At 63.1% G+C, this 50,319-nt stretch carries 51 protein-coding genes and 2 tRNA genes; 31 read left to right on the forward strand and 22 right to left on the reverse strand.

Features of this window, described 5'->3' with window-relative positions; translation table 11 throughout:
- From RBB16_RS13705 to RBB16_RS13725, 5 genes are all read right to left on the reverse strand, one after another.
- Positions 1-2,476: heavy metal translocating P-type ATPase (locus RBB16_RS13705; RefSeq protein ID WP_306046710.1), on the reverse strand; the 2,476-nt coding region annotated here is incomplete at its 3' end.
- Between the two features lie 153 nt (positions 2,477-2,629).
- A complete protein-coding gene (locus tag RBB16_RS13710; RefSeq protein WP_306046711.1) occupies positions 2,630-3,370 on the reverse strand; it encodes a proteasome-type protease in 741 nt (246 codons plus the stop codon).
- A gap of 39 nt (positions 3,371-3,409) precedes the next feature.
- Positions 3,410-4,228 carry a transglutaminase family protein gene (locus RBB16_RS13715; RefSeq protein WP_306046712.1) on the reverse strand — a complete coding sequence of 273 codons (819 nt, stop codon included), beginning with the start codon at positions 4,226-4,228 and terminating at the stop codon, positions 3,410-3,412.
- Positions 4,225-5,166 (reverse strand): alpha-E domain-containing protein, encoded by a 942-nt coding sequence (locus RBB16_RS13720; protein WP_306046756.1) that lies wholly within the window; start codon positions 5,164-5,166, stop codon positions 4,225-4,227. The genes RBB16_RS13715 and RBB16_RS13720 overlap by 4 nt, the downstream gene beginning before the upstream one ends.
- A gap of 7 nt (positions 5,167-5,173) precedes the next feature.
- Positions 5,174-6,601: a circularly permuted type 2 ATP-grasp protein gene (locus RBB16_RS13725; protein WP_306046713.1), complete on the reverse strand. Its 1,428-nt coding sequence runs from the start codon at positions 6,599-6,601 to the stop codon at positions 5,174-5,176.
- Positions 6,602-6,835: 234 nt separating this feature from the next.
- On the opposite strand from RBB16_RS13725, the gene RBB16_RS13730 reads away from it, so the two are divergent.
- From RBB16_RS13730 to RBB16_RS13745, 4 genes are all read left to right on the forward strand, one after another.
- Positions 6,836-7,453: a carbonic anhydrase gene (locus RBB16_RS13730; RefSeq protein WP_306046714.1), complete on the forward strand. Its 618-nt coding sequence runs from the start codon at positions 6,836-6,838 to the stop codon at positions 7,451-7,453.
- 12 nt (positions 7,454-7,465) lie between these two features.
- The gene (locus tag RBB16_RS13735; protein ID WP_306046715.1) at positions 7,466-7,963 is read left to right on the forward strand and encodes a DUF2478 domain-containing protein; all 498 of its coding nucleotides are present in this window, start codon (positions 7,466-7,468) and stop codon (positions 7,961-7,963) included.
- 248 nt (positions 7,964-8,211) lie between these two features.
- On the forward strand, positions 8,212-8,529 hold the full coding sequence (locus RBB16_RS13740) for a multidrug efflux SMR transporter (protein WP_306046716.1): 318 nt from the start codon (positions 8,212-8,214) through the stop codon (positions 8,527-8,529).
- Positions 8,530-8,547: 18 nt separating this feature from the next.
- Positions 8,548-9,204: a cysteine hydrolase gene (locus tag RBB16_RS13745; protein WP_306046717.1), complete on the forward strand. Its 657-nt coding sequence runs from the start codon at positions 8,548-8,550 to the stop codon at positions 9,202-9,204.
- Between the two features lie 148 nt (positions 9,205-9,352).
- On the opposite strand, the gene RBB16_RS13750 is transcribed toward RBB16_RS13745, so the two are convergent.
- Entirely contained in the window at positions 9,353-9,589 is a 237-nt protein-coding gene (locus tag RBB16_RS13750; RefSeq protein ID WP_071690194.1) for an Lrp/AsnC family transcriptional regulator, read from the reverse strand.
- A 102-nt stretch (positions 9,590-9,691) separates the two neighbouring features.
- On the opposite strand from RBB16_RS13750, the gene RBB16_RS13755 reads away from it, so the two are divergent.
- From RBB16_RS13755 to RBB16_RS13765, 3 genes are read left to right on the forward strand one after another with little or no spacing between them, the layout of a single operon-like run.
- A complete protein-coding gene (locus tag RBB16_RS13755) occupies positions 9,692-10,621 on the forward strand; it encodes a helix-turn-helix domain-containing protein (protein WP_306046718.1) in 930 nt (309 codons plus the stop codon).
- A gap of 54 nt (positions 10,622-10,675) precedes the next feature.
- Positions 10,676-11,725, forward strand: a complete 1,050-nt coding sequence (locus RBB16_RS13760) for a CaiB/BaiF CoA-transferase family protein (RefSeq protein ID WP_306046719.1) — start codon at positions 10,676-10,678, stop codon at positions 11,723-11,725.
- Positions 11,726-11,741: 16 nt separating this feature from the next.
- Positions 11,742-12,482: an enoyl-CoA hydratase/isomerase family protein gene (locus RBB16_RS13765; RefSeq protein ID WP_306046720.1), complete on the forward strand. Its 741-nt coding sequence runs from the start codon at positions 11,742-11,744 to the stop codon at positions 12,480-12,482.
- A gap of 57 nt (positions 12,483-12,539) precedes the next feature.
- On the opposite strand, the gene RBB16_RS13770 is transcribed toward RBB16_RS13765, so the two are convergent.
- Genes RBB16_RS13770 through RBB16_RS13780 form a run of 3 tightly spaced genes read right to left on the reverse strand, consistent with a single transcriptional unit; the run spans position 12,540 to position 16,867 of the window.
- Positions 12,540-13,745: an efflux RND transporter periplasmic adaptor subunit gene (locus RBB16_RS13770; protein WP_306046721.1), complete on the reverse strand. Its 1,206-nt coding sequence runs from the start codon at positions 13,743-13,745 to the stop codon at positions 12,540-12,542.
- A 27-nt stretch (positions 13,746-13,772) separates the two neighbouring features.
- Entirely contained in the window at positions 13,773-16,139 is a 2,367-nt protein-coding gene (locus RBB16_RS13775) for an ABC transporter permease (RefSeq protein WP_306046722.1), read from the reverse strand.
- Positions 16,133-16,867: an ABC transporter ATP-binding protein gene (locus tag RBB16_RS13780; protein ID WP_306046723.1), complete on the reverse strand. Its 735-nt coding sequence runs from the start codon at positions 16,865-16,867 to the stop codon at positions 16,133-16,135. Before RBB16_RS13780 ends, RBB16_RS13775 begins: the two co-directional genes overlap by 7 nt.
- 141 nt (positions 16,868-17,008) lie before the next feature.
- Between RBB16_RS13780 and RBB16_RS13785 the strand changes: the two genes are divergently transcribed.
- The 11 genes from RBB16_RS13785 (at position 17,009) to RBB16_RS13835 (ending at position 28,594) form a co-directional block, all read left to right on the forward strand.
- Positions 17,009-17,674 (forward strand): Crp/Fnr family transcriptional regulator, encoded by a 666-nt coding sequence (locus RBB16_RS13785; protein WP_306046724.1) that lies wholly within the window; start codon positions 17,009-17,011, stop codon positions 17,672-17,674.
- 261 nt (positions 17,675-17,935) lie between these two features.
- Positions 17,936-18,880 carry a Hint domain-containing protein gene (locus RBB16_RS13790; RefSeq protein ID WP_306046725.1) on the forward strand — a complete coding sequence of 315 codons (945 nt, stop codon included), beginning with the start codon at positions 17,936-17,938 and terminating at the stop codon, positions 18,878-18,880.
- A 219-nt stretch (positions 18,881-19,099) separates the two neighbouring features.
- Entirely contained in the window at positions 19,100-19,975 is an 876-nt protein-coding gene (locus RBB16_RS13795; protein WP_306046726.1) for a LuxR C-terminal-related transcriptional regulator, read from the forward strand.
- A 182-nt stretch (positions 19,976-20,157) separates the two neighbouring features.
- Positions 20,158-21,060: a Hint domain-containing protein gene (locus RBB16_RS13800; RefSeq protein WP_306046727.1), complete on the forward strand. Its 903-nt coding sequence runs from the start codon at positions 20,158-20,160 to the stop codon at positions 21,058-21,060.
- Between the two features lie 65 nt (positions 21,061-21,125).
- Entirely contained in the window at positions 21,126-22,079 is a 954-nt protein-coding gene (locus RBB16_RS13805; protein ID WP_306046728.1) for a Hint domain-containing protein, read from the forward strand.
- A gap of 111 nt (positions 22,080-22,190) precedes the next feature.
- Positions 22,191-23,054, forward strand: a complete 864-nt coding sequence (locus RBB16_RS13810; RefSeq protein WP_306046729.1) for a Hint domain-containing protein — start codon at positions 22,191-22,193, stop codon at positions 23,052-23,054.
- 191 nt (positions 23,055-23,245) lie between these two features.
- Complete coding sequence (locus tag RBB16_RS13815; RefSeq protein WP_306046730.1) at positions 23,246-23,677, forward strand: YeeE/YedE family protein; 432 nt, start codon at positions 23,246-23,248, stop codon at positions 23,675-23,677.
- 4 nt (positions 23,678-23,681) lie between these two features.
- On the forward strand, positions 23,682-24,119 hold the full coding sequence (locus RBB16_RS13820; RefSeq protein WP_306046731.1) for a DUF6691 family protein: 438 nt from the start codon (positions 23,682-23,684) through the stop codon (positions 24,117-24,119).
- Positions 24,120-24,164: 45 nt separating this feature from the next.
- Entirely contained in the window at positions 24,165-25,049 is an 885-nt protein-coding gene (locus RBB16_RS13825; protein ID WP_306046732.1) for an MBL fold metallo-hydrolase, read from the forward strand.
- A gap of 26 nt (positions 25,050-25,075) precedes the next feature.
- Positions 25,076-26,749 (forward strand): TIGR01244 family sulfur transferase, encoded by a 1,674-nt coding sequence (locus tag RBB16_RS13830; protein WP_306046733.1) that lies wholly within the window; start codon positions 25,076-25,078, stop codon positions 26,747-26,749.
- 105 nt (positions 26,750-26,854) lie between these two features.
- Positions 26,855-28,594, forward strand: a complete 1,740-nt coding sequence (locus tag RBB16_RS13835) for a sulfate permease (protein ID WP_306046734.1) — start codon at positions 26,855-26,857, stop codon at positions 28,592-28,594.
- Here RBB16_RS13835 and RBB16_RS13840 read toward each other — a convergent pair whose 3' ends face one another.
- Complete coding sequence (locus RBB16_RS13840) at positions 28,595-29,038, reverse strand: Rrf2 family transcriptional regulator (RefSeq protein WP_306046735.1); 444 nt, start codon at positions 29,036-29,038, stop codon at positions 28,595-28,597. It lies immediately after the preceding gene.
- A 193-nt stretch (positions 29,039-29,231) separates the two neighbouring features.
- Positions 29,232-29,891, reverse strand: coding sequence for an NUDIX domain-containing protein (locus tag RBB16_RS13845; protein WP_306046736.1), 660 nt, complete (start codon positions 29,889-29,891; stop codon positions 29,232-29,234).
- A gap of 530 nt (positions 29,892-30,421) precedes the next feature.
- Here RBB16_RS13845 and RBB16_RS13850 point away from each other — a divergent pair.
- The 6 genes from RBB16_RS13850 to RBB16_RS13875 all read left to right on the forward strand — a co-directional run bounded on the left by RBB16_RS13850 (position 30,422) and on the right by RBB16_RS13875 (position 37,155).
- The gene (locus RBB16_RS13850; protein WP_306046737.1) at positions 30,422-32,737 is read left to right on the forward strand and encodes a toll/interleukin-1 receptor domain-containing protein; all 2,316 of its coding nucleotides are present in this window, start codon (positions 30,422-30,424) and stop codon (positions 32,735-32,737) included.
- Positions 32,738-32,863: 126 nt separating this feature from the next.
- Positions 32,864-33,487: an ATP-dependent Clp protease proteolytic subunit gene (locus RBB16_RS13855; RefSeq protein WP_306046738.1), complete on the forward strand. Its 624-nt coding sequence runs from the start codon at positions 32,864-32,866 to the stop codon at positions 33,485-33,487.
- Between the two features lie 176 nt (positions 33,488-33,663).
- Positions 33,664-34,929 carry an ATP-dependent Clp protease ATP-binding subunit ClpX gene (clpX, locus tag RBB16_RS13860; protein WP_071690216.1) on the forward strand — a complete coding sequence of 422 codons (1,266 nt, stop codon included), beginning with the start codon at positions 33,664-33,666 and terminating at the stop codon, positions 34,927-34,929.
- Between the two features lie 88 nt (positions 34,930-35,017).
- A complete protein-coding gene (locus RBB16_RS13865) occupies positions 35,018-35,764 on the forward strand; it encodes a class I SAM-dependent methyltransferase (RefSeq protein ID WP_306046739.1) in 747 nt (248 codons plus the stop codon).
- Between the two features lie 107 nt (positions 35,765-35,871).
- Positions 35,872-36,960 (forward strand): helix-turn-helix domain-containing protein, encoded by a 1,089-nt coding sequence (locus RBB16_RS13870; protein ID WP_306046740.1) that lies wholly within the window; start codon positions 35,872-35,874, stop codon positions 36,958-36,960.
- Positions 36,961-37,005: 45 nt separating this feature from the next.
- Positions 37,006-37,155 (forward strand): hypothetical protein, encoded by a 150-nt coding sequence (locus tag RBB16_RS13875; protein ID WP_306046741.1) that lies wholly within the window; start codon positions 37,006-37,008, stop codon positions 37,153-37,155.
- A gap of 3 nt (positions 37,156-37,158) precedes the next feature.
- On the opposite strand, the gene RBB16_RS13880 is transcribed toward RBB16_RS13875, so the two are convergent.
- Both RBB16_RS13880 and RBB16_RS13885 read right to left on the reverse strand, forming a co-directional pair.
- Positions 37,159-38,148, reverse strand: a complete 990-nt coding sequence (locus RBB16_RS13880; RefSeq protein WP_306046742.1) for a hypothetical protein — start codon at positions 38,146-38,148, stop codon at positions 37,159-37,161.
- Positions 38,149-38,339: 191 nt separating this feature from the next.
- Positions 38,340-38,424: transfer RNA gene (locus RBB16_RS13885), tRNA-Tyr, on the reverse strand.
- Positions 38,425-38,568: 144 nt separating this feature from the next.
- Here RBB16_RS13885 and rlmB point away from each other — a divergent pair.
- From rlmB to RBB16_RS13910, 5 genes are all read left to right on the forward strand, one after another.
- On the forward strand, positions 38,569-39,354 hold the full coding sequence (rlmB, locus tag RBB16_RS13890) for a 23S rRNA (guanosine(2251)-2'-O)-methyltransferase RlmB (RefSeq protein WP_306046743.1): 786 nt from the start codon (positions 38,569-38,571) through the stop codon (positions 39,352-39,354).
- Complete coding sequence (locus RBB16_RS13895) at positions 39,355-39,651, forward strand: hypothetical protein (RefSeq protein WP_306046744.1); 297 nt, start codon at positions 39,355-39,357, stop codon at positions 39,649-39,651. It begins immediately after the preceding gene.
- Positions 39,652-39,731: 80 nt separating this feature from the next.
- Positions 39,732-40,184 (forward strand): YHS domain-containing (seleno)protein, encoded by a 453-nt coding sequence (locus RBB16_RS13900; protein WP_306046745.1) that lies wholly within the window; start codon positions 39,732-39,734, stop codon positions 40,182-40,184.
- Positions 40,185-40,365: 181 nt separating this feature from the next.
- Entirely contained in the window at positions 40,366-40,839 is a 474-nt protein-coding gene (locus RBB16_RS13905; protein WP_306046746.1) for a CoA-binding protein, read from the forward strand.
- 129 nt (positions 40,840-40,968) lie between these two features.
- Complete coding sequence (locus RBB16_RS13910) at positions 40,969-41,892, forward strand: homocysteine S-methyltransferase family protein (protein WP_306046747.1); 924 nt, start codon at positions 40,969-40,971, stop codon at positions 41,890-41,892.
- Positions 41,893-41,895: 3 nt separating this feature from the next.
- Here RBB16_RS13910 and RBB16_RS13915 read toward each other — a convergent pair whose 3' ends face one another.
- The 4 genes from RBB16_RS13915 to hisA form a co-directional block, all read right to left on the reverse strand.
- Complete coding sequence (locus RBB16_RS13915; protein ID WP_306046748.1) at positions 41,896-42,204, reverse strand: phosphoribosyl-ATP diphosphatase; 309 nt, start codon at positions 42,202-42,204, stop codon at positions 41,896-41,898.
- A complete protein-coding gene (hisF, locus tag RBB16_RS13920; protein ID WP_071690226.1) occupies positions 42,201-42,962 on the reverse strand; it encodes an imidazole glycerol phosphate synthase subunit HisF in 762 nt (253 codons plus the stop codon). The genes RBB16_RS13915 and hisF overlap by 4 nt, the downstream gene beginning before the upstream one ends.
- Before the next feature lie 73 nt (positions 42,963-43,035).
- Entirely contained in the window at positions 43,036-44,418 is a 1,383-nt protein-coding gene (locus tag RBB16_RS13925; RefSeq protein ID WP_306046749.1) for a Hint domain-containing protein, read from the reverse strand.
- Positions 44,419-44,513: 95 nt separating this feature from the next.
- The gene (gene hisA, locus RBB16_RS13930; protein WP_306046750.1) at positions 44,514-45,236 is read right to left on the reverse strand and encodes a 1-(5-phosphoribosyl)-5-[(5-phosphoribosylamino)methylideneamino]imidazole-4-carboxamide isomerase; all 723 of its coding nucleotides are present in this window, start codon (positions 45,234-45,236) and stop codon (positions 44,514-44,516) included.
- 142 nt (positions 45,237-45,378) lie between these two features.
- Here hisA and RBB16_RS13935 point away from each other — a divergent pair, with 142 nt between their 5' ends.
- Entirely contained in the window at positions 45,379-45,768 is a 390-nt protein-coding gene (locus tag RBB16_RS13935; RefSeq protein ID WP_306046751.1) for a DUF2147 domain-containing protein, read from the forward strand.
- On the opposite strand, the gene RBB16_RS13940 is transcribed toward RBB16_RS13935, so the two are convergent.
- The 4 genes from RBB16_RS13940 to RBB16_RS13955 all read right to left on the reverse strand — a co-directional run bounded on the left by RBB16_RS13940 (position 45,732) and on the right by RBB16_RS13955 (position 49,002).
- Positions 45,732-46,709 carry a glutaminase gene (locus tag RBB16_RS13940; RefSeq protein WP_306046752.1) on the reverse strand — a complete coding sequence of 326 codons (978 nt, stop codon included), beginning with the start codon at positions 46,707-46,709 and terminating at the stop codon, positions 45,732-45,734. The genes RBB16_RS13935 and RBB16_RS13940 overlap by 37 nt on opposite strands.
- A gap of 4 nt (positions 46,710-46,713) precedes the next feature.
- The gene (gene hisH, locus RBB16_RS13945; RefSeq protein WP_306046753.1) at positions 46,714-47,352 is read right to left on the reverse strand and encodes an imidazole glycerol phosphate synthase subunit HisH; all 639 of its coding nucleotides are present in this window, start codon (positions 47,350-47,352) and stop codon (positions 46,714-46,716) included.
- A gap of 3 nt (positions 47,353-47,355) precedes the next feature.
- The gene (hisB, locus tag RBB16_RS13950; RefSeq protein ID WP_306046754.1) at positions 47,356-47,943 is read right to left on the reverse strand and encodes an imidazoleglycerol-phosphate dehydratase HisB; all 588 of its coding nucleotides are present in this window, start codon (positions 47,941-47,943) and stop codon (positions 47,356-47,358) included.
- A 108-nt stretch (positions 47,944-48,051) separates the two neighbouring features.
- Positions 48,052-49,002: a hypothetical protein gene (locus tag RBB16_RS13955; protein ID WP_306046755.1), complete on the reverse strand. Its 951-nt coding sequence runs from the start codon at positions 49,000-49,002 to the stop codon at positions 48,052-48,054.
- 182 nt (positions 49,003-49,184) lie between these two features.
- Between RBB16_RS13955 and RBB16_RS13960 the strand changes: the two genes are divergently transcribed.
- Positions 49,185-50,027, forward strand: coding sequence for a tetratricopeptide repeat protein (locus RBB16_RS13960; RefSeq protein ID WP_071690233.1), 843 nt, complete (start codon positions 49,185-49,187; stop codon positions 50,025-50,027).
- Positions 50,028-50,075: 48 nt separating this feature from the next.
- Here RBB16_RS13960 and RBB16_RS13965 read toward each other — a convergent pair.
- Positions 50,076-50,150, reverse strand: a tRNA-Gly gene (locus RBB16_RS13965).
- Positions 50,151-50,319: the final 169 nt, after the last annotated feature.

Below are 50,319 nucleotides of genomic sequence, written 5' to 3' on the forward strand. Positions count from 1 at the left end.
AGCGGGCGGGCGTTACGGGATCAGCAGGGGCGTCATGCGCCGCGCTGACCCATCTCAGCCGCAGGGCGTTGGACAGCACGAAGACCGAGGAAAGCGCCATCGCACCCGCCGCCAGCGCAGGGGACAATAGCATGCCGGTCACCGGATAAAGCACGCCCGCCGCGACGGGGATCAGCAGCACGTTATAGCCAAAGGCCCAGAACAGGTTCTGCCGGATATTGGCAATCGTGCGCTGGCTGATCCGCATGGCATTGGCGACGCCAAGCAGGTCGCCCGAGATCAGCACCACATCCGCCGCCTCGATGGCGATATCGGTGCCGGTGCCGATGGCGATGCCCACATCGGCAGAGGCCAGCGCGGGCGCGTCATTGATCCCGTCGCCCACAAAGGCCACCGGACCACGGCTGCGCAGGCGATCGACGGCCTCGACCTTGCCGTCGGGAAGAACGTCCGCAACCACGTGGTCGATCCCCAGATCGCGGGCGATGGCCTCTGCCGTGGCGGGGTTGTCGCCGGTGATCATCGCGGTTTGCAGGCCCATGTCGCGCAGCATGGTCAGGGCCAGCGGGGTTGAGTGCTTGATCGGGTCGGCCACGGCAATCAGCGCAGCAAGCTGGCCGTCAATGGCAGCAAAGAGCGCGGTTTTGCCATCGCTGGCCAGCCGGCCGGCCTCTGCCATCAGCGGGGCGGTGTCGATGTTTTCACGCTCCATATAGCGGGCGGCGCCGACAAGGACTCTCCGGTCTTCAACCATCGCCATTGCCCCGAACCCGGTAACCGATTGGAAACCTTCTGGTTCCGGCACCTCCAGCCCGCGTGTCTTTGCGGCCCGCAGAATGGCGGCGGCAATGGGATGCTCGGACTTGCTTTCGACACTGGCGACCAGCCGCAACACCTCGTCATCAGACATGCCAACCGGCGTCAGTGCGACCAGTTCCGGGCGGCCTTCAGTCAGGGTGCCCGTCTTGTCAAATGCCACGACCTGCGCCCCTTGCAGGCTTTGCAGCGCATCGCCCTTGCGGAAGAGCACGCCCATTTCAGCGGCGCGACCTGTGCCCACCATGATCGAGGTGGGTGTCGCCAGCCCCATGGCACAGGGGCAGGCGATGATCATGACGGAGACGCCCGCGACCAGCGCAAGGCTGAGCGCCGGATCGGGGCCGAAGATCAGCCAGACAAGAACGGTCAGAAGGCTCGCGGCGATGACGGCGGGGACAAACCAGGCGGTGATGCGGTCAACAAGGCCCTGAATGGGCAGCTTCGCGCCCTGCGCCTCCTCGACCATGGCGATGATCTGCGCCAGCATCGTGTCGCGGCCCACTTTTTCGGCCCGGAAGGTCAGGGCGCCTGCACCGTTCACCGTGCCGCCCACGACCAGCGATGTGCGCACCTTCAGAACCGGGATCGGCTCGCCTGTCAGCATCGCCTCGTCCACATGGCTTTCACCCGAGATCACCCGGCCATCGACGGCGATCTTCTCGCCGGGCCGGACATGCAGGATGTCGCCTGCAACGACCTCTTCGATGGCCAGGTCCACAACCTCGCCGCCACGTTCCACGCGAGCGGTTTTTGCCTGCAAGGACAATAGTTTGCGGATCGCCTCGCCGGTGCGGCCCTTGGCGCGCGCTTCCAGCAGGCGGCCCAGAAGGATCAGCACGACGATGACGCCCGCCGCCTCGAAATAGACATGCGCGGTGCCTTGGGGCAGTAGCGCGGGGGCGAAGGTGGACACAGTGGAATACCCGAACGCCGCAAGGGTGCCGAGTGCGACGAGAGAGTTCATGTCCGGCGCCCCCTTCAGCAGCGCCGGAATGCCCTTGGTATAGAAGCCGCGACCGGGGCCGATGAGGGTGATTGCGATCAGCAGGAATTGCAGAACCCGGCTGGTCTGTTCGCCAATGGACATCGCCACGTAATGGTGCAGGGCAGGGAAGACATGCCCGCCCATCTCGACGATGAAGACCGGCAGAACAAGCGCGGCGGCAAGCAAAGTCTTCCGCGCAAGGCTTTGAATTTCCTGTGCTTTGCGTTCATCCCTACTGTCGGGTTCCGTGCCCCTGATCGTCGCCTTGTAGCCCGCAGCCGTGGCCGCGCCCGCGATTTGCGCGGGGCTGGACTGCCCAAGCAGATAGTGCACTTGCGCCGTTTCCGTGGCGAGGTTGACCGAGGCCGACAAGACCCCCGGCGCAGCCTGCAACGCCTTTTCCACGCGCCCCACGCAAGAGGCGCAGGTCATGCCCTCGACCGACAGGGTGATATCCGCCTGTGCCGCCGGGTAACCCGCTGTTTCCAAAGCTTTTGTCAGGTCATCCACCCCGACGGAGGGATCATGCAGAACCTGCGCGCTTTCGCTGGCAAAGCTGACCTCGGCGCTGCTCACACCGGGTACAGACGCCAGCGCGGTTTCCGCGCGGCGCACGCATCCGGCGCAGCTGAGGCCGGTGATATGCAGATGGGTCTTGGCTTGGTCGGACATGGGGGAACCTTCGGGCCGAATCTTCGGTCAGCACGGTAGATAGGGGTTCCAGTCTCTGGAAGGTCAAGGGCGTGGGAGATAAAAAAATGCCGGTCACCCCCCGTACACCGGGCGTACACCCCCCGTGCACCCCCCGTACAGGCGTTTGACCGATTACGCGGTCGGGAAGGTGAAATCCGGCAATTCCCGGAACGCGTTTTTCAAGGCCACGCCCCAGCCGGTCGAGATCTCTTCGAAATAGGGGTTGTCCGCCTTGATCCGCATTTCCCTGCCTCGCTTCATGCTGTCCGCGTCATAGGCGTGCAGGTCCAGCGGCAGACTGACCGAGAGATTGGCCTTGATGGTTGAATCGAACGAGACGAGCAGCAGCTTGATGGCGTCTTCGAAGCTCATGTCCGGTTCGAACGCGCGGACGAGGATCGGGCGGCCATATTTGGTTTCGCCGATCTGGAAGAAGGGCGTATCCTCACTCGCTTCGATGAAATTGCCTTCCGGGTAGATCATGAACAGGCGCGCATCTCCGTCGCCGACCTGACCGCCGACAATGATCGTGGCCGAGAACATTGCGTCGGCCTGCTGGCCGGAATCGGCATGGCTGGCAATGACCTCTTTCAGCGTGTTGCCGATCAGGGTCGCGACCTGAAACATCGACTTGGCCTTGTAGATGCCCGGGCTGCGGTCATCGGGGGCCTTGCCGCGTTCTTCCAGCAGGCTGATCACCGATTGCGTGGTGGCCAGATTGCCCGCCGTCATGATTGTAATGCAGCGTTCACCCGGTTCTTCGAAGATGAACATCTTGCGGAAGGTGGAGATATTGTCGATGCCGGAATTGGTCCGCGTGTCCGACATGAACACCAGGCCCCGGTTCAGTTTCAGCCCCACGCAATAAGTCACGGCCGTCGTCCTCTTTGATTCCGATGCCTAGAAATCAGGCTATTGCTGGACTTGCAAGCTGACTTGAAGATGCTCATCACCGGGGCCCTGGCGAATGCCCATGATCGGCGCGGCATCGCGGTAGTCGCGGCCGGTGGCAACGCGCACATAGCGGGCATCGGGTGAAATTCCGTTCGACACGTCGAAGCCGACCCATCCGAGCGCCTCGGTCCAGACTTCGCACCAGGCGTGGCTGGCATCCTGATCGACGCGATCGTTCATCATCAGATAGCCCGAAACATAGCGCGCGGGATGACCCAACAGCCGCGCGGCGGCGATCATGATATGGGCGTGGTCCTGACAGACGCCATGGCCCGCGGTCAGGGCGGATTCAGCGGTGGTGTCGCTGTTGGTGCGCCCGGTTTCATAGCTGACCTGCGACAGGATCATCGCCGACAATGCGTGCAACTGCGCCAGCGTATCGGCCCCGTCCTGTTCGGCCCTCAGCTGGCGTGCAAGCGCCCGGATCGCGGGGCCGGGGGAGGTGGTTGGGGTGGGATTCTCGAACAGCCAGAGCGGGGCAAAGCCCTTGTGCGTGCCGATGATGCCGTGATTGTCCTCGACCTCGACCGTGCCTTCGCTGCGAATCTCGATCCGGGTGGCACCGGCATCGACCTTGACCAGTTCCGTGTGGTTGACGAACTGGTCGGAAAAACTGGCCTGCTTGGTACCGCCGGTGATCGTCGATGACCAGTCCAGCACGGTCTGCCCATGCCCCGACCGGGGCACAAGGCGCAGTTGCTGCAACGCGTAATGCACCGGCTGGTCATAGCTGTAGGTGGTCACATGGGTGATGGCGAGGCGGATCGGGCTGCTCATTGATAGAACCGGAAATCTGTCTGGATGAGGCTTGCCAGCGTGGAGGTGTCATTGATGCTGGCGGTCAGGAATTCATGCAGCCCTTCCTCGAAGATGGTGTTCACGGTGGTCCCGTTCAACTGGCCGCAGATGCGGTCCGCAAGGGTGTGGCTTTCGTGGCGGGTGCCGTAGTCATTGGCCAGCCAGTTCAGGTTCTCGCCGATCTTGGAATAGCAGAAGGCAAGCGACCGGGGCATGCGTTTGTCGAGGATCAGGAACTCCGCGATCCCCATGGGCGTGGTTTCGCCGCCATTGAGCCAGCGATAGCTGCGCTCCGCCGAGACCGACCGCAGGATCACCTCCCATTGCACATTGTCGATGCGGCTGCCGACGAAGGCGGCGGAGGGCAGCAGGACGTAATATTTCACGTCGAGGATGCGGGCGGTGTTGTCGGCGCGTTCCAGGAAGGTGCCGAGGCGCGAGAAGGCGAAGATGTCGTTGCGCAGCATGGTCCCGTGCAGCGCCCCGCGCACCACCGAAGTGCGATAGCGGATCGCGGCCAGCAGTTCATGCAGGGTGCGTTCCGATACCGGGCGGGCCAGTGCCGATTTCACCTCCATCCAGCATTCGTTCACCGCCTCCCACACTTCCGATGACAGCGCGGTGCGCACCATGCGGGCATTGGACCGGGCGGCTTCGATGGAACTCAGAACCGAAGAGGGATTGTCGCGGTCGCGCAGCAGGAAGTTGATCACCGAGCCGGAGTCGAAACTGTCGAACTTCGCGGAGTAGGCGGCGTCGATCCCGGCGGTGTTGACGACCGATTGCCATTCATTCGACTCGCCGTCGGACCGGGTCAGCGCGATGCGCCAGCCGGCCTCCAGCAGTCGCGCGGTGTTTTCGGCCCGTTCGATATAGCGGAACATCCAGAAGAGGCCGCCTGCGGTTTTTCCCAGCATCATCGGCCTAGTCCCCCAGAACCCAGGTGTCTTTGGTGCCGCCGCCCTGGCTGGAATTGACCACCAGAGAGCCCTTCTTCAGCGCCACGCGGGTCAGGCCGCCGGGCGTGATTTCGACCTTGTTGGGAGAGACCAGAACGAAGGGGCGCAGGTCGACATGACGCGGCGCAAGCCCTGCCTTGGACAGGATCGGCACGGTGGACAGGGCCAGCGTGGGCTGCGCGATGTAGTTCGACGGTCGGGCGCGCAATTTCTTCTCAAAGGCCGCGATTTCCTTTTTCGAGGCGGCGGGGCCGACCAGCATCCCGTAGCCGCCCGATCCATGCACCTCCTTGACCACCAGGTCCGACAGGTGATCGAGCACATAGGCCAGCGAATCCGCCTCGGAACAGCGCCATGTCGGCACGTTTTGCAGGATCGCCCGCTCGCCGGTGTAGAACTCGACGATATCGGGCATGTAGCTGTAAAGCGCCTTGTCATCGGCAATGCCCGTACCCGGCGCGTTGGCGATGGTGATATTGCCCGCACGGTAGACATCCATGATGCCGGGCACGCCAAGCAGGCTGTCGGGGTTGAAGGTCAGCGGGTCAAGATAGTCGTCATCGACACGGCGATAAAGCACGTCGATCGGGTGATAGCCTTGCGTCGTGCGCATCGCGACACGGCCGTTTTCCACCACCAGATCATGGCTTTCCACCAGTTCCGCCCCCATCTGGTCGGCCAGGAAGGCGTGTTCGAAATAGGCGGAGTTGTGGATGCCGGGGGTCAGGACCGCCACCGTGGGCCGGTCGGTCAGCCCCTCGGGCGCGCAATCGGCCAGCGAGCGGCGCAGAAGCTGCGGATAGGCGCTGACCGGGCGCACTTTCAGCTGGCTGAACAGCTCGGGGAACATCTGCAACATGGTTTCCCGGTTCTCCAGCATGTAGCTGACACCGGACGGGGTGCGGGCATTGTCCTCCAGCACGAAGAATTCGTTTTCTCCGGTGCGCACCAGATCGGTGCCGACGATATGGGTATAGACTCCACCGGGCGGGTTCACCCCGATCATTTCCGGCAGGAAGGCGGTGTTCTTCGAGATGATTTCCTTGGGGATGCGGCCCGCGCGCAGGATTTCCTGCCGGTGATAAATGTCGTGCAGGAAGGCGTTGATCGCGCGCACCCGCTGTTCGATGCCGCGTTCCAGCGTGGCCCATTCGCGCGCCGAAATGATGCGAGGCACGATATCGAAGGGGATCAGCCTCTCGTCCGCCTCGTCCTGCCCGTAGACGTTGAAGGTGATGCCGATGCGGCGAAAAAAGGCCTCGGCCTCTCTCGACTTGCGGCGGAGATCCTTGAGATCCTCATTGGCGAACCACTGGAAATAGGACTCGTAGGGCGGGCGGGGCTGGTCCGACCGTGCCAGCATTTCATCGAAGGTGGAACCTGTGTCTGCCATGTAACCACTATGTGCGAGTTTTGAGACTAATCAATTGGCAAATTCGGTTATCGAGGATGCAAGCTGATCTGTGGGATGGGGAGCATGGCGGCTCGATGACCCGTTCGGGTGCCTGAAATTTGAGCATCAAGGCCCATTATTCAGACGCTTCAGGGTTGGGCGGGCTGTGCTTTGCCTTGACGCAGGCCCGCGCCCGGATTTGGATGGACATCGGCCAGGGCGGAGGATCATCCCATGCTGCACCATTTGCTGGCGCGAAATTCGGATTGGGCCGAGGACCGGCGACGGGCGGACCCTGCCTATTTCCAGCGCATGGCCCAAGGGCAGCAACCCAGCTATTTCTGGATCGGCTGTTCCGACAGCCGGGTGCCGGAAAACGTGGTGGGCGGGCTCGATCCCGGTGAAATCTTCGTGCATCGCAACGTCGCCAACCTTGTGCATTCCACCGATTTCAGCCTGCTCAGTGCGCTGGAGTTCGCCATCGACGTTCTGGGGATTCGCGAGATCATCGTTTGCGGTCATACCGGCTGCGGGGGCATCGCGGCGGCCAGCCGGGGGCTGGTCAACGGGCTGGCCGATCACTGGCTGGAAGCGCTTCGGCGGCTGGCCCGGCGCAACGCGGCGGATCTTTCGGCCTTTCCCGAGGGTCCGGCCCGCAATGACCGGCTGGCGGAGCTGAGCGTGATCGAGGCGGTCGCGCGGCTTGCTGAAACGCCGATCCTGCAGCGCGCATGGGCGCGCGGTGACCGGGTTTCGGTGCACGGGCTGCTCTATCGGCTGTCAGAGGGCGAACTGCGCAACCTTGACGTCACGCTGACAGGGGCGCATCTGGGCCGTGACGCAAAGGAGTGAAAGGGCGAAGCCATGAAGATCGGATATGTCATGTCGCCGGGGCGCGGCGATGTGGACCGGGTGCTTGGCCGCTTCGTCGAAACGCTGATGGCGCGCGGTGTGGACGTGGCGGGCGTGGTGCAGACCAACACCGATTGCGGGCCCGCAAAGGCCTGCGACATGGATGTGGAGGTGCTGCCCTCTGGCCCCGTGCTGCGGATTTCGCAGGACCTTGGACCGGGGTCACGAGGCTGCCGCCTGAACCCCGACGCGCTGGAACAGGCCGTGGGGCTGGTGGAGCAGCGGCTTAACGGGGATACACGGCTGCTGGTCGTCAACAAGTTCGGTAAGCAGGAGGCGGAGGGCCGTGGGTTCCGAGAGGTGATCGGCACGGCGCTGGCGCAGGATATTCCGGTCGTGGTGGGGCTGAACGGGCTGAACCGGGACGCTTTTGAGGCGTTTTGCGGCGGCATGGCCGAGGCGCTGACCCCGGACGTTGAGGCGTTGTTGGAGTGGTTCGGCGAGGGCTGAACCGTGGCGGTGCAGGGCTGACGACCGAGAGTGGGGGAGGCTGCATTCGACGGCTATGTATGTCGGCTTTGCGGACATAACCGACCTTTACACTCTGCGATTGAAGGTCTGCTTTGACTTCTCCGGTTGCTGATTGACAAATTGACAATTCGCGCCCGCACATTTATCCGAAAGCCCATGGCCCGCTGGGACGACCCGGCCGCGAAAGGGCACCAGTCAGGACGACCTGCAAAACGTTGGGGGTCAGAATGGCTTGGATTTTTCTTCTCATTGCAGGTGCGCTGGAAGTCGTTTGGGCGACGGGGCTCAAGAAGCTTGGCCTGGGTTTTTCTTGGACCTTTGGCGCTCTAACGCTCATCGCGATGATCGCGAGCATCGTCGCCCTCTACGCTGCGATGACTCGACTGCCGCTAGGTATTGCCTACCCGATTTGGACCGGTATCGGCTCAGTCGGATCGGTGCTGGTTGGCGTGTTGGCCTTCAATCAGAACCTCAGCATCGCCGGTATTGCTGGTCTGACACTTCTGATTGCAGGGATGTTTCTGCTCGGTTCAGATGCACACTAAGACGAAAGGACACGGAAAATGACGACAAAGACGAAAACAGCAAGAAGACTGATCGAAGGTCGGCCCGCGCTCATTGTGATCGACATTCAGAAAAGCACTTTCATTGACGACAGCGAAGTGAGGTCCATCGATAACATGTCGGGTTACAAGGATCGCATGATCGCCGCGCGTGATCTGGTCGATGCCGCGCATGAGAATGATATCCCCGTCATCTTCATCCAGGAAGTCCACCGACCCGATCTGGTTGATTTCGGTCGAGAATTGGATGGAGATGAGGATGTTCATTGCCTTGAGGGCGATCCGCGCACGGAAGTCGCCAAAGAGGAAATGGGATATCGCAAAGGCGACTATATCATCCCCAAGCGGCGTTATTCGGCTTTCTTCGGAACTGACTTTGAAATTCTGTTACGGGGCCTGAAAGTCGATACGCTGCTCCTGTGCGGTGGACTGACAGATGTTTGTGTCCACTACACGTTCGTCGATGGGCACCAGTCTGACTACTTCTGTCGCGTTGCGGAGGATTGCGTCGGCGGCTCGTCAGTGGCGGCACACAAGGCGGCGCTCAAAGCGATGGAGTATCTGCAGACAGGCGCGGTTCAGGACCGAACCACAATGATGGAGGCAATGTCATCGTACAGCATACGGGTTGATCTTGCGGGCCTGACTTCTGTCTAATTGATGCGGACCTGCCTTTCGCGGCGATGCGGCAAACGCGTAGATATGGGCTCGAAGCCGACATCCGCCCAAAGTGCATCACCTCAATTGGCGTCCACGTGTGACAGGCGCATTCCTCTGCAGAGTCACCTGAGCCCGCAGCCGCCCTTCAGAACGCCTTGAAAGTCAGCGTTGTCAGCGTCCGCTCGATCCCCGGTACGTCGCAGAGGCGTTCGTTGATGTAGCGGCCTATGTCTTCGCCCTCGGGGATGATCAGCTTGACCAGCAGGTCGTATTCGCCGGAGGTCGAGAAGAGCTCGGCATGGATTTCCTTCAGGACGATATTGAAGGCCACGTCATAGGTGGTGCCGGGTTTGCAACGGATCTGGACGAAGACGGTCTGCATTGGGGGAATCCTGCGAATGGGTCTGGCCGCAAGTTGACCCGTCTTTGGCGTCGGGATCAACCCGGACTATCCCGGCGCGGGGCAACGGGGTAGGGTCTGGCCATGACCAACGCGCTTCCCTATCGGTTTCTGCTGCTGCCCGGGTTCGACCTGGCGGCTTTGGGCGCGGCCTCGACCGTGCTGACCGAGGCGGGGGTGGATTTCCAGACCACGGCGCTGTCGGGCGCATCGGTGCCGGGGGATAGCGGTGTTCACGTAGCCCATGGCGGGCCGGTGCCGCCGATGGAACCGGGCGATGCGCTGGTGGTGTTCAGCGGGCTGACCTTGTCGGACATGGACCGCGAGGGCGCTTTGGCCGCACTGCGCCGGGCGCGGCGGCAGGGCGGGCGGATCTGGGCCGTGGGCGGCGGGGTGTGGCTGCTGGCGCAGCTCGATCTGCCGCAGGGGCTGGAGCTGTCGGTCAATCCCGATACGGCTGCGGCGCTGGACGGCATGCGCCGCAAACCGGCACTGACCGACGCGCCCTTTGTCTGGACGCCGGAGATCGCTACTGCGCGGGCGGCGCATGCGGCGGCGCTGATGCGCTATGATCTGGCGCTTGATCGTAGCGTGGATGCCGATGCCGCGCCACTGTCGCCTGCCGACCGGGATGCGGAGGCCGCGCGGTCTCAGCTGCTGCCACTGGAGGAACGCTATGCGACGCGGCACAAGGTCGTGGTCGCGGGGTTGCAGATCATGCGGGCGAACCTGTTCCGGCCGGTGTCTGTCGCGGCGCTGGCGCTGTCGCTTGGCCTGTCGCAACGGCAGCTGGAGCGGCTGTTCGAGAAGGAACTGGGGGACACGCCGGGACCGATCTATCGGGAAATGCGGCTGGAGGCGGCGCGGATCGAGGTTCGGCAGGGGCGTCGCCCGATGCAGGAAATCGCCCATGATTTCGGCTTCACCTCGGGCAGCTTTTCCAAGACCTATCTGCGGCAGTTCGGGGTGACGCCCTCGACCGACCGGCGCGCGGCCATTGGCGGGGCGGTTTGACCGCTTGACCCCACGGGTGCGCCCGCCATGCTGGCCTCGAACACGGAGGACGGGATGAGTGAAACGACACGCGGCGGGCCGCTGGCGGGCCTGAAAGTGGTGGAGATGGTGGGGCTTGGCCCCGGACCCTTTGCGGGGATGCTGCTGGCCGACATGGGGGCCGAGGTGGTGGGCATCGACCGGCCCGGCGGTGTCTCGATCAACCTGCCGCATGATATCTGCCGCCGGGGCAAGCGGTTCATCGAACTGGACGTGAAATCCCGCGCGGGCCGTGCCGCGGTGCTGGACGAGATCCTGACTGCCGATGTGCTGATCGAAGGCAACCGTCCGGGCGTGATGGAACGGCTGGGGCTGGGGCCGGAGGAGTGCTGGCAAGCCAACCCGCGCCTTGTTTATGGCCGCATGACCGGGTGGGGGCAGGAGGGTCCGCTGGCGCAGGCGGCGGGGCATGATCTGAACTACATCGCCCTTGCGGGCGCGCTGCACCCGATGGGGGAGCCGGACGCGCCACCGCCCGTTCCCATGAACCTTGTGGGCGACTATGGCGGCGGAGCGATGTTCCTGGCATTCGGCGTGATGGCGGCGGTCTATGAGGCACAGCGGTCGGGCAAGGGGCAGGTGGTGGATGCGGCGATGGTGGATGGGGCCTCGCTGATGATGAGCATGTTCCACTCCCTGCGCGCCTCTGGCTGGTGGGCGGAGGAGCGGGGGGCGAATTTCCTCGATGGCGGGGCGCATTTCTATGGCTGCTACGCCTGTTCGGATGGGTTGTTCGTCTCGGTGGGGGCGATCGAGAAGCCCTTCATGAAGGTATTGATCGACAAGGCGGGATTGCCTGCGGATTGGCTCGACAAGCATATGGACCGGGCAAGCTGGCCTGCGCTGAAGGCGGAATTGGTGGCGCTCTTTGCCACCCGCACACAGGCGGAATGGTGCGACCTGCTGGAAGGCACGGATGCCTGTTTCGCCCCGGTCCTGCCGTTCTGGGAAGCGCATGACCATCCTCATGCGCTGGCACGAAACGCGTTCATTCGGCGCGAAAATGTGATAGAACCAGCCCCTGCGCCGCGCTTTTCGCGGACGAAACCCGATCTGGCGAAATAGATATGAAGGAGATTTGATGACCAGAATTCTTTGCGAAACAATTGATACCTATGCGATTTTGACACTCAACAAACCTGCGCGCCGCAATGTTCTGGGCACGCAGACCGGTTTGGACCTCCAGACTCATCTGGCAGCCTTGGCCGAAGATAACACCATTCGTTCTGTCATTCTGACCGGGGCCGGGAAGGGGTTTTGCGCGGGCAGCGACCTTCGGGAACTGGCCGCGCTCGACCGAGACGGGCGCGTGGCGCATGAGGCGGCGACGGCCGCTGCGGTAAGGGCGATTTCGGCCCATCCCGTTCCGGTCATTGCGGCGGTGGAGGGCCACGCCCTTGGCGGCGGCTTCGTGCTGGCCACAGCCTGCGATCTGGTGGTGACCGGGCGTTCGGCCAGATGGGCGATGCCGGAAGTGCCCAAGGGGTTCTTCCCGCCCTGGGGCATGGCCCCTCTGCTGGCGCGGGTCGGTCCGGCACGGGCAAAGCTGATCGTGTTGGGCCTTGAAGAGTTCAACGGCGAGGATGCGGTCAGGGCCGGGGTGGCTGACTGGCTGTGCTGGGACGAAAAGGCACTGGACTCCGCCAAGGGGGCGGCCATGCGCATTGCGATGCTGCCAGACAGCGCCGCGCGCAAGGTCAAGCGCTTCTTCGGTCCCGATATGGCCGCGCGGGCCGAGGCGATGGACGCGGAGGCGAGCGCGCTTTTCGCGGAAGATTGCGATGGCCCCGCCGCGCAGGACACGTTCCGACGGTTCCGCTGACCTGCATCCGAGGGGGGGGTATGTCGTCCCGCCCGGGCCACCCCCGTGCAGCTTCGCTCAGTTCACCACCCGTTGCGCGACGGCATGCCCCTCGGAAAGGGCCGCCGAGGGGTAGAGGATGACGATCTCATCCTCTGACAGGCCGGACAGAACCTCTGCCTCGATGCCATTGTTATGGCCGATTTCGACCGGGCGGGTGGTGGCTGTGCCGTTTTCCACCACGAAGACGGCCCATCCACCAGCCGCCCGGAACAGCGCGGCCGAGGGCACGATCAGCGCGTTGTCATCTTCCCAGACGACAATCCGCAATTCAACGCGAAAGCCATGCCCCAACCCTTCCCGGTCCTCGCCGGGACCGGTGAAATCAATCAGCACATTCACGCGCTGTTCCTGCACCCCGAGCGCCGAATATTGCGTGGTGCCGAACGGGTCGATCCGGGTCACGACACCGGGCAGGGGAACCGGTTGGCCCCAGTTTTCGATGATCACCCGGTCGCCGGGGCTGACCTGAACTGCATCGGTGGAGAGCAGTGCGATACTGACCGCCAGATCGCCCTCGATATTGCCGATTTCCATGATCGGCGTACCTGCCCCGAGCGTGGTTTCGCTTTGCTGGATGACTTGCAGGATGGTGCCATCGGCGGGCGCCATCAGCGGAATCGCGTGGTCGTCATTGGCGATTGCGCCCCACAGCCCCTGATCGTCGAAGCTGATCAACCGGGCCTGCGCGATGTCGAGATCGGCCTCGCGCATGGCAATCGCGGCCTCGGCGGTATCGACGGTGGCATCGGCGGCGCGGGCGGCGCGCTGTGCGCGTTCCAGCGCGGCGGCACTGACCGTGCCGCTTTCGGCCAGCGTTTCCGTGCGCTCCAGATCGGCCTGCGCCAGATCCTGTTCGGCGAGCGCCGCGTTTCGGTCGGCCTGTGCCACGCGAAGCGCTGCCTCGGCGGCGGCGACGGCAGCGCGGGCCTGTTCGCGGGACGAGATGTCCAAAGCGGCGGGGTTCAGCGGCTCCATCACCGCGACCTGCGTTTCGGCACGCGTTACCGGATCGCCCGGCTCCACCTCGACCCGCAGCAGCCGTCCGGCCACGGGAGTCGAGACGACATAGGCGTCGCGCACCTGTGTGCGGCCCTCCTCGTCGATGGTCTGCATCATCCCCCCGCGCGTGACGGTGCCGAAATCCACCAGCGTCGGTTGCGGCCAGAAGGCAGCGGTCAGGGCGGCAGCGACAATGACAATCGCGCCAAGGGTGAGAGGCAATCTGGAACGTCTGCGGGCCATTTGGAATTACTCCCTCGTTTTCAGGGCCAGGACAAGATCGGCCTTGTCGATCTGGCGTTTGACCATCCAGCCGGAAAACGCCGCCGAAGCCAGAACGGCAACGGCTGCCGTGCCGATGGAACTGGGATCGGGGTAGGCGGAAACCTGGTAGATATCGTTGGAGAAGGCCTCGCTGACCGCCCAGGCCAGGCCGAAGCCGAAACCGGACCCGATGGGGATCGCCAGCAGGGTAACGACGACCAGTTCGCCAAGCAGAACGAAGCTGACCTCGGCGCGGGTGAAGCCCACCACCCGCAGGCTGGCAAGATCGCGGGCGCGTTCGGCATAGGCGATGCGCGCGGCGTTGTAGACCACGCCGAAGGTGATCACGCCCGCGATGAAGGCCATGACGTAGCGCACCGCGCCCGCGCCGGTATCCATGATCCGCTGAAACGCGTCGCGGCTGTCGGATTTCAGGCTGACCCCGGCGATGGTGGGGATGTCATTCAGCCGCTCATAGAGATCATCGGCCTGATTGGCGTCGATCCTGAGATACGCGCCGCTGATCCGCCCCGGCTCACCAATCGCGCGGTTCAGGGCGGCAAGTTCCATATAGGCGGGCGCGCCCATGCGGGTTTCGGCGATGCCGACTACGGGCAGGTCCAGGACGTCCTGCCGCCCCTGCCGCATTTCGACGGTCAGCCGGTCGCCCGGTTCGATGTTCAGAATCCGGGCCAGGGCCGCGCCAAGGATCACGCCGTCCTCGCGCATGGCGATCTCTCGGTCCTCGCTGTCGAGCGCGCGGAAGAGCCGGGCATCCGGCACCAGACCCGACAGCGCCCCCTGATAGCTGTGCAGACCGTTGCGGAAGATCACGGGAACATGGCGGATCGGTTCCACCTCGATCACGCCTTCCATCCGTTGCAGGGCGAAGATGGCGTCTTCGCTGACCGCATGGGTGAAGCTGACATTGAGGTCGGAGCGGTCGGCCACCGAAAACGTGTGCTCGATGGTGCCGTCGAAACTGGCCATGAGCGAGATCATCGCCACCGACAGCCCCATGCCGCAAGCGATGCCCACGGTGCTGCCCGCCATGCGGATCGGCTGGCGGGTGATCCGGCGCAGCACCATCCGCGAGGGCTGGTCGAGGAAGCGGTTGAAGGCCGCGCCGATGCGCCCAGTGCGGGAATAATCGGGCGGGGCAGGGGGGCGCATGGCGGCGGCGGGCGTCAGGCGGAAGACGCGCGCCAGCACCATCAGCCCGCCAAGCGAGGCCACCAGCATCGACAGGCCCACGCCCCAGATGATCGCAGCCGGGTCGATGCGGAAGACCAGAAAGGGGAACTTGTAGAATTCCAGATAGACCTGCACCTGCAAGCGGCCTGCGAGGATGCCGAGAAGCGCCCCGATCACGGCCCCGCCCCCGGCGATGACCAGCACCATGCGCAAGTAATGCAGGGCCACCTCGCGGTCGGTATAGCCGAAGGCCTTCATCAGCCCGATTTCCTCGCGCTCGGACTGGATGATGCGGCTCATGACGATATAGAGCAGGAAGGCCGCGACCCCGAGGAAGATGGGCGGAACCGATTTCGACGTGGCGCGCAGGCCGGCGATTTCCTCGGTCACGAAGCGGTCGGACCCGTGATCCTCCAGCCCGTAGGCCCCAAGCCCGCCGTAAGGGTCGAGGATACGGTCGACGGCAGCCAGAACCTCGGCCTCCCGCGCGCTGCGGCCAAGGGTCAGAAGCGCCTCGTTGAACGCGCCTGCCATGTCGTAGGCGGCAGAAAGGGAGGATCGGCTCATCCAGATCACACCGAAACGGGCATCGTCGGGAATGATCTCGCCCGGCGCGGCGACGTAGAGAAATTCAGGGCCCTGCGCGAGGCCCACGATACGGAAATGCCGCCGCGCGCCGTTCATGGTGGCCGACAGGGTGTCGCCCGGATGCAGATCATGGGCGCGGGCGAAGCTTTCCAGCAGCAGAATCTCATCCTCCTGCCGTGTATCCAGATGGCGGCCATCGACCAGCAGGTAGCCATTGACCGGCGGTTCGCCCCGGTCGGGCACCGAAATCGCCTGTGCCTGAACGGGCAGGGCGCGGGTGTCGACGTCAATGAGCGCGCTGCCAGTCACCCGGCCATAAGCGGCGGTAACGCCGGGGATTTCCGCCAGACGCTCGATCAGATGGTTGGGCGCGCGGGCGGCGGGGGCAAAGACCTGTGCCATGCGATACCGGTCGTAATAGGCGTCGCGGGTTTCCTGAAGCGACGTGACCAAACCGGTTTGCATGACCAGCAGCAGCACCCCCACGGCAATCACGGCGGCAATCGCGGCGGCCTGTCCCTTCATGTGCCACAGGTCGCGCCAGAGCTTATGGGTCAGCGGGCCTACCAATGGATGTCCTTCGGGTCGAGCTTGGTGTCATTCAGCGTCACGTCACGGATCGCGCCATCGGCGAAACTGATGATCCGGTCAGCCATCGCCCCGGTTGCTGCCGCATGGGTGACGATCAGCACCGTGGTGCCCAGTTCCTCGTTCACATCGCGCAGCACCCGCAGCACTTCTCGCCCCGTGGTGGAATCGAGCGCGCCCGTGGGTTCGTCACACAGCAATACCGTGGGCCGCTTGGCAACGGCGCGGGCGATGGCCACCCGCTGCTGTTCTCCGCCCGAAAGCTGCGCGGGGAAATGGGTGATGCGGTCGGTCAGTCCGACCAGCGACAGCGCCTCTGACGGGGTCATCGGATCGCGGGCAATCTCGGTCACCAGTTCCACGTTTTCCTCGGCGGTCAGCGAGGGCATCAGGTTGTAGAATTGAAAGACGAAGCCCACATGGTTGCGCCGGTATTGCGTGAGCTGCCGGTCGCTCATCGCCGTCAGATCCTCCTGCCCGAAAAACGCCTGCCCCTCGCTGGCGCTGTCCAGCCCGCCGAGAATATTGAGCAGCGTCGACTTGCCCGATCCGGACGGCCCGAGCAGCACCACGAACTCCCCCGCCGGAATGGTCAGGTCCACACCGCGCAGCGCGTGAACGGCGGCCTCTCCCTCGCCATAGGTCTTGGTGAGATTCCGCGTCTCGAATGCCGCGTGTCCCGCCTCTATTGTGCGTCTTGAGATAGCCATGCTGCACCGTTATCTGAGAAGGCGTCCCTTCCGCTTTGACTATGATCAAGCCGGGACGCCAATGCCACCCTGTCCTCCGGGCTTGTCGCCGCGTTCCGGGGGCGCAGGATTGGCGCGGTCAGTAATGGAAGGCCCGATGTGATGAGCGAAGACTGGATTTCCCGCTTTCAGGGGCTGTCGCGGCTGCCCGAGCGCATCCGCGAAATCCTTGAGACACGCTCTACCGTGATCAGGATGCCCAAGGGCACGGTGATCTTCGGCCCCGGCAATTCGCCGGAAAACCTGCTGTTCCTTCTGGATGGCACGGTGCGTGTGCAGCAACTGGCCGAAAACGGGCGCGAGATCGTGCTCTACCGTGTTCAGGCGGGCGAAAGCTGCGTCATGACCACCGCCTGCCTGCTGGCCTACGAGGATTACAGCGCCGAAGGCGTGGCCGAGACCGATATCAAGGCCGCCGCGATCCCCCGTTCGGTCTTTGATGACCTGATATCCCAGTCCAAGGAATTCCGCACCTTCGTCTTTTCCGCCTATTCCAAGCGGATTACCGACCTGTTCCACGTCATCGAGGACATCGCCTTTCAGCGCATGGATATCCGGCTGGCCCAAAAGCTGCTTGACCTGAAACAGGGCGACACCGTGAAGGCCACGCACCAGCAGCTTGCCGCCGAACTGGGCACCGCACGAGAAGTGATCTCGCGCCAGCTGTCGGAATTTCAGCGCCGCGACTGGATCAAGCAGACGCGCGGAAACGTGGAACTGCTGGACGAGGCGAGCATTGCGAAACTGGCGCAGTCGGAAGCGGCGTGAGGTGAAAGCGCTGCCCTAAGGCCAGCCCGTCGCAGTATCACAGACCGGAACGACGACGAGACGCTCAACGCAAGCGCCGAAGACGCTGTCAGGTTCAACACCGCGGGTGATCCCTGTTGCGTTTTGGAAACCGCTACGGTGTGGCGACAAGCCGAGGGCTTGAACAATTGGATTTATGACCGGCTTCAAAGCTTTAGCAGCGTTGTTGAGCGGCTGGAATCATGCCATTTTCGCGGGGCAGAGACCGATTGGAGACGCGCAGTGGCTGACTACCCTACCAGTGCATTTGCAGGCTACGCATATAATACGACAGATGGCTCCAATACGTTGCTGGAAACCAGAACTGCAACGGGAACGCTCGATGATCTGGAAGGCGATACAACCTGGGAAGTCGGAGATGTCGTCTTCAATCACGGTACCCCATCCGCCATGACCTATGTCGGAACGGTGGATGTTCCCTTGTCCTGGGCCGTTGCCTGGGGTGGGACATACAAGCTTCCGGTCGTCGCGACCCAAGGGTTGTTTCCTGACCCGAATATCGTCGCTTATCAGATATTCTTGCCTCAATCTGCTTTACTGTCCGATTTCATCTTTTCCGATCCGTTCGATTTCTCAACTCTCTCTACAGCGGATTTCGTGACCTGTTTCGCCGAAGGGACAAGGATCGCGACGCCAACAGGTGAGAGCGTTGTCGAAGCCTTGCGCATCGGCGACACGGTTTGTGTGCTCGGCGGGCGAGAGGTCGAGGTCAAATGGATCGGACGCCAGACCATCTTCACCCGTTTCGGTCCGGCTGAACGTCTGATGCCGGTGCGGATTGCTGCTGGCTCTCTGGGCGATGGCCTACCACACACCGACCTGACGGTCACCGCCGATCACGGGATGCTGGTTTCGGGCGTGATCTGTCATGCGGGTGCGCTGGTGAATGGGACCACGATCACTCGCGTGCCGCTGGCCGAGATGGGCGAGAGCTACACCGTCTACCACATCGAGACCGACGCCCACGAAATCATCCTCGCCAATGGCGCCCCTGCCGAGACCTTCATCGACAATGTCTCACGCCGCGCTTTTGACAACTACGCCGAGTTCGCGGCGCTCTACGGCGATGTACCCGAGATGGACGAACTGCCCTATCCTCGCGCGATGAGTGCACGGCAGGTGCCGGGGCGGATCGTGGCCCGTCTTGGTCGTCGCCTTGCCGGGTGACGCGCCGTCCGGCCAATAGGCAGAGCACTTCGTCTGTGTGGTTGCACCGTCCGGGGCCGGGATGCCTCGCGACCACGCCGCCCGGCTGCCAGCGGCAAGGGAGCGACCAGCCACCACATGCGCACTGTCTTGAAGCGCGGGGCGTCCTGTGAGACTCTCCCGTTTTTGACCCCAAACGCATTTCAATAGCGCAACAGGCCCAGATCAGGTGAGGTCCCATTGTCCCAGAGTTCCGAGTTGAATGCCGCGCCCTGCACGATTTTACCGCAGGACATTCTTACCTTCGTGACGGCCCTGAATGAAACGACGACCTCGGAAGAGGTCTGGCGGCTGTTCGTCGATCTGGCGAAGCAGAAGGGGATCACGCTTGTCGATTACGTGATCGCCACCGACTACCAGAACTGGCAGAAGGTTCAGTTCATCCGCACGACGATCGATTCCAGCTGGATCGACTTTGCCAATGCCGACACGCGGGTGCGGCGCAAATCGACCTTTCGGCTGCACTCGATCAACCGGCTGGAACCGGTGCTGACCGGATACGAGTATCACGACCTCATGCATAACATGGATGAGGAGCGGGCCTTTTTGCTGAAGCAGACAGCCGAGAAATATGGCGGGCGCAGCGGCATTGCTATTCCCATGCGGATGACCGATCCGGGGCAGGCCGCGCATATGATGCTGGCTGCCGATCTGCCGCGGGCGGAGTTCGAGGAGCTGATGGCGCAACACGGGTGGGTGCTGCATGCCTGTGCGCTCTATGCCCATATCCGGCATATGGAGCTGTTCAAGACCGAGTTCATGGAGCGCAACAAGCTGACCGAAAAACAGCGCGAGATCGTCGAGTCGGTCGGCGCAGGCATGACCGACAAGGAGATATCGGCCCGGCTTGGCGTGTCCATTTCAACGGTTCGCCAGAGGATCAGCGCCCTGCAGAGCAAGACCGGCTGCCGCAACCGTGCCGACCTCGCTGCTCTGGCGATGCGGATCGGCCTGGTGCCCGATCCGATGACCCGTGCCCACCAGAACGAGCTGACCGTGTTCCTGAGCACCGGGGACAATCAGCAGGGCACGGAATATGCAAGAAATGACACATAATATCTGACACGTAAGAAAAGCCACGTTTGGTCTGCTTTCTGCCTGCGGTAGCACATTGCCAGCGCATGGGGGCAGGTGTCCGCGCTGACGGTTCTGGTTATCGAGTGCCTGCCCTTCCATTTCATTAATCACGACTGCCGCCCGCATGCGGAGGGTCGTTTTTCAAGGGCAACGAGCACTCCATGGCAACTTTTGACGTACCGACCAATACCATCGTCACGATTTACGACGCGACCGGGAACTTGGTCGGCGAAGGCCCGATCAGCAGTATTGCCGCTTTCACTGTCACTGACGGGAATCCCCTGCCGGACAATACATTCACCACCAGCGAGTCCCTGACTTACCAGAGCGGGGCCACCACTCTGCCCGCCAGCTTTGACGGGAACCTGCCGTTTTCCGGCCAGACCTACCCGGTGTTCAGCACGGCGAATTTCACCTATGTCATCGGGGCCACGGTCAGCAGCACCTACCCGAACACCGCAAGCTTATTACTGACGACGAGCCCTTTCACCGTCTGTTTCGCGGAAGGCACATTGATCTCGACCCCTCTGGGGGAGCGGGCGGTGGAAAGCCTGGGCATCGGCGACCATGTGCGCTGTGCCGACGGGCGCGAGGTTGCCGTCAAATGGATCGGACGTCAGACGGTGTCCACCCGTTTCGGCCCCGCCGAACGGCTGATGCCGGTGCGCTTTTCCGCCGGGTCCTTGGGCGACGGGCTGCCGCATTCTGATCTGACGGTGACGGCCGATCATGGAATGCTGGTAGGAAGCGCCATCTGCCACGCCGGCGCTTTGGTCAACGGGACCACGATCACGCAGGTGCCTCTGGCCGAGATGGGTGAGACCTACACCGTCTACCACATCGAAACCGAGGCGCATGAGATCATCCTCTCCAATGGCGCGCCCACTGAGACCTTCATCGACAATGTCAGCCGCCGCGCCTTCGACAATTTCGCCGAGTTCGACGCGCTCTATGGCGACGTGCCCGAGATGGAGGAACTGCCCTATGCCCGCGCGATGAGTGCAAGGCAGGTGCCGGTCGAGATCCAAAGCGCCCTCGGGTTGCCTGCGCGCCATCTTGGCTGACATCCGCTGATCACCGCCGCGCCTGCGCAGGCCAGCGCTTTTCCCGAATACAGGAGTAACCCCCCGTGCCCGATATTACCTACCAATCCGGTGGCTGGCTGGCCATTTTGGCCAGCGATGTCACGGTTACCGGCCCGAACATCGTCAACAATCTGGGCGATCCCGGAACCCAGCTGACCTGGAGCAATTCCTCCCCTCAGGGCGGCACCTTGCCGGTGACGGATACGGATGGGGATGGGCAACTGGTCGCCGGTGTGGACCCGTCCGCCACAGGCTTCACTTTCTCCGGTTATACGGTCAGTGCGAACGGCCTGGAGTTCCCCATTTTCACCAATGCCAGCAACTCGTTCTTCTATATTGCCGTTGATGACGTTTCGGCCTTCAACAATGCCGTGGGGGCAAGCGGGACGTCGAATGTCTATCAGAGCCCCGAAAACAGTCCGAACCTCTACCTGTGCTTCGCGGAAGGGACGGCCATCGCGACCCCGAACGGGGAGGTCGTGGTAGAGAGTCTGGCGATCGGCGACAGGGTGCTGACCGCAGAGGGCCGCAGCGTCGCCGTCAAATGGATCGGACGTCAGACCGTCTCCACCCGCTTCGGCCCGGCTGAGCGCCTGATGCCGGTGCGCTTTGCGGCGGGGTCTTTGGGCGATGGTTTGCCCCACAACGATCTGACGGTCACCGCCGATCACGGGATGCTGGTGGACGGGGTGATCTGCCACGCCGGGGCGTTGGTGAATGGCACGTCCATTACCCGCGTGCCTTTGGCGGAGATGGGCGAGACCTACACCGTCTACCACATCGAGACCGAAGCGCATGAGATCATCCTCGCAAACGGCTCCCCTGCGGAAACGTTTATCGACAATGTCTCCCGCCGTGCCTTCGACAATTTCGCCGAGTTCGAGTCGCTTTATGGCGACGTGCCCGAGATGGAAGAACTGCCTTACCCCCGCGCCATGAGCGCCCGGCAGGTGCCGCGGCGGATCGTGGCCCGTCTTGGTCACCGTCTTGCCGGGTGACGCGCTGTCCGGCCAACAGGCGGAACGCCGCGCATGTGCGGTTGCACCGTCAGGGGCCGGGCGACCTCCGGGATCTGATGCCAACCATGCTTGCTAGAGGAGCAACCTGACATGACGGACTTCACCTACATCTCATCCGCCGCCTATGACTCTTCCGGCAACCTGCTGAACGTCAACGGTACGGGCGGCACACTTCAGGATCTCGACAATGACGACACCTTCGCCGTCAGCGATATCATGGTGGGGGGCGTCTCGACCTATGAAGGGACGGTCGTCATGGGCGGTGTCACCATGCCGGTGACCTTCGTCACCCTTTTCGGCGCCAACCAGTATCTCGTCTACAACCCCGGTCCCGCGGCCGTGACCTTCGACGCTGTCCTGCCATCACTCACGCTTCAGCCCTACGCGTTCTGTTTTGCGGCTGACACCCTCATCAGGACAGAAACGGGCGAGGTCGCGGTCGCGGCGCTGACGATCGGGGATCGCCTGATCACGGCGGACGGGGGCTCTGCCCGCGTCAAGTGGATCGGACGTCAGACGATCTTTCCGCTGTTTAAGCCGGGCCCGGCCTCGCAACTGGTGCGGATTTCGGCGGGTGCGCTCGGCCCGGACCAGCCCCACAGGGATCTGACCGTCACCGCCGACCATGGTATGCTGGTAGGGGGCGTCATCTGCCACGCGGGGGCGCTGGTCAACGGCACCACGATCACCCGTGTGCCTCGGTCGGAGCTTTCGCAGGGCATCACCGTCTACCATATCGAGACGGACACGCACGAGATCATCCTCGCCAACGGGGCCCCCGCCGAGACCTTCATCGACAATGCCTCGCGTCGAGGTTTCGACAATTTCGCCGAGTTCGAGGCGCTCTATGGCGATGTGCCCGAGATGGCGGAACTGCCATACCCCCGCGCCATGAGCGCCCGGCAAGTGCCGGACCGGATCCGGGCCAGACTGAGCCCCGCCAGCGCGGCCTGATCCCACCCTTCCTTTCTCTTTTTCAAGCGGCTGCCTTGCTTTGGTGACTTCGTCACTGAAGCAGGGCAGTCTGCGTTATAGACAGACGACAAGCTTCACAGGTGAAGTTCACAGGAAACAGCCACAAGGGCTTGCAAAACAAGGGGTGGATGCGCGATTCGTCCCCGCAGGTTCGAAGGAGACAGGACGACATGGAAACCGAATTCACACCTTTGGCCAGCACCATCGGCGGCGTGCTGATTGGCACCGCCTCGGTGCTGCTGATGCTGACCCTTGGCCGTATCATGGGCGCGACCGGCATTCTGGCCGGGTTCTTCAGCCCCGCCTCGCGTGAGGATTTCTACTGGCGCGCTGCCATCCTGGCCGGGATGGTGACCGGGCCGCTGGTCTACTTTGTGCTGATGGGGCAGATGCCTGCCGTCGAGGTGCCAATCTCGACCCCCATGCTGCTGATCGGCGGGTTCATCGTCGGCATCGGCGTGACCTACGGGTCGGGCTGCACCTCGGGTCACGGGGTTTGCGGGATGGCGCGTCTTTCGCCCCGGTCGATCTCGGCCGTGGCCACGTTCATGCTGTTCACCGGCCTCACCGTCTTTGTCATTCGCCACGTGATCGGAGCCTGAACCAATGCGGATTTTCGTAGCTTATCTCATCGGGATCGTGTTCGGCCTGGGCATTTCCATCTCGGGCATGGCGAACCCTGCCAAGGTGCTAAATTTCTTCGACGTCGCGGGAACCTGGGACCCGAGCCTGATCTTCGTGATGGGTGGGGCCGTGGTGGTAACCTTCCTGGGCTACCGCTTCGTGCTGAAACGGCCCATGCCGATCTTTGACCGTCAGTTCCTGCTGCCCGGCTCCAATGTCATCGACCTCAAGCTGCTTGGCGGCTCTGCCGTCTTCGGCATCGGCTGGGGCATTGCCGGGTTCTGCCCCGGCGGCGCGCTGCCCGCGCTTGGCACCGGTCGGACCGAGGTCGTTCTCTTCACCATTGCCCTTGTCGCGGGGATCTTCGCGGCGCGGGCGCTCATGCACTTCCGCCGTCCGACGGCGCCCACGCAGGCCTGATGCCTGCCGAAACCTGAATAAACCGAACACCTGGAGGATACCCAAATGTCGACCTATCCCGTTGATATGTCTGTCAAACCCGAAGTCGAGGCGTTCTTCGACCCCGCCACCAACACGATCAGCTACATCGTGAAGGACCCCAGCTCGAACGCCTGCGCCATCGTCGATTCCGTCATGGATATCGACTATGCCGCCGGACGCATCACCTATGAACACGCTGACGAACTGATCGCCTATGTTCAGAAGAACGACCTGAAGCTGGAATGGATCATCGAGACCCATGTCCATGCCGACCACCTGTCCGCCGCGCCCTATATCCAGCAGAAGCTGGGCGGCAAGATCGGCGTGGGCGACAAGATCATGGTCGTGCAGGACACGTTCGGCAAGGTCTTCAACGAAGGCACCGAGTTCCAGCGCGACGGCAGCCAGTTCGACAAGCTTTTCGTCGAGGGCGACACCTACATGATCGGCAATATGCAGGCCTTCGCCATGTATACCCCCGGTCACACCCCGGCCTGCATGGTGCATGTGATGGGCGATGCGGCCTTCGTGGGCGATACGCTGTTCATGCCCGATGGCGGCTCGGCCCGGGCCGACTTCCCCGGCGGTGATGCGGGTACGCTTTATGACTCGATCCAGAAGGTGCTGACGCTGCCCGACGACATGCGCCTGTTCATGTGCCACGACTACGGCCCCAATGGCCGCGACATCGCCTGGGAAACCACCGTGGGCGAGGAAAAGGCGCATAACATCCATGTGGGGGGCGGCAAGACGAAGGAAGAATTCGTCAAGTTCCGCACCGAGCGCGATGCGCAGCTTGACATGCCCAAGCTGATCATCCCCTCCTTGCAGGTGAACATGCGCGCCGGCGAAGTGCCGACCGACAAGGACGGCAACCCGATGCTCAAGGTGCCGGTCAACGCGCTGTAATCGGTGCGGCCAGGAAGGACAGACCCATGGAAATCAAAACCATCAATGCCTCGATCTCGGTCAGCCCGCAGGTCTCGGCGGAAGACATGCGCCGCGTTGCGGATCAGGGCTTCCGGTCGGTGATCTGCAACCGGCCGGACGGTGAAGGCGCCGACCAGCCTAACCATGACGAGATCGAGGCGGCGGCCAAGGCCGCGGGTCTCGAATTCCGCTACCTGCCGGTGGTCTCGGGCCGGGTGACCGATGAGGATGCCGAGGCGTTTGGCCAGGCGATGGAGGAGCTGCCAAGGCCCGTTTTCGCCTATTGCCGCACCGGCACGCGCTGCGCGACCCTCTGGTCGCTCAGCCACGCCGATACGCTGCCGGTGGCCGACATTCTCGCTTCGACCAAGGCGGCGGGCTATGACATGGCGGGCGTCGTGCGGCGCATCGTCAATGGCGGCAAGACGCCGACCGATCGGGCCGATGCCAGTTTCGACGTTGTGATCGTGGGGGGCGGGGCTGCCGGTATCTCGACCGCGTCGTCGCTGAAGGCGCGCAAGCCGGGGCTGGAGATCGCCATTATCGACCCCGCCGATATCCACTACTACCAGCCCGGCTGGACCATGGTGGGGGGCGGCATCTTCGACGCTGCCGACACCGCCAAGACCATGGGCAGCCTGATCCCCAAGGGGGTCCACTGGATCAAATCCGCCGTCGCGGCGTTCGAGCCGAAGGATAACGCGGTCATCCTCGATGGCTGTCGGGTGGTGGGCTACAAGCGGCTTGTCGTCTGTCCGGGCATCAAGCTCGACTGGCACAAGGTCGAGGGTCTGGTGGACACGCTCGGCAAGAACGGGGTGACCTCGAATTATCGCTATGACCTCGCGCCTTACACGTGGGAGCTGGTGCAGGGCCTGAAGGAAGGCCGGGCGCTGTTCACGCAGCCGCCGATGCCGATCAAATGCGCAGGCGCCCCGCAAAAGGCGCTGTATCTGTCCGGGGATCACTGGTTCCGCAATGGCACGCTGAAAGACATCGACATCCAGTTCATGAATGCGGGCGGGGTGCTGTTCGGCGTCAAGGACTACGTTCCGGCGCTGGAGAAATACATCGAGAAATACAATGCCGACCTGAACTTCTTCCACAACCTCGTGGCGGTGGATGGTGAGGCGAAGAAGGCAACCTTCAAGGTTGCCAAGCCCGATACCGACCCGACCGAGGTGACGGTGGAGTTCGACATGATGCATGTCTGCCCGCCGCAGACCGCGCCCGATTTCATCCGCGTCTCGCCCTTGGCCGATGCTGCGGGATGGGTCGATGTGGACCAGGCCACGCTGCGCCACAAGACCTATGAAAACATCTGGTCGCTCGGTGACGTGATGAACGCCCCCAATGCCAAGACAGCAGCGGCGGCGCGCATGCAGGCCCCCATCGTGGCGCAGAACCTGGCCGATGACATCGACGGGCGTTCGCCCACCTCGATGTATAATGGCTACGGCTCCTGCCCGCTGACGGTGGAACGCGGCAAGATCGTGCTGGCCGAGTTCGGCTACGGGGGCGCGCTGCTGCCGTCCTTCCCGAAATGGCTCATTGATGGCACCAAACCCTCTGGCCTGTCGTGGTTCCTGAAGGAAAAACTGCTGCCACCCGTCTACTGGAAGGCCATGCTGCGTGGCCGCGAATGGATGGTGAAACCCGAGAAGGTCAGCGCCAGCTGATCCTCCCGATCTCTTGACCCTCGTGCCCTGACCGGCGCGGGGGCCTTTCGGACCCGCCGGGCTGACGCCTGCGCGGCTCTGCTGACTATTTCCGAAAGGTGCGCAATGCTCGCCCGATATCTGCCCATTCTCGACTGGGGCCGGAGCTACAACAAACAGGCCCTGTCGAATGACCTGATCGCCGCGGTGATCGTCACGATCATGCTGATCCCGCAATCGCTGGCCTATGCGCTGCTCGCTGGTCTGCCGCCCGAGATGGGGCTTTACGCCTCCATCGCGCCGATCATCCTTTATGCGATCTTCGGCACCTCCCGCGCGCTGGCCGTGGGGCCGGTTGCCGTGGTGTCGCTGATGACGGCGGCCTCCATCGGCCAGATCGCAGAGGCCGGGACGGCGGGTTATGTGGTGGCCGCGCTGACGCTGGCGGGGCTTTCCGGCGCGATGCTGCTGGCCATGGGGGTGTTCAAGCTCGGCTTCCTGGCAAACTTCCTGTCGCATCCGGTGATTGCCGGGTTCATCACCGCCTCTGGTGTGATCATCGCGGCAAGCCAGCTCAAGCACATTCTGGGTGTCTCGGCGGGCGGTCACAACCTGCTGGAGCTGGTGGAATCGCTCTGGCACCACCTGCCGGAGACGAACCCCTACACGCTGGCCCTTGGCGTCACGGCCACGGCGTTCCTCTTCTGGGTGCGCAAGGGGCTGAAACCCGCGCTGCGCAAAATGGGCCTGTCGCCGGCGCTATCCGATGTGGCCGCCAAGGCGGGGCCGGTGGCGGCTGTGGTTGTCACGACGCTGGTTGTCTGGCTTTTCGACCTGAACGGGCAGGGGGTCGCCATCGTCGGGGAGGTGCCGCAGAGCCTGCCGCCCCTGACAATGCCGTCCTTCGACCTCGACCTGATCCGCGCGCTGGTGGTGCCCGCGCTGCTGATCTCGGTCATCGGCTTCGTGGAATCCATTTCCGTGGCCCAGACCCTGGCGGCCAAGAAGCGCCAGAGGATTGACCCGGACCAAGAACTGATCGGGCTCGGCGCCGCCAATATCGGCGCGGCCTTCACCGGTGGTTTCCCGGTCACGGGCGGCTTTTCGCGCTCGGTCGTGAACTATGATGCCGGGGCCGAAACCCCTGCCGCCGGGGCCTATACCGCAGTTGGCCTTGCCATTGCCGCCCTTGCCCTGACGCCGCTCATTTTCTTCCTGCCCAAGGCGACGCTGGCGGCCACGATCATCGTGGCGGTGCTGAGCCTTGTCGATTTCTCGATCCTGAAAAAGACCTGGGGCTATTCGAAGGCGGACTTCACCGCCGTTGCCGCAACGATCCTTCTGACGCTCGCCATGGGCGTGGAGGTCGGCGTGTCGGCGGGCGTTCTGCTGTCCATCGCGCTCTATCTCTACAAGACCTCGCGCCCGCATATCGCCGAGGTGGGCCTGATGCAGGACGGGTCCGAACATTTCCGCAATATCAAGCGCTACGAGGTGCTGACCAACCCGGCCTTGGTGACGCTGCGGGTGGATGAAAGCCTCTATTTCGCCAATGCCCGCTATCTGGAGGACTATATCCTCGACCGGGTGGTCGGAGCCGAGGGGATCAAGCACGTGGTTCTGATGTTCTCTGCCGTGAACGAGGTCGACATGTCGGCGCTGGAATCTCTCGAGGCGATCAACCACCGGCTGGCCTCCATGGGCATCGCGCTGCACCTGTCCGAGGTGAAGGGTCCGGTCATGGACCGCCTGAAACGCGCGCATTTCCTTGAGGAACTGACCGGCAAGGTCTTCCTGTCGCAATATGCGGCGATGATGGAACTGGGCCCGGTGGTCGGGAAGGCAGCCCCGAACGCGGCCGAGTGATCAGCAGGCGGGTTCGAGCGACAGCAGCCGTTCGAGCCCGGCATTGTTGCAGGTCAGGTCGTTCAGGCTCACGTCGTCGAGCGAGGTGTAGAACGCCTCCAGCGCCGTATCGAGCGAGTTGCGCAGTTTGCATACCGGCGCAATCGGGCAATGGTTGTCGCGGGCAGAGAAGCATTCGGCAAAGGGCGTGTTCGCCTCGAACGTGCGAAAGACGCGCCCGACGCTGATCTCCTCTGGCGGCAGGCGCAGGCGGATGCCGCCATTGCGGCCCCGGATCGTCTCGATGAACCCGGTCTGCGCCAGTTGGTTGATCACGACGCCCAGATGCGCCTCGGACGCGCCGGTGGCTTCGGCGATCTCGGCCTTGCGGACGATCTTGCCGGGGTTCACCGCGCAGGTCATCAAGGCGCGCATGGCGATATTGGTTCTTACGGTCAGGCGCATCTGCGATAGTCCTTTTGCTGCGCTGACCATAGGCAAGCCCGCGAAACGCACCTTGATCCAGATCAGAGTGCGCAAAACCTGCGGTTGCTAAAGATGAAGGTGAGATTCGTGTTTGACGCGGATCAGCGAAGGGCTCCTCTCCCGGCCCAGGCGCTCAATTACGGCCCCGGCGCAGCGCACCGGGGCCATTTTTTCAGAAGTCGACCGAATAGAGCGCCGCCGGACGGTGGCGTCCGCCCGAGGTCTTTTCCTTCAGGTCGACAAGATCCCAGTTCGCGGCAATCCACTTGCGGAAATTGCGCTTGTCCAGCGGTTCCCCCTTCAGGGTCTCGAACACCGCCTGCGCCTGCGCCAGGGTGAATTTCTGCGGCAGGAACTGGAACGCGGACTTGGCGGTTTCGGTAACGCGGTTGGTGACCTTGTCGGCCAGCCGGGCGCGGGCATCGGCGAGGATCGTGGCGTGGTCGAAGGCCAGCGATGGCAGCTCGTCCATATCAAACCACTGGGCATCGGCGGCGTCGGTGGCGGCGGCCAGAACCATCTGGTCAGAGGGCACAAGCGCCATGAAGGCCACGGTGATCACCCGTTCGCGCGGGTCGCGGTCGGGCGCGCCATAGGCGCCGAGCTGTTCCAGAGGCACACCGGACACTCCGGTTTCTTCCTCCAACTCGCGCGCCGCGCCAACGGCAAGGTCTTCGTCCATCTTGATAAAGCCACCGGGGATGGCCCAACAATCCTTGAAAGGGTCGATCAGACGCTGGATCAGCAAAACCTTCAACGTGCCTTCGCGGATCGAGAAAATGCAGATGTCGGCGGTAACCGCGGGATGCGGATATTCGTAGGTATAACTCATGCCTGCCCGTTCGCCGGTCTGAACCCGGCCCTTTCAAAATGGTAACCCGTCCCGGGGCTGAATGTATGGTGTAAAGTTCACACACTGACAGAGTCCCGTCAAGTAAATTGGCCGGCCCCCTGGGACAGAAGGGGCCGGCCGGACGATCCAGTTCATGGGGACAGGGATAGGACGGATCGTCTAAGGGAAACTAAAAAGAGAGAGGGAGGAAAAGGTCTTTGGAGGAGGTCTTAATCTGGTCTTTCGTATGGTAGGTTTGAGTGGTGATGTGTTTGTGTCAGTTCGTATTGTTGTTATGACACTAACTTATCGTGTTGTAAATACACTTATTTGACTTTCCGGGCTGTTTTTAGCCCCGCCATAGGTAAGTACTTGATGATGAAGGGAATATTTTCCTGCGTCTCGCAGGGGTTTCTGCGGAGCAAGCGCTCGCAAGGCCGGTTCTGGCCGCTTCTTTGTGAAGAATCACAGACGCTTCCTGACTCTGCGGGGGTGGATTTTTTGCCGCTCGCAGGGCTTGATAGTGCCACATGACCCAACGTTCGCGAATCTTCATCTCCTATTCTCACAAGGACAGGGATCGGGCCGATTTCCTGTGGGAGGAACTGCGTTCGCGTGGCCATGAGGTGTTCATCGACCGTGAAGGCATTCTGGAGACGGAGCTGATCACCGCGCGCATCCGCGACATGATGCAAGGCTCGGACGTGGTGGTGCTGGTTCTGGGGCCGAACTGGATCACCTCGCCGGCCTGCCGGATGGAAATGCAGTTCGCGCTGGAACTGAACAAGCGCATGGTCCCCGCCGCTTTCGAGGATGTGGGGCCGGACCTGCCGCCGGAAATCCGGGAAATCAACTATGTGCGGTTCTACGGCGAGGACGGGGAATGGTCGCAGGCCATCGAGCGGCTGGATTCGGCGCTGGACCGCGATATCGAATGGATCCGCGACCACACCCGCTTTGGCGAACAGGCGGCGCGCTTCCTGGCCGGGGTGGGGGCGCCGCCGCGCGGGGCTGAACTGCGCGCCATGCGCCGCTGGATCGAACGTAACCCGCGCAATGCGCCGGGGCCGACCCGCGATCACTGGCGCTATTTCAAGGCCGGCATGTCGCGGCGCAAATGGTTCCAGATCGGCAGCGCCGTGGCCACGACCGTCGCCATATGCGCGGCGCTTGTCGGGGGGTATTTCTGGGTGAGCAACCAGCAATGCGAGGAATTGCGGTCGCGGGCGAGGGAAGCGCAGACGCTCGACCCGGTGCTCGCGATCCAGAATATCCTGCCGCTTGTTGATTTCAGCTTTTGCCGCGCGCCCGATGCCTGGCTGGAGGTTCTGGAAACGCTCGGCCAGACGATCCAGGGCCAGCGCCTGCGCGCGACGGTGACCCTGCCGGATGCGCCCGCCCATTTCGTGGAATTTCTGCCGGGGTCGGGCCATGTGGTGACGGTGTCGGCCGACGGCTCTGGCGCGGTGTTCGACCCCGAAACCGGGGCCGTGATCGAAGGCGAGCTTGCGATGCCCGCAGCCGGAATGGCGCCGCGAATCCTGTATGACCGGGGCCGGTTCCTGCTGATCCGCGACAGCCGTGTGACGGTGTGGGACCCGCGTGAGGGGGAAATGTCGGGTCTCCCCTATCAGGGCGGAGAACGGGTGTTGTCGGCGGCGCTGTCGCCGGGTGTGGATACGCTGGTGGTCGCGACCGCATCCAACGAGCTGCACTTCCATTCCCTCGTGTCGGGCCGGGCCCTTCGCGACCCGCTCAGCCTTGGGGATGACGTGACCGCGCTGGCCTTCGTGCCCGGCAGCGCCCGTCTGATCGCCACGGTTGGCGACGAGGTGCGGGTGATCGACCTTGTCCCGGCGCTGAACGGGCGGGCCATGGGGCTGATCCACCGGCTGCGCATGCCGGGGCCGGTCGTGGCGATGGATGTCTCTGCCGATGGCAGCACCGTGGCCGCCGCCACCGGCAACATCGCCGGGGTCTGGGACCTGACGACGTTTGACGCGATTCTGCCGCCAAGCGCGTTGTATCTAGACGGGGTGGATATCCTCGGGCTTGGCCTGTCGCCCGATGGTCTTCGGATGGCCGTGGGGGCCTCCGACAACCGGGCGCGCATTCATGACGTGCCGACCGGCAAGAGCCTGATCACCCTTCTGGGCCATCGCAGCCCGGTCCATGACGTGCATTTCTCGCCGCAGGGCAATGCGGTCATGACCCATGACGAGGCCGGGGTGATGCGGCTCTTTGACGTGTCCACGGGCCATTCCGTGCCGTCGATATCGGACGCGATGACCGAGGCGGTGATGTCCACCTCCGACGCCGGGCGCAATGCGGCGGCGATGGAGCTGATGGCGACGGGGATGCGGGTCAACATCCTGCCCAACCAGCCCGACGTGCTGCGCCTGACCCATGTGGCCGAGGATGCGCCGCCCTTCTATAACGAGCGGCTCGCGCATGACGGGTTTGTCACCTCCATGGCGCTCAGCCCCGATGAACGTCTGCTGGTGACCGGCGCCGATGACGGGCAGGTCTATGTCTGGGACGCGCAGACCGGCCTGCCGCTCTACACCTTCGCCCATGCCCGCGACGGGCTGGTGACCTATGTGGCCGCCGATTTCACCCCTTCGGGCGATCACATCATCTCGTGGGACAGCAATGGCGAGCAACGGGTCTGGGCGATCCAGCCACTGACCGGCGACCTGTTCCAGACCGCCTGCCGCCTGCTGCCCTTTGAGAACGGGGTGCGGAACGTGGAGGGTCTGATCGGTGACATCGCCACGCGCGACCCCTGCGAGGACGTGGTGCTGCTGCCCCGGTGGGGCGCAACCATGTGGCTGGCCAGCCGCTAGCGCGGGACCGGGCGGGATTGAAAAGAGCCCGTGAAGGGATATTTCGTGAACCACCCCCCCTTGCAGTCCCCATGGGGCGGCCATAACCTTCCCCCAAAGCATGTACCCTTACCTGAGGCAGGCCCGATGAAAGACCCATATGACGTTTACATGAACACGCTGGTTCCCATGGTGGTCGAACAGACCAGCCGGGGCGAACGCGCCTATGACATCTTCTCGCGCCTGCTGAAGGAACGGATCATCTTCCTGTCGGGCCCGGTGCATGACGGCATGTCCAGCCTCATCGTGGCGCAGCTGCTGCACCTGGAGGCAGAGAACCCGTCCAAGGAAATTTCCATGTATATCAACAGCCCTGGCGGTGTCGTGACCTCGGGCCTGTCGATCTATGACACGATGCAGTATATCAAGCCCAAGGTCTCGACCCTTGTGGTGGGGCAGGCGGCGTCCATGGGCTCGCTCTTGCTGACGGCGGGCGAACCGGGAATGCGCTTCTCGCTGCCCAATTCCCGGATCATGGTGCACCAGCCCTCGGGCGGCTACCAGGGTCAGGCGACGGATATCATGATCCACGCCCAGGAAACCCAGAAGCTGAAAGATCGCCTTAACCAGATTTATGTCAAACATACCGGGCAAAAGCTGGAATCGGTGGTCGATGCGCTGGAACGCGACAATTTCATGGATGCCGAACAGGCCAAGGACTGGGGCCTGATCGACGAGATCGTCGAAAACCGCGGTGCGGCCGAGGCTTGAAAATAGCTGTCCGCGCAGGGCAGGGGCCTTGCGCGGGCGCTTTGGTTTTGGGGGCGACCCGAGGCCATTTTGACATTGTGGACCGGTTTGGGCTGCTTTAGGCTTGCGCGAACGGAGCCGAGTTTCAGGGTGAACGCCCTTCGGCACAGCGCGAAAACCCGTTGAGGTAGGACGATATGGCGAATTCATCCGGCAACGACACCAAGAACACGCTCTATTGCAGCTTTTGCGGCAAGAGCCAGCACGAGGTGCGCAAGCTGATTGCCGGGCCGACTGTCTTCATCTGCGATGAATGCGTCGAACTGTGCATGGACATCATCCGCGAGGAGACCAAGTCCGCCGGGCTGAAATCCTCGGAAGGGGTGCCGTCCCCGCGTGAAATCTGCGAGGTGCTGGATGACTATGTGATCGGCCAGATGCATGCCAAGCGGGTGCTGTCGGTCGCCGTTCACAACCATTACAAGCGCCTGAACAATTCCGGCAAATCCGACATCGAACTGGCGAAGTCCAACATTCTGCTGATCGGACCCACCGGCTGCGGCAAGACGCTGCTGGCGCAGACGCTGGCGCGCATCCTGGATGTGCCCTTCACCATGGCCGATGCCACCACGCTGACCGAAGCGGGCTACGTGGGCGAGGATGTGGAAAACATCATCCTGAAACTGCTCCAGGCCAGCGAATACAACGTCGACCGGGCGCAGCGCGGCATTGTCTATATCGACGAGGTCGACAAGATCACCCGCAAGTCCGACAACCCCTCGATCACCCGCGACGTGTCGGGCGAGGGCGTGCAGCAGGCGCTTCTGAAGATCATGGAAGGCACCGTGGCCTCCGTTCCGCCGCAGGGCGGGCGCAAGCATCCGCAGCAGGAATTCCTGCAGGTGGACACCACGAACATCCTCTTCATTTGTGGCGGGGCCTTTGCCGGTCTCGACCGGATCATCGCGCAGCGCGGCAAGGGCAGCGCCATGGGCTTCGGCGCCGATGTGCGTGACGACAGCAACAAATCCGTGGGGGAGTACTTCAAGGATCTCGAACCGGAGGATCTTCTGAAATTTGGCCTGATCCCGGAATTCGTCGGTCGTCTGCCCGTCATCGCGACGCTGGAAGACCTGGACGAGGACGCGCTTGTCACCATCCTGACACAGCCCAAGAATGCGCTGGTCAAGCAGTATCAGCGGCTCTTTGAACTGGAAGATGCCAAGCTGAAATTCACCGATGACGCCCTGTCGGCCATCGCCAAGCGCGCGATTGCCCGCAAGACCGGTGCGCGCGGCCTGCGCTCGATCATGGAAGATATCCTGCTGGATACCATGTTCGACCTGCCGGGCACTGAAGGCGTCGAGGAGGTGGTGGTGAACGAAGAGGCGGTGTCCTCCGACGCGCAGCCCCTGCTGATCTATACCGAACGCAAGAAGGAAGAACCCGCCACCGCGGGGTGATCAGGTGCATTTTTCACGCGGGAAACCAGCCTGGCGGCGGGCAGCCGACAAGGTGGCCCGGTATGCCAAGTACGGTGTGATGGCGCCAGTGCTTTCGCAAATTGTCCAGCGCACGGACTGGCTTGACGGGGATGGACCCCCGCCGCGTGTCCTCAACTATTCCGCCGATGGCGATTTCATCGCCCAGGGAGATGCGCTGGTGCGGGACATCTCGCGGGATATCGAACTGGCTCCCGGGCTCAGGGTGCTCGATATCGGCTGTGGAATAGGGCGGTTGGCGACGGCGCTTGCCCGTAACCGGCCGGGCATGGATTATACCGGCTTTGACGTTGTGGAATACGGTATCAGGTGGTGCCAAAAGACCATTCCAGCGGAGGCCGGGCACTACCGCTTCGATCATGTCGACGTGTTCAACCCCTTCTATAACCCGCGCGGGCGGATCGCGCCGGAGGCGTTCAGCTTTCCATACGAGCCCGCGCGCTTCGATCTGGCGGTTGCAATCTCAGTCTACACGCATCTTCTGGAAGCAGATACGCGACGCTATTTCACCGAGGCCGCGCGCTGCCTCGCGCCGGGGGGTTATGCCTATTTCACCACTTTCCTGACACCCGACAAGGTGCCCGACGCGGCGCATTTCGCATTTCCTCATCGGATCGGTGCCGCTGCCGTCGAACGGCTGGAGGAACCCGAGCTTGCGGTTTCCTTCACGCTTGAATTCTGGAAGGACCTGGCTGCCACGGCGGGACTGGAATTGGTGCAGGTCAATGAAGGCAGCTGGACCGGTGCAACGCGTCCGGATTATCAGGATGTGCTGATATTCCGAAAACCGGCCTGATCCGTCCGCTCGATTCTTCGATTCCTCAGGTTTATTCAGAAATCGACGGGCACTGTGCGGGCAATCAGCCTATCTAGGGGCCACGTTTCCGCGACCCGAGGCCTGCCATGATCCTGCTCGACATTTCCATCCGCGCTGCCGCCATCGCGCTGGCGCTGCTTAGTGCCACCGCGTTGATGATCGTGCCTCAGACGCGGCCCGTTGGTCGACCCGTTTCGGCGCTGGCTCTGACCATGGCGGGGTATACGCTGCTGTCGAGCCTCGCCGCGCCCGAATTTCCCCCGGCGATCATCCCGGTGCTGCTGCTGGCCGCAATCTTCGTACCGCTGGCGGTTTGCTGGCTGGTGGTGACGCTCTTCCTCGACGACCCACGCGACCGGCTGCCGTGGCTGGTGGCGGCGGGGATCGCGGTGGCGCTTGCCATTGCCGGCATCTGGGTGCCGGGGCTGGAAGTGGCGCGGGGCCTTGTGATGCTGGCCTTCTTCGTGGCGCTGCTTGGCATGGCGATCCGCACCGCGAAGGAGGATCTGGTGGAAGATCGGCTGAAATTCCGCCCCGCCTTTCTGTCGGCGATCGCCATTCTGGGCGTCTCGATTTCGTCGACCGAACTGATCTTCGGCTATCGTTTCGTGCCCGATACGATGACGCTTGCGCAAGGGCTGGCCTTTCTCGCGCTCGCCTTCGCCTATGCTTTGTGGGTGTTGAAGCCCGAGCCCAAGGCCTGCATCTGCTTCACCGAACCGGTGAAACCCGCAGCACAAGTGGACCGGCGGGCCGAGGCTGTGGACGGGTCGGTTGTGTCGGCTTTGAAGGCCGCATTGGAGAACGGCATCTGGCGACGCGAGGGGCTGACCATCGCTGCGCTCGGGGCCGAGATCGGGGTGCCGGAACACCGGTTGCGCGCGGTCATCAACCGGCGGCTCGGCTTTCGCAACTTTCCGACCTTCATCAACAGCTATCGGATTGCCGCTGCCAAGCAGGTGCTGGCCGATCCCGGCGAGGCACGGCGCACCATTCTGGAGATCGCTTATGATGTGGGCTTTGCCTCGCTCGGGCCGTTCAACAAGGCCTTCCGCGACCAGACCGGGGAAAGCCCGTCAGAGTTCCGCCGCCGGGCGCTCGATTCCCGCCAACCTCTCGCTGGTTTCGAAAAATCCCCGTCGCTTTCGGAATCAGAGCGATTGAGGCCGCACTGACGCCCATCTGGGGGTCATCGCGTTTCATCCAAAGGAGACATACCGATGACCAGACTGACCCTCGCCACCCTGATCACCATTGCATCCGTTGCCATGGCCAGCGCGCAGACCATTCCCTTTTTCCCGACCCATTGGCCACAGCCGGGCAGCTTTGACACCCCGCCCGTCGTGACCCAGGACGATCAGGGGAACTGACGTCTAGCGCAGCCAGAGTTTCTCGCGCTTCAACTGATTGCGGATGGCCTGCTCGCGCCGGGGCAGGTTGTCCCGATCAAAGAGCGCGCGGGCCTTGGCGCCCTTGCCCTGATAGATCATGCGCTTCATCGGCTCGTAGCCCTTGAGCACCTTCTTGACCCAGTTGGGTGCGGCGACTTCCTCCAGCACATCCACCACGCGTTGCTCTTCGCGCGCGTATAGAAGCGGCAGGAAGCGATAGTGACAGCTTGCGCGCCCGTCCAGCCAGCCCGGTTCCAGCGCATCCCGCCCGCCGCCGAAGGAATGAATCACCAGGGGCAGGGCGACCTGATCGAGCCAGGGGTCCATGGTCTGGCAGATGATCTCTTCTGGCGGGTTATCGCGGATCGCGGTGGCGTAATCGAGGAAGCGCGCACCGAAGTCGTGCGGGCATTTGTAGTAGAAGAACCCGGCGTTGAAATAGAGGTAGCGGCGCCAGTATTCGTCGGGTTGCGTCAGGTCGAGCGCGCTTTCGAAATCCAGCCCGAACCTGTCGTAAAGCGATTTCCAAATGGCGGTGTAGCCGGGGCCGTAAAGCTCGATCTGTGGCCATGTGCCTTCAACCTTCAGGCTGGCGGAGGGCCGGTCGAAGTCGAAGGGCACCTTGGTCAGATCGTCGAGGATCAGCGTATCGGTGTCGAAGAAGACGAAAGGCTCGCCCTTGGGCAGGGCCGAGAGCATCTCGATCTTGTTGCCATAGGGGTAGTCCTTGCCGAAATGCCGGCACTCGAACGGCAGGATTTCGGCCTTCAGCCGGTCCAGCAGTTCCTTCACCCCGGCGTCTCCGATACGCGGATCGCCCTGCCAGCGGGGGCCGGGCTGCGGTTCCGCGATGTACAGACGCCCCGGAAACCTGGGGTTGGCGGCGCGAAAGCTGGCGGCAAAAAGCGCCGCCTCGTATTGCAGGCGGCCGTTCTGGCCCACCACAACCACGTTGAACATGTTCTTGGGCATACTGCTCGGCACCACCGCTTGTCGATTGGGGGCAGTCTAGCGTCAGAGACCGGGCTGAACCAGCCTTGCAATCGGGCTTTTCCCGTCTCCATCGCGTCGCAATCCTGTCAGGTGGACGACAGGCAACGATCCGCCCGGCACTGTCCATGGCGCGTCGATTGCAAAAAATCTTGTGCGGATCGGAGGGGGAATGGTGGGCGACCCTGGAATCGAACCAGGCATGGGTGTTCCCCGGCGGAGTTACAGTCCGCTGCCGCACCTTGCAGCACGTCGCCCTTGCTTTCGGTTCTTCAACCGAATGCCGGGTGGGGATAATCTGCCCGGTCAGGGGCGTCAAGATGAAAATCGGCCAAAAACCGGACTTGCCTTTGCATCCTCCGGCGGCGTAGCTGCCCTGCAAGTCATGAAGGAGACCGGACCGTGAAGAAACCGACATGGGTGATCGAGAAGGAACGCGCCAAGCGGGCCTCTGCTGCGGAAACCGTCTGGCTGTTCGGGCTGCATGCGGTGCGCGATGCGCTGATGAATCCGGCGCGCGAAAAGCTGCGGCTGGTGGTGACGAAGAATGCCGCCGACCGTCTGGCCGATGCGATTCCCGGTGCGGGGCTGGAGCCTGAGATTGCCGATCCGCGCAAGTTTCCGGTGCCGCTCGATCCCGGATCGGTGCATCAGGGGGCGGCGCTGGAGGTGAAGGCGCTGGACTGGGGCCGGTTGTCCGATCTTTGCGAACCGGGGCAGGCCTCGCCGCGTCTTTTGCTGCTCGATCGGGTCACCGATCCGCACAATGTGGGTGCGATCCTGCGCTCGGCCGAGGTGTTCGGCGCGCGGGCTGTCATCGCCCCGCATCGCCATTCCGCCCCCGAAACCGGGGCCCTGGCCAAGACCGCCTCGGGCGCGCTCGAACGCCAGCCCTATCTGCGGGTAAAGAACCTGGGCGATGCGATGCAGGAGCTGCAGAAAATGGGCTACACGCTGGTCGGTCTGGCGGGCGAAGGCGAGGAAGTGATCGACGATCTGGCCCCCGATCTGGCGGGCCGCCCGGTGGCCCTGGCTCTTGGGGCCGAAGGGCCGGGCCTGCGCGCGCGCACGCGCGAATTGTGCGACCATCTGGTTCGGATTCCCTTCGCGGGCGAATTTGGCTCTCTCAACGTCTCGAATGCGGCGGCTGTGTCCCTATATGCAATGACACGCAACCCGGAGAGCTGAATGACCACCAAGATCGCCACATGCTGTTACTGCGGCACCAGAACCGCCCTGCGGCTGACGGCGCGCGGCGGGCATGAACTGGCCTGCGGAAACTGCGGCGCGCCATTGCATGAGATGAAGGCCCTGCGCGAGGACCGCCCCCGCCCGCCAAAGCGCGCTGCCCCGGCGCCCGCCGCCTATCGCGATCATCACAGGCCCTACAGGGGCAAGAAGAAAAAGAAGCCCAAGCGGCGCAAGTCGATGTGGTCCGAGATGCTGGAAGACGCGTTCGACTTCGTCGAGGATATTTTCGACTGACATTCGATCACGCTTGCGTCAGGGGGCTTTTCCGGCAGCGCGAAGATGGCAATCTTGGGGGAGCTTCCAAGGAGACTCCCATGATCCGCCGCCGCACCGCCCTGACGTTTCTTGCAGCCGCTCCCTTGTCTTTGCAGGTTGGCGCGGCATTTGCCTCCTCGCCACCCGTTTTTGCCTCGGCTGGTGTGGCCATCAACGGCACGGATCCCGTTGCCTATTTCGATGCCGGGGAACCGGTTGCGGGACAGGCAGGTTATGCGGTTGACTGGAACGGCGCGCGCTGGCTGTTCAGCTCTGCGGTCAATCGCGACAGGTTTGCCACTGACCCAATGGCATTTGCCCCCGCCTATGGCGGCTACTGTGCCTGGGCGGCGTCTCGTGGCTATGTCGCCGACACGGTGCCGGAGGCCTGGACGATCCATGCGGGGCGGCTGTTCCTGAATGCGTCGCTGCGCATCCGGCGCCGGTGGGAACGCGACATTGCGGGCAATGTTGCATTGGCGGACGCGAATTGGCCTGCGATTCTGGGGTAGACACTATTTTCAATCACTTTTTCGTTCCACCCCTTTAAATGTGTCAGGAAGTTGCTAAATTACAACGTATGGCGCACGGTTCGGAACACCGAAAGCGCCCATCACTGTCCCTCGTTCCGCACTTGGCGCCTGTAGCGAAATCCCGCTGCGGGCGCCTTTTTCTTGTGCTAGGGCTGCGCCCATGACAACGAATCCCTCCGATGATCTTTTGCGCAGGATCCTGCGCAGCACCAAAACCATCGCCTGCGTGGGCGTGTCGCCCAACCCGGTGCGGCCATCGCATTACGTGGGGCGCTACCTGAAGCTGAAAGGCTTCAGGGTGATCCCGGTGAATCCGGGCCATGCGGGGCGCACCCTGTTCGGGGCGACGGTCGTGGCGTCCCTGTCCGAGATCGAGGGGTCGGTCGACATGGTCGATATCTTCCGCCGGTCGGAGTCCGTGCCGCCGATTGTCGACGAGGCGTTGGACCGGTTTCCGGGCCTCAAGACGATCTGGATGCAGATCGGGGTGCAGCATGCGGAAGCCGCGGCAAAGGCGGAGGCGCGGGGGGTGCAGGTGATCCAGAACCGCTGCCCCAAGATCGAGTATCAGCGGCTTTTTGGCGAGCTGCGGATGGGCGGGTTCAATACCGGGATCATCAGTTCCAAGCTTTGAACGCCAAGGGCGCAGCCTGATATGTCGTCTTCGAAGCCGCACCACCTCGGTCCGTCGTCCGGCAGAAAACCTTTTCTCGATTGGTAGCAGCCGTTAGGCTAGGCGCACACCATGCAAGCAGGAGCGCCAATGTCTACCTCTCGCCACAGCACGCCCGAGGGGCCGATACTGCACTGGGTCGGGTTGGAAACCGATCTGATCTTTTCCAGAGGAATCGACCTGCCCGGTTTCGCCTCCTATCCGCTGCTGGATGATCCCGAAACGCACGAAATGCTGCGCGGCGACTATCAGGCTTTGGCCGATTTCGCTCGCGAAGAAGGCGTCTGCATTATGCTGGATGCTCTTACCTGGGTGGCCAGCCGGGACCGAGGACGAGAGCTAGGTTATTCGCCGGAAAGGCTGGCAGAAAGCAACCGGAAGGCCGTTCGTTTGATCACTGAAGTGCGTGACGCCAACCCGGATGCAAACCTGATCCTTTCGGGGCAGATGGGTCCGAGAGGCGATGGCTATGAAGTAGGTGATCAGATGACGGTTGCTGAAGCCGAGACCTTTCACGGGGAGCAGATGGGCGTGCTTTCAGAAGCCGGAGTGGAACTGGTAAACGCGTTTACCATGACTTACGCGGCGGAGGCAGCTGGTATCGCGCGAGCAGCAAGGGCGCGGGGCATTCCCGTGGTGATTGCTTTTACAGTGGAAACCGACGGACGCCTGCCCGACGGAACGAACCTGGCCGACGCAATTGAACAGGTAGATGCTACAAGCGAAAGCTATCCTTCCTACTTCCTCGTCAACTGTGCGCACCCTGAGCATTTGGCCCCGGCCCTTGACGGTGACGTGCGCCTAAACCGACTTGCGGGACTAGTCAGCAATGCCTCGCGCTGTAGTCACGAAGAGTTGGATAATGCCGAGGAGCTTGACGCAGGTGATCCAGAGGAGCTGGGTCAACAGATTGGTGACCTTGCCCGTGCTAATCCGAATTTCCGTGTCTTCGGCGGTTGTTGTGGAACGGATTTCCGGCATCTGCGGGCCATGGCGCGCAACCTTAAAGAATAGGCCTCAGCGGTTTGCTTTCTCAGCAATACCGGACATGCCCTCGCGCCGCTCCAACTCCGCCAGCACATCCGCCAGCGTCACGTCACGTGCCGCCAGCATGACCAGCAGGTGATAGAGCACATCCGCCGCCTCCGAGGTCAGCCGCTCCCGGTCGCCTTTTACCGCTTCGATGATCGCCTCGACGGCCTCTTCCCCGAATTTCTCGGCGCATTTCTCCGGTCCCTTGGCCAGCAGCTTCGCGGTCCAGGAGCTGTCTGGATCGGCCCCTTTGCGGGCCTCGATCGTGGCGGCAAGGCGGGAAAGTGTGGTCATGAGAGCCTCACGGGGATACCGGCGGCAGCCATATGGGCCTTGGCCTCGGCAATGGTGTAATCGCCGAAATGGAAGATCGAGGCGGCCAGAACGGCCGACGCCCCGCCAATCGTCACGCCTTCGACGAGGTGATCAAGATTGCCGACGCCGCCAGAGGCGATCACCGGCACCGGCACCGCATCGGAAATCGCGCGCGTCAAAGGCAGGTTGAAGCCTGCCCGCGTGCCGTCGCGGTCCATCGAGGTCAGCAGGATTTCGCCCGCGCCCTTTGCCACGACCGTGCGCGCGAATTCCACCGCGTCGATGCCGGTCGCCTTGCGCCCGCCATGGGTGAAGATCTCCCATTTGCCGGGCGATACGGTCTTGGCGTCGATGGCCACGACGATGCACTGGCTGCCGAACTTGTCCGCCGCGCGCGCCACAACGTCGGGGTCGGCCACGGCGGCGGAGTTGAAGCTGACCTTGTCGGCGCCCGCCAGCAGCAGGTTGCGCACATCCTCGACCGTGCGAACCCCGCCGCCGATGGTCAGCGGCATGAAGCACTGTTCCGCCGTGCGCGTGGCAAGGTCATACATGGTGCCGCGGTTTTCATGGGTCGCGTGGATGTCGAGGAAGCAGAGCTCATCCGCGCCCGCCGCATCATAGGCGCGCGCCGATTCCACCGGGTCGCCGGCGTCGATCAGGTCCACGAAGTTGACCCCCTTCACCACGCGCCCGTCGGCCACGTCGAGGCAGGGGATGATGCGGGTTTTCAGCATGTCTGGGGTCCGGGTGAAGGATGTTCCGACCGTCTTAGGCGGCACCGGCGCGGAATGCAAACCGAAGCGACGATCAGGCGTAGGCGCGGCCTTCCTGCACGCTGAGAGAGGGCCGGGCCAGCGGTCCGAAACCGTGCCCGAGCCACCCCAGATCGGGGAAGAGCAACATCAGTTCCTGCCGCGCCTTCGGGACCAGATCGGATCTGTCCAGTTCACCCGCATGCAGGCTTTCTGTGGCGGCGCCATTGGCCGTGATGACGTGATGCCCATCCAACAGCAGGTGGTGGTAATCGACACCCGACGCGGCAGCTTCGGGACGTATCTTTTCGTCGTTGATCAGGGACTTGGCCGGGACCAGAACCTCGGATGCGCCGTGCAGCAGCTCGGCCTTCCAGCCATTGATCAGCATACGGTGCTGAGGAGAGACGACAAGATCGCGATCCGGCACACCCGGCGCAATCGCCCCTTTGTGAATTCGCACGGGGCGCATGTGCGGGTGAGCTGCCAGCCGTTCAGGCGTCATCCGGGTATGGCTCCGCCAGCGCAAGGGTTGCGGGCCTGCATCGCGGGTCAGGATAAGATCACCGGGTCTGAGGCTGGACACCTCGCGCGGCCCCGCGACCGTATCAATCAGGGTGCCGGGGGTGAAGCACAGGATCAGCCCGTCCTCGAATGTGACCACACCGATGCTTTCGTCGATATGGTTCATCTCTGAATCGGCCGATTGCTCTTCTTCGACAAAGACGCCAACGGTGCTGCTTGTCTGGCCGTCGATCATGACCGTGGCGGTGTTGCCGCCGTTGATCGTCTGGGTCTCGGCGACAACCACGCCCTGGGTGAAGGTATCGCCCAGGCTCAGCGTGTGCGTCGTGTGGTTGACCCCGTCAAAGACCGACGCCGTGCCGCTGCTGGCATCGCCACCGGCCTGAATGGCGATGTAGCCCACGGTTTCCGCGGCATGAATGCCGTCCTGACCTTCCTCTTCCTGAAGCCGCAGGTCAAAGCCGGACGCGGTGACGTTCAGCGGATCGCTGTCCACCGTGGTTGTGTCATTTTCCGACATGACCGAGGTCAGGATGACCGGCGGATCGGCAAAACCGCCCGCGAGGCTGACGGAACTGGTGGCATGGGTGGCGCTTGTCGTGCCCGCCTCGATCACCCGACCATCGGGCAGGGTATGGACCCCTTCCTCGATGGCAATCCAGTTGATCGTTTCCGTCGCCGGATGCGGGCCGTCCAGATACTCCCATTCCTCGATGATGAAGGTGAACGAGGTCGCATTGCCGTCGGTGTCGTAGGTGATGTCCGTGACACGCAAGGAAAAGGGATGCCCGCCATTGCTGGTGGCGCTGAGCGCGATGACCGGGTCGGTCAGCGGTTCATCGAAGGTGATGGTGATCGGGTCGTTCTCGCCCGGCGAATTCGTGGTGATACTGCCCGCTTGCCCGATGGCCATGGCCGGAATTGCCCCATACCGCTCAAAGATACCCCGCCTGGATCAGCGGGTTTTTCGCAAAACTAAGGGCAAATCTGGGCGAAAATGCGGCGGGATCAGCCCTTCAGCACTGTAAGTGCCTCGGCAAGATCCAGTGCCCCGTCATAGAGCGCGCGGCCCGAGATCGCCCCGTTGAGCGGCGCACCGCAGGACTTGAGCGCCCGCAGGTCATCCAGCGAAGACACCCCGCCCGAGGCGATGACGGGGATCGACACGGCATGGGCCAGTGCCGCCGTTTCCTCGATATTGGGCCCCTGCATGGCCCCGTCTCGGTTGATGTCGGTGTAGATGATGGCGGCAACGCCTGCGTCCTCGAAGCTGCGGGCGAGGTCGGTGGCGGTCACATTGGTCTCTTCGGCCCATCCCTTGGTGGCGACCATGCCCTTGCGGGCGTCGATGCCGACTGCAACCTTACCGGGGAAGGCGCGGGCCGCTTCGCGCACCAGATCGGGGTTTTCCACCGCGACCGTGCCCAGGATCACCCGCGCGATGCCCTTCTCGATCCACATGGCGATGGTGGCCAAATCGCGGATACCGCCGCCAAGCTGCGCCGGGACCGAGGTTTCCGCCAGGATCGCCTCGACCGCCGCGCCGTTCACTGGTTCACCCGCGAAGGCACCGTTGAGGTCCACCAGATGCAGCCATTCGCAGCCGGCGTCCTGAAACGCCCTGGCCTGTTCCGCCGGACGGTCATGGAATACCGTGGCCTTCTCCATCTCGCCCTTGTAAAGCCGCACGGCCTGTCCGTCCTTGAGGTCGATGGCGGGGTAGAGGATCATCTTGTGGGGCCTTTCGCGAAGGGGCATCTGTCGGCGCCCTTTTGCCGGAAGCCGCAGCGCTTGCCAAGGCAACCCAACGTCAGCCTTGCCAGAATGCCGCAGGCCCGGTCAAACTGCCCCCAGTTTCTGGGAGGAGATCACCATGAAAACCACGCTTATCGCCCTCGCCGCCATCATTGGCTTTGCCGGCATGGCCGCCGCCGACCCGATCGAGGGCCGTTGGCGCACCGCGCCCGATGACAACGGCAATACCGGGATCATCGAGGTCGTGCAGTGCGGCAGCAATTTCTGCGGCACGCTCATTCAGGCTTTCGACGGCTCCGGCGCGACGATGGAAAGCGAGAATGTCGGCCGCCAGATCATCTGGGATACCGCGCCGCGCGGGGGTGGGGAATATCGCGGGCGGCTCTATTCGCCGGACCGGGATTCGACCTACAATTCGCGGCTCTATCTCAACGGTGACACCATGTCTGTCTGCGGCCGTCTGCTTGGCATTCAGCGCTGCGGTGGCGACTGGACCCGCGTGAACTGACCCTGTTCGGGGTTGGCCGTGTGGCTGGCCCCGAACACCGACCACCCCATGTCGCTGGCCAGCCGCTCGATCGCTTCGGTGCCAAGCTGGGAATTGCCCTGCGCATTCAGCCCCGGCGACCAGACCGCGACAGAGGCCCGGCCCGGCACGATGCACAGGATGCCGCCGCCCACACCGCTTTTCCCCGGCAGGCCCACGCGGAAGGCGAAATCGCCCGACGCATCGTAGTGACCGCAGGTCATCATGATCGCATTGATCCGCCGCACCCGATCCGGTCCAAGCATCCGGGGCGTTCCCGATGCGCTCGTCAGGTACAGCCCCGCACGGGCCAGTTGGCGGCAGCTCATCTCGATGGCGCATTGGTGGAAATAGGCCCCGAGAGTCAGTTCCGCCGGGTTGATCAGGTTGCCGTAGGATTTCATGAAACTGGCCAGCGCCAGGTTGCGGTGCCCGGTGGCGGTTTCCGATCTGGCCACCGCGTCGTTGATGTGGATGTCGTCGTCACCCGCCGCGGCCCGCACGAAGCGCAGGATCTCGCCCAACAGTTCCTTCGGCTGATGACCTGCCAGAATGGCATCCGTCACCGCGATGGCGCCTGCGTTTATGAAGGGGTTCCGGGGGCGGCCCTTTTCATGTTCCAGCTGAAGGATCGAGTTGAACGCCTGCCCCGAAGGTTCCCGCCCGACCCGCGACCAGAGCTGATCGCCAAGGCGGCCAAGCGCGATGGACAAGGTGAAAACCTTGGAAATGGACTGGATCGAGAAGGGCAGGGCGCTGTCGCCCGCGCCAAGAACCTGACCGCCCGGAAGCGCCACGGCGATGCCAAAGCGGGCAGGGTCCACGCGGGCCAGTTCAGGGATGTACTGCGCCACCTCACCCCTGTCCATGCGGCCCGCCATGTCCGCTGCGATCCGGTCGAGGGCGTCCTGCAGGTCAGGCATCGGATCAGGGGTGCCAGTTCAGGAAATTGGAAATCAGCCGCAGCCCGGCGTGCTGGCTTTTCTCCGGGTGGAACTGGGTGCCCACCACATTGTCACGGCCCACGATGGCGGTGACCCGCTCGCCATAATCCACATGGGCCAGCAGATGCGCGGGGTCAGTGACTTTCATGTGATAGCTATGGACGAAATAGGCATGGTCGCCGGTGTTCAGGCCGTCGAGAACCGGGTGGGCTCGGTCGATCACCAGGTCGTTCCAGCCCATATGCGGCACTTTCAGCGAAGGGTCGGAGGGTTCGATCTTCACCACTTCACCGGGGATCCAGCCGAACCCTTCCACATCCTCGTATTCACGGCCCCAGCCCGTCAGCATCTGCATGCCGACGCAGATGCCCAGAAACGGGACACCACGGGTCTCGACCGCCTCAACCAGGGCCTCCTCCAGCCCGTCAATCGCCTGCAACCCGCGCCGACAGGCCGGGAAGGCGCCGTCGCCGGGCAGAACGATGCGGGTCGCCTTGGCGACGACATCGGGGTCGGCGGTGATCACGACCGCCCCATGCCCGCCCTCGGACGCCATGCGCTGAAAGGCCTTCTCGGCGGAATGCAGGTTGCCGCTTTCGTAATCCACAAGGACGGTGGTCATGGGTTACAGCGTCCCCTTGGTCGAGGGGATGGCATCGGCCTTGCGCGGGTCGGGTTCGACCGCCATGCGCAGGGCACGGGCCACGGCCTTGAAGGTCGCCTCGGCGATGTGGTGGCTGTTGAAACCGTGGATCTGGTCCACATGCAGGGTGATGCCGCCATGGGTGGCCAGCGCCTGAAAGAACTCGCGCACCAGTTCGGTGTCGAACGTGCCGATCTTGGGCGTGGGCAGATCCACGTTCCAGATCAGGAAGGGCCGCGCCGACAGGTCCAGCGCGGCGCGCACCTGCGCGTCATCCATCGGCAGGTGGCATTCGCCATAGCGCCGGATGCCACGCTTGTCGCCAAGCGCCTGAACCAGTGCCTGTCCCAGAGCGATCCCGGTATCCTCGACCGTGTGATGGTCGTCGATATGGTAATCCCCCTTGGCGCGGATCGTCATGTCGATCAGCGAATGGCGGCTGAGCTGGTCCAGCATGTGATCGAAGAAGCCGACCCCGGTCTGGTTGTCATAGGCCCCGGTCCCGTCGAGATTGATCTCGACGCTGATCTCGGTTTCGGCCGTCTGCCGGGAAATCTGTGCTCTGCGCATCGGGGGGCTCCGCCATTGTCGTTGCCGCCTTATAGGGCGATGCGCCGTCGCGGAAAAGGGCGCAAGGGCAGGGCCGGGGCGCGCGCGTTGCCGCCCCGGCCTGTTTCGTCACTGAAGGGTGATCTCGCCCACCATATCCTCAAGGAAATAGAGCTGGTAGGTGCCCGGCGTGCCAGCGCCGAGGAAGTAGAGGCTCAGGTCCACCGAGCGCGGGTCGTTGTCCCAGCTGATCGAGTTGGTCCATTCGATTCGCGGTGTGGAGTTCGACCCGCTCTGCGATCCGATCAGGGTCAGCGGCGCGCCATCCGGGCCGACCAGCGAGAACCAGGTGTTGCGCAGAAAGGCCTGGTTTTCCCCGGCCTGCGCATCGGTGTCGGTCGAGAAGGCGGGCGTGGCATCGAAATCGACCCGCAGCATCGTGCCCGTGGTGGGCGCCAGATGCCCCGGCACGTCGGTGCGGTTCATGTTCGTTTCCGCCGTCAACTCGGTCGCGCGGGTCAGGCCTGTGGGGGTAAAGGTGAAGGTCTGGCCAGGCGCAATGACAGGGCCGACCTCGACGGCAAGGTTCACCGGTATTTCCAGCATGTCATCATCTTCACCGATGATCAGCGTGGCGGTCGTCGCCTCGCGCGGCAGGTACCAGACACCGTTCAGGAAGGCCTGCGCGGTTTCCTCGGGGAAGTCGCGCGGGCGGCGTTCCGACATGGACCCGGCAGAGGGCGTGAACACCCCGTACCAGTCATAGCGCCCCTGGGCACGGCGGCCTTCCTCATCGCCGGGCAACATCAGGGTAATGTCGGAGGAGCTGTAGGAGATCCGGTCCAGATCGTCGCTCCATGCCACGTCGAAGATGGCGCGGATATAGAAGAAATGACCATCCGGGCCGCCAAGCACGTAGGGCGCGCAGCAGAATGATCCGGAATTTCCGGAATGGTCGACAAGGGTTTCGTAGCGGTAGACGCTCATCCCCGACAGGCTAAGCGGGGATTGGGCCAAGGCAGGCAACGCCGTGATCGCGGCAAGGCCAATGGATGCAAAGGCGGTCAAAAAGCGGGACATGGATGCTCCTCCTACAAACTGTTGATGCAATACAGCATGGAGTGTTCGAAACCGGGCTTGCATTTGCAAGGAAAAACACCTGTCATCGGTGATCTTGACTAAATGTCTGTTTAACACTATATATTTTTCGCATCCGTGATTCCCGGCATTTTTCCGCCAGCCGTCCATTTCAGGAGAGTTTCATGTCCCACTTCCGCTTTGTTTCGCCCCGCACCCTGATCCTCGCCGCAGGGCTGGCGCTTGCCCTGCCGCTGGCTGCTGCGGCGCAGTCGCATATGACGTCCACCTATGGCGACATCTCCGTCACCATCACCGGAACCGGCTCGATCAGTTCGCGCGAAACCGCGCGCGGGATCGAGGCGGTTCTGAACGAGCACACGGTGCTGATCACCAATAGCAGCGTCGTCGTCGATGGTCAGGTCTACAACGTCCAGCCGGAATCGCAGGTCGTGGTCGATGGCAATGACGGCTTTGCCGTGATGGTCGACGGGATCGACGTGATGATGATTGCCGAGATCGCCGGCCTGACGGCACGGGCCGAAGCAGGCGAGGCCAGCGCCCAATTGGATCTTGGCATGATCTATTGGGATGGTGAGGGCGTCGAGCAGGACTATGTCCGCGCGGTGCAGTTGTTCCGTCAGGCGGCCGAGCAGGGCAACGCGATTGCGCAATCGAACCTGGCCTACGCCTATTACAATGCTGAAGGCGTGGAAAACGACGACAACGCGGCGATGTACTGGGCCGGACTGTCCGCCGCGCAAGGCGATGAGGTGGCCATGCGCCTGGTGGCCTTCGGGCATTATCGCGGTCGTGGCTTCCCGCAGGACCGTGCCGAAGCCGCCCGCATCTGGGCCGAGGCCGCCAATCTGGGCGACGACTATTCCGCCTATAACATGGGGATTGTCGTGCGCGATGGCGATGGCGTACAGCAGGACGATGCGCTGGCAATCCTGTGGTTCGAACGGGCGCTGGAACTTGGCCATCCCGATGCCGCCGAACGCCTCGAAGAGATGCGCGCGCAGTAAGCCCGTGGAAAGACAAAAGGCCCCCGGAAATCCGGAGGCCTTTTTGATTGGAGCGGGCGATGAGATTCGAACTCACGACCCTAACCTTGGCAAGGTTATGCTCTACCCCTGAGCTACGCCCGCTCTCTTGAGGGCGGTGTTTAGGACGGGTGATCGGGGGCTGCAAGAGGAAATTTGGGGCACTGTCACAGGAAGATATCCAGCCCTGAAATCAGAAAGGCCCCCGGAAATCCGGAGGCCTTTTTGATTGGAGCGGGCGATGAGATTCGAACTCACGACCCTAACCTTGGCA

Source organism: Nioella sp. MMSF_3534, from assembly GCF_030732985.1.
Lineage (GTDB): Bacteria > Pseudomonadota > Alphaproteobacteria > Rhodobacterales > Rhodobacteraceae > Nioella.

Bases quoted from the DNA above. Each gene is read 5' to 3' on its own strand.
- RBB16_RS13850 (WP_306046737.1), top strand. From the start codon at position 30,422: ATGACCCAACGTTCGCGAATCTTCATCTCCTATTCTCACAAGGACAGG.
- hisH (WP_306046753.1), bottom strand. From the start codon at position 47,352: ATGACCACCGTCCTTGTGGATTACGAAAGCGGCAACCTGCATTCCGCC.
- RBB16_RS13840 (WP_306046735.1), bottom strand. From the start codon at position 29,038: ATGCGCCTGACCGTAAGAACCAATATCGCCATGCGCGCCTTGATGACC.
- RBB16_RS13835 (WP_306046734.1), top strand. From the start codon at position 26,855: ATGCTCGCCCGATATCTGCCCATTCTCGACTGGGGCCGGAGCTACAAC.
- RBB16_RS13895 (WP_306046744.1), top strand. From the start codon at position 39,355: ATGACCACCAAGATCGCCACATGCTGTTACTGCGGCACCAGAACCGCC.
- RBB16_RS13875 (WP_306046741.1), top strand. From the start codon at position 37,006: ATGACCAGACTGACCCTCGCCACCCTGATCACCATTGCATCCGTTGCC.
- RBB16_RS13910 (WP_306046747.1), top strand. From the start codon at position 40,969: ATGTCTACCTCTCGCCACAGCACGCCCGAGGGGCCGATACTGCACTGG.
- RBB16_RS13750 (WP_071690194.1), bottom strand. From the start codon at position 9,589: ATGCAGACCGTCTTCGTCCAGATCCGTTGCAAACCCGGCACCACCTAT.
- RBB16_RS13900 (WP_306046745.1), top strand. From the start codon at position 39,732: ATGATCCGCCGCCGCACCGCCCTGACGTTTCTTGCAGCCGCTCCCTTG.
- clpX (WP_071690216.1), top strand. From the start codon at position 33,664: ATGGCGAATTCATCCGGCAACGACACCAAGAACACGCTCTATTGCAGC.
- RBB16_RS13715 (WP_306046712.1), bottom strand. From the start codon at position 4,228: ATGAGCAGCCCGATCCGCCTCGCCATCACCCATGTGACCACCTACAGC.
- RBB16_RS13815 (WP_306046730.1), top strand. From the start codon at position 23,246: ATGGAAACCGAATTCACACCTTTGGCCAGCACCATCGGCGGCGTGCTG.
- RBB16_RS13830 (WP_306046733.1), top strand. From the start codon at position 25,076: ATGGAAATCAAAACCATCAATGCCTCGATCTCGGTCAGCCCGCAGGTC.
- RBB16_RS13780 (WP_306046723.1), bottom strand. From the start codon at position 16,867: ATGGCTATCTCAAGACGCACAATAGAGGCGGGACACGCGGCATTCGAG.
- RBB16_RS13810 (WP_306046729.1), top strand. From the start codon at position 22,191: ATGACGGACTTCACCTACATCTCATCCGCCGCCTATGACTCTTCCGGC.
- RBB16_RS13855 (WP_306046738.1), top strand. From the start codon at position 32,864: ATGAAAGACCCATATGACGTTTACATGAACACGCTGGTTCCCATGGTG.
- RBB16_RS13870 (WP_306046740.1), top strand. From the start codon at position 35,872: ATGATCCTGCTCGACATTTCCATCCGCGCTGCCGCCATCGCGCTGGCG.
- RBB16_RS13730 (WP_306046714.1), top strand. From the start codon at position 6,836: ATGCTGCACCATTTGCTGGCGCGAAATTCGGATTGGGCCGAGGACCGG.
- RBB16_RS13740 (WP_306046716.1), top strand. From the start codon at position 8,212: ATGGCTTGGATTTTTCTTCTCATTGCAGGTGCGCTGGAAGTCGTTTGG.
- hisF (WP_071690226.1), bottom strand. From the start codon at position 42,962: ATGCTGAAAACCCGCATCATCCCCTGCCTCGACGTGGCCGACGGGCGC.
- RBB16_RS13765 (WP_306046720.1), top strand. From the start codon at position 11,742: ATGACCAGAATTCTTTGCGAAACAATTGATACCTATGCGATTTTGACA.
- RBB16_RS13905 (WP_306046746.1), top strand. From the start codon at position 40,366: ATGACAACGAATCCCTCCGATGATCTTTTGCGCAGGATCCTGCGCAGC.
- RBB16_RS13880 (WP_306046742.1), bottom strand. From the start codon at position 38,148: ATGCCCAAGAACATGTTCAACGTGGTTGTGGTGGGCCAGAACGGCCGC.
- RBB16_RS13955 (WP_306046755.1), bottom strand. From the start codon at position 49,002: ATGTCCCGCTTTTTGACCGCCTTTGCATCCATTGGCCTTGCCGCGATC.
- RBB16_RS13925 (WP_306046749.1), bottom strand. From the start codon at position 44,418: ATGGCCATCGGGCAAGCGGGCAGTATCACCACGAATTCGCCGGGCGAG.
- RBB16_RS13735 (WP_306046715.1), top strand. From the start codon at position 7,466: ATGAAGATCGGATATGTCATGTCGCCGGGGCGCGGCGATGTGGACCGG.
- RBB16_RS13915 (WP_306046748.1), bottom strand. From the start codon at position 42,204: ATGACCACACTTTCCCGCCTTGCCGCCACGATCGAGGCCCGCAAAGGG.
- RBB16_RS13820 (WP_306046731.1), top strand. From the start codon at position 23,682: ATGCGGATTTTCGTAGCTTATCTCATCGGGATCGTGTTCGGCCTGGGC.
- RBB16_RS13935 (WP_306046751.1), top strand. From the start codon at position 45,379: ATGAAAACCACGCTTATCGCCCTCGCCGCCATCATTGGCTTTGCCGGC.
- RBB16_RS13800 (WP_306046727.1), top strand. From the start codon at position 20,158: ATGGCAACTTTTGACGTACCGACCAATACCATCGTCACGATTTACGAC.
- RBB16_RS13960 (WP_071690233.1), top strand. From the start codon at position 49,185: ATGTCCCACTTCCGCTTTGTTTCGCCCCGCACCCTGATCCTCGCCGCA.
- RBB16_RS13785 (WP_306046724.1), top strand. From the start codon at position 17,009: ATGAGCGAAGACTGGATTTCCCGCTTTCAGGGGCTGTCGCGGCTGCCC.
- hisA (WP_306046750.1), bottom strand. From the start codon at position 45,236: ATGATCCTCTACCCCGCCATCGACCTCAAGGACGGACAGGCCGTGCGG.
- RBB16_RS13755 (WP_306046718.1), top strand. From the start codon at position 9,692: ATGACCAACGCGCTTCCCTATCGGTTTCTGCTGCTGCCCGGGTTCGAC.
- RBB16_RS13940 (WP_306046752.1), bottom strand. From the start codon at position 46,709: ATGCCTGACCTGCAGGACGCCCTCGACCGGATCGCAGCGGACATGGCG.
- RBB16_RS13725 (WP_306046713.1), bottom strand. From the start codon at position 6,601: ATGGCAGACACAGGTTCCACCTTCGATGAAATGCTGGCACGGTCGGAC.
- RBB16_RS13745 (WP_306046717.1), top strand. From the start codon at position 8,548: ATGACGACAAAGACGAAAACAGCAAGAAGACTGATCGAAGGTCGGCCC.
- RBB16_RS13845 (WP_306046736.1), bottom strand. From the start codon at position 29,891: ATGAGTTATACCTACGAATATCCGCATCCCGCGGTTACCGCCGACATC.
- RBB16_RS13720 (WP_306046756.1), bottom strand. From the start codon at position 5,166: ATGCTGGGAAAAACCGCAGGCGGCCTCTTCTGGATGTTCCGCTATATC.
- RBB16_RS13760 (WP_306046719.1), top strand. From the start codon at position 10,676: ATGAGTGAAACGACACGCGGCGGGCCGCTGGCGGGCCTGAAAGTGGTG.
- hisB (WP_306046754.1), bottom strand. From the start codon at position 47,943: ATGCGCAGAGCACAGATTTCCCGGCAGACGGCCGAAACCGAGATCAGC.
- RBB16_RS13825 (WP_306046732.1), top strand. From the start codon at position 24,165: ATGTCGACCTATCCCGTTGATATGTCTGTCAAACCCGAAGTCGAGGCG.